This is a genomic window from Planctomonas sp. JC2975, assembly GCF_012985205.1.
In the GTDB taxonomy this organism is placed as follows: domain Bacteria; phylum Actinomycetota; class Actinomycetes; order Actinomycetales; family Microbacteriaceae; genus Humibacter.
In genome coordinates, this window is sequence record NZ_JABEKS010000005.1 from 1 (window position 1) to 45,386 (window position 45,386).

At 64.3% G+C, this 45,386-nt stretch carries 49 protein-coding genes and 1 pseudogene; 22 read left to right on the top strand and 28 right to left on the bottom strand.

The genetic code is table 11. The features are described from left to right. The first annotated feature begins 149 nt into the window (after positions 1 to 149). Both HII28_RS19425 and HII28_RS19430 read left to right on the top strand, forming a co-directional pair. A complete protein-coding gene (locus tag HII28_RS19425) occupies positions 150 to 752 on the top strand; it encodes an ImmA/IrrE family metallo-endopeptidase (protein ID WP_346769423.1) in 603 nt (200 codons plus the stop codon). Positions 753 to 886: 134 nt separating this feature from the next. Then, a complete protein-coding gene (locus tag HII28_RS19430) occupies positions 887 to 2,293 on the top strand; it encodes an IS1380 family transposase (RefSeq protein ID WP_170027551.1) in 1,407 nt (468 codons plus the stop codon). Positions 2,294 to 2,435: 142 nt separating this feature from the next. On the opposite strand, the gene HII28_RS19435 is transcribed toward HII28_RS19430, so the two are convergent. The 4 genes from HII28_RS19435 to HII28_RS20560 all read right to left on the bottom strand — a co-directional run bounded on the left by HII28_RS19435 (position 2,436) and on the right by HII28_RS20560 (position 4,964). Then, entirely contained in the window at positions 2,436 to 3,143 is a 708-nt protein-coding gene (locus HII28_RS19435) for an alpha/beta hydrolase (protein WP_170027553.1), read from the bottom strand. A 101-nt stretch (positions 3,144 to 3,244) separates the two neighbouring features. Beyond that, positions 3,245 to 3,997: a ScbR family autoregulator-binding transcription factor gene (locus tag HII28_RS19440; RefSeq protein ID WP_346769424.1), complete on the bottom strand. Its 753-nt coding sequence runs from the start codon at positions 3,995 to 3,997 to the stop codon at positions 3,245 to 3,247. Positions 3,998 to 4,021: 24 nt separating this feature from the next. Beyond that, complete coding sequence (locus HII28_RS19445) at positions 4,022 to 4,129, bottom strand: ATP-binding cassette domain-containing protein (RefSeq protein WP_170027557.1); 108 nt, start codon at positions 4,127 to 4,129, stop codon at positions 4,022 to 4,024. A 118-nt stretch (positions 4,130 to 4,247) separates the two neighbouring features. After that, complete coding sequence (locus HII28_RS20560) at positions 4,248 to 4,964, bottom strand: G1 family glutamic endopeptidase (RefSeq protein WP_170027559.1); 717 nt, start codon at positions 4,962 to 4,964, stop codon at positions 4,248 to 4,250. A gap of 1,428 nt (positions 4,965 to 6,392) precedes the next feature. On the opposite strand from HII28_RS20560, the gene HII28_RS19455 reads away from it, so the two are divergent. Both HII28_RS19455 and HII28_RS19460 read left to right on the top strand, forming a co-directional pair. Further along, the gene (locus HII28_RS19455) at positions 6,393 to 6,878 is read left to right on the top strand and encodes a hypothetical protein (RefSeq protein WP_170027562.1); all 486 of its coding nucleotides are present in this window, start codon (positions 6,393 to 6,395) and stop codon (positions 6,876 to 6,878) included. Between the two features lie 93 nt (positions 6,879 to 6,971). Next, positions 6,972 to 7,418 carry an HTH domain-containing protein gene (locus HII28_RS19460; RefSeq protein ID WP_170027564.1) on the top strand — a complete coding sequence of 149 codons (447 nt, stop codon included), beginning with the start codon at positions 6,972 to 6,974 and terminating at the stop codon, positions 7,416 to 7,418. Between the two features lie 44 nt (positions 7,419 to 7,462). On the opposite strand, the gene HII28_RS19465 is transcribed toward HII28_RS19460, so the two are convergent. Together HII28_RS19465 and HII28_RS19470 are read right to left on the bottom strand one after the other, a co-directional pair. Continuing rightward, entirely contained in the window at positions 7,463 to 7,645 is a 183-nt protein-coding gene (locus HII28_RS19465) for a hypothetical protein (RefSeq protein WP_170027566.1), read from the bottom strand. 23 nt (positions 7,646 to 7,668) lie between these two features. After that, positions 7,669 to 8,415 carry a hypothetical protein gene (locus HII28_RS19470; RefSeq protein ID WP_205865114.1) on the bottom strand — a complete coding sequence of 249 codons (747 nt, stop codon included), beginning with the start codon at positions 8,413 to 8,415 and terminating at the stop codon, positions 7,669 to 7,671. Positions 8,416 to 8,512: 97 nt separating this feature from the next. Between HII28_RS19470 and HII28_RS19475 the strand changes: the two genes are divergently transcribed. The 4 genes from HII28_RS19475 to HII28_RS19490 all read left to right on the top strand — a co-directional run bounded on the left by HII28_RS19475 (position 8,513) and on the right by HII28_RS19490 (position 12,934). Continuing rightward, positions 8,513 to 8,908, top strand: coding sequence for a hypothetical protein (locus HII28_RS19475; RefSeq protein WP_170027568.1), 396 nt, complete (start codon positions 8,513 to 8,515; stop codon positions 8,906 to 8,908). A gap of 159 nt (positions 8,909 to 9,067) precedes the next feature. Further along, entirely contained in the window at positions 9,068 to 10,723 is a 1,656-nt protein-coding gene (locus HII28_RS19480; RefSeq protein ID WP_346769425.1) for an N-6 DNA methylase, read from the top strand. After that, positions 10,716 to 11,738, top strand: coding sequence for a hypothetical protein (locus HII28_RS19485; protein ID WP_346769426.1), 1,023 nt, complete (start codon positions 10,716 to 10,718; stop codon positions 11,736 to 11,738). The genes HII28_RS19480 and HII28_RS19485 overlap by 8 nt, the downstream gene beginning before the upstream one ends. A gap of 71 nt (positions 11,739 to 11,809) precedes the next feature. Further along, positions 11,810 to 12,934, top strand: a complete 1,125-nt coding sequence (locus HII28_RS19490; RefSeq protein ID WP_170027572.1) for a hypothetical protein — start codon at positions 11,810 to 11,812, stop codon at positions 12,932 to 12,934. A gap of 34 nt (positions 12,935 to 12,968) precedes the next feature. Here HII28_RS19490 and HII28_RS19495 read toward each other — a convergent pair whose 3' ends face one another. The 7 genes from HII28_RS19495 to HII28_RS19525 are packed head-to-tail and all read right to left on the bottom strand — an operon-like array spanning position 12,969 to position 20,776. Further along, complete coding sequence (locus HII28_RS19495) at positions 12,969 to 14,039, bottom strand: hypothetical protein (RefSeq protein ID WP_170027574.1); 1,071 nt, start codon at positions 14,037 to 14,039, stop codon at positions 12,969 to 12,971. A 3-nt stretch (positions 14,040 to 14,042) separates the two neighbouring features. Then, a complete protein-coding gene (locus HII28_RS19500; RefSeq protein ID WP_346769427.1) occupies positions 14,043 to 15,518 on the bottom strand; it encodes an ATP/GTP-binding protein in 1,476 nt (491 codons plus the stop codon). Continuing rightward, positions 15,515 to 17,170, bottom strand: coding sequence for a hypothetical protein (locus tag HII28_RS19505; RefSeq protein WP_170027576.1), 1,656 nt, complete (start codon positions 17,168 to 17,170; stop codon positions 15,515 to 15,517). The genes HII28_RS19500 and HII28_RS19505 overlap by 4 nt, the downstream gene beginning before the upstream one ends. Next, positions 17,170 to 18,522, bottom strand: coding sequence for a hypothetical protein (locus tag HII28_RS19510; RefSeq protein ID WP_170027578.1), 1,353 nt, complete (start codon positions 18,520 to 18,522; stop codon positions 17,170 to 17,172). Before HII28_RS19510 ends, HII28_RS19505 begins: the two co-directional genes overlap by 1 nt. Position 18,523: 1 nt before the next feature. Then, positions 18,524 to 19,222 (bottom strand): hypothetical protein, encoded by a 699-nt coding sequence (locus HII28_RS19515; protein WP_170027580.1) that lies wholly within the window; start codon positions 19,220 to 19,222, stop codon positions 18,524 to 18,526. A 7-nt stretch (positions 19,223 to 19,229) separates the two neighbouring features. Continuing rightward, positions 19,230 to 19,553, bottom strand: a complete 324-nt coding sequence (locus HII28_RS19520; RefSeq protein WP_205865115.1) for a hypothetical protein — start codon at positions 19,551 to 19,553, stop codon at positions 19,230 to 19,232. Between the two features lie 23 nt (positions 19,554 to 19,576). Continuing rightward, positions 19,577 to 20,776, bottom strand: coding sequence for a hypothetical protein (locus tag HII28_RS19525; RefSeq protein ID WP_170027582.1), 1,200 nt, complete (start codon positions 20,774 to 20,776; stop codon positions 19,577 to 19,579). A 381-nt stretch (positions 20,777 to 21,157) separates the two neighbouring features. Here HII28_RS19525 and HII28_RS19530 point away from each other — a divergent pair, with 381 nt between their 5' ends. Continuing rightward, positions 21,158 to 21,421 carry a helix-turn-helix domain-containing protein gene (locus HII28_RS19530; RefSeq protein ID WP_170027584.1) on the top strand — a complete coding sequence of 88 codons (264 nt, stop codon included), beginning with the start codon at positions 21,158 to 21,160 and terminating at the stop codon, positions 21,419 to 21,421. 415 nt (positions 21,422 to 21,836) lie between these two features. Here HII28_RS19530 and HII28_RS19535 read toward each other — a convergent pair whose 3' ends face one another. From HII28_RS19535 to HII28_RS19575, 9 genes are all read right to left on the bottom strand, one after another. Beyond that, positions 21,837 to 22,112, bottom strand: a complete 276-nt coding sequence (locus HII28_RS19535) for a hypothetical protein (RefSeq protein WP_170027586.1) — start codon at positions 22,110 to 22,112, stop codon at positions 21,837 to 21,839. Positions 22,113 to 22,137: 25 nt separating this feature from the next. Further along, positions 22,138 to 22,419 carry a hypothetical protein gene (locus tag HII28_RS19540; RefSeq protein WP_170027547.1) on the bottom strand — a complete coding sequence of 94 codons (282 nt, stop codon included), beginning with the start codon at positions 22,417 to 22,419 and terminating at the stop codon, positions 22,138 to 22,140. A 284-nt stretch (positions 22,420 to 22,703) separates the two neighbouring features. Beyond that, on the bottom strand, positions 22,704 to 23,507 hold the full coding sequence (locus HII28_RS19545) for a DUF2637 domain-containing protein (RefSeq protein WP_170027588.1): 804 nt from the start codon (positions 23,505 to 23,507) through the stop codon (positions 22,704 to 22,706). Positions 23,508 to 23,899: 392 nt separating this feature from the next. Next, positions 23,900 to 24,286: a hypothetical protein gene (locus HII28_RS19550; protein WP_170027590.1), complete on the bottom strand. Its 387-nt coding sequence runs from the start codon at positions 24,284 to 24,286 to the stop codon at positions 23,900 to 23,902. A gap of 47 nt (positions 24,287 to 24,333) precedes the next feature. After that, the gene (locus tag HII28_RS19555) at positions 24,334 to 25,215 is read right to left on the bottom strand and encodes a ParA family protein (RefSeq protein WP_170027592.1); all 882 of its coding nucleotides are present in this window, start codon (positions 25,213 to 25,215) and stop codon (positions 24,334 to 24,336) included. A gap of 351 nt (positions 25,216 to 25,566) precedes the next feature. Next, positions 25,567 to 26,907: a ParB N-terminal domain-containing protein gene (locus HII28_RS19560; RefSeq protein ID WP_170027594.1), complete on the bottom strand. Its 1,341-nt coding sequence runs from the start codon at positions 26,905 to 26,907 to the stop codon at positions 25,567 to 25,569. 91 nt (positions 26,908 to 26,998) lie between these two features. Next, on the bottom strand, positions 26,999 to 27,367 hold the full coding sequence (locus tag HII28_RS19565) for a DUF3846 domain-containing protein (protein ID WP_170027596.1): 369 nt from the start codon (positions 27,365 to 27,367) through the stop codon (positions 26,999 to 27,001). Positions 27,368 to 27,789: 422 nt separating this feature from the next. Further along, positions 27,790 to 28,770 carry a DUF3560 domain-containing protein gene (locus HII28_RS19570; RefSeq protein WP_240978430.1) on the bottom strand — a complete coding sequence of 327 codons (981 nt, stop codon included), beginning with the start codon at positions 28,768 to 28,770 and terminating at the stop codon, positions 27,790 to 27,792. A 347-nt stretch (positions 28,771 to 29,117) separates the two neighbouring features. Beyond that, complete coding sequence (locus HII28_RS19575; RefSeq protein ID WP_170027598.1) at positions 29,118 to 29,699, bottom strand: recombinase family protein; 582 nt, start codon at positions 29,697 to 29,699, stop codon at positions 29,118 to 29,120. A 197-nt stretch (positions 29,700 to 29,896) separates the two neighbouring features. Here HII28_RS19575 and HII28_RS19580 point away from each other — a divergent pair, with 197 nt between their 5' ends. Continuing rightward, positions 29,897 to 30,508 carry a hypothetical protein gene (locus tag HII28_RS19580; protein ID WP_170027600.1) on the top strand — a complete coding sequence of 204 codons (612 nt, stop codon included), beginning with the start codon at positions 29,897 to 29,899 and terminating at the stop codon, positions 30,506 to 30,508. 107 nt (positions 30,509 to 30,615) lie between these two features. On the opposite strand, the gene HII28_RS19585 is transcribed toward HII28_RS19580, so the two are convergent. Beyond that, positions 30,616 to 30,951, bottom strand: coding sequence for a hypothetical protein (locus tag HII28_RS19585; RefSeq protein ID WP_170027602.1), 336 nt, complete (start codon positions 30,949 to 30,951; stop codon positions 30,616 to 30,618). Positions 30,952 to 31,223: 272 nt separating this feature from the next. On the opposite strand from HII28_RS19585, the gene HII28_RS19590 reads away from it, so the two are divergent. The 4 genes from HII28_RS19590 (at position 31,224) to HII28_RS19605 (ending at position 35,245) form a co-directional block, all read left to right on the top strand. Continuing rightward, entirely contained in the window at positions 31,224 to 31,613 is a 390-nt protein-coding gene (locus HII28_RS19590) for a hypothetical protein (protein WP_170027549.1), read from the top strand. 210 nt (positions 31,614 to 31,823) lie between these two features. Next, positions 31,824 to 33,686, top strand: coding sequence for a right-handed parallel beta-helix repeat-containing protein (locus HII28_RS19595; RefSeq protein WP_170027604.1), 1,863 nt, complete (start codon positions 31,824 to 31,826; stop codon positions 33,684 to 33,686). Between the two features lie 655 nt (positions 33,687 to 34,341). Next, positions 34,342 to 34,677, top strand: coding sequence for a hypothetical protein (locus tag HII28_RS19600; protein WP_170027605.1), 336 nt, complete (start codon positions 34,342 to 34,344; stop codon positions 34,675 to 34,677). Next, entirely contained in the window at positions 34,664 to 35,245 is a 582-nt protein-coding gene (locus HII28_RS19605) for a carboxymuconolactone decarboxylase family protein (RefSeq protein ID WP_170027607.1), read from the top strand. Before HII28_RS19600 ends, HII28_RS19605 begins: the two co-directional genes overlap by 14 nt. Before the next feature lie 335 nt (positions 35,246 to 35,580). Here HII28_RS19605 and HII28_RS19610 read toward each other — a convergent pair whose 3' ends face one another. The 3 genes from HII28_RS19610 to HII28_RS19620 all read right to left on the bottom strand — a co-directional run bounded on the left by HII28_RS19610 (position 35,581) and on the right by HII28_RS19620 (position 39,124). Beyond that, the gene (locus HII28_RS19610) at positions 35,581 to 37,419 is read right to left on the bottom strand and encodes a hypothetical protein (RefSeq protein ID WP_170027609.1); all 1,839 of its coding nucleotides are present in this window, start codon (positions 37,417 to 37,419) and stop codon (positions 35,581 to 35,583) included. After that, entirely contained in the window at positions 37,416 to 38,129 is a 714-nt protein-coding gene (locus HII28_RS19615) for a hypothetical protein (protein WP_170027611.1), read from the bottom strand. The genes HII28_RS19610 and HII28_RS19615 overlap by 4 nt, the downstream gene beginning before the upstream one ends. A 578-nt stretch (positions 38,130 to 38,707) precedes the next feature. Continuing rightward, a complete protein-coding gene (locus HII28_RS19620; RefSeq protein WP_170027613.1) occupies positions 38,708 to 39,124 on the bottom strand; it encodes a hypothetical protein in 417 nt (138 codons plus the stop codon). Between the two features lie 339 nt (positions 39,125 to 39,463). Between HII28_RS19620 and HII28_RS19625 the strand changes: the two genes are divergently transcribed. After that, positions 39,464 to 39,688, top strand: a complete 225-nt coding sequence (locus HII28_RS19625) for a hypothetical protein (protein ID WP_170027615.1) — start codon at positions 39,464 to 39,466, stop codon at positions 39,686 to 39,688. A gap of 416 nt (positions 39,689 to 40,104) precedes the next feature. On the opposite strand, the gene HII28_RS19630 is transcribed toward HII28_RS19625, so the two are convergent. Both HII28_RS19630 and HII28_RS19635 read right to left on the bottom strand, forming a co-directional pair. Continuing rightward, positions 40,105 to 40,326, bottom strand: a complete 222-nt coding sequence (locus tag HII28_RS19630) for a hypothetical protein (protein WP_170027617.1) — start codon at positions 40,324 to 40,326, stop codon at positions 40,105 to 40,107. Between the two features lie 65 nt (positions 40,327 to 40,391). Then, positions 40,392 to 40,697 carry a hypothetical protein gene (locus HII28_RS19635; RefSeq protein WP_170027619.1) on the bottom strand — a complete coding sequence of 102 codons (306 nt, stop codon included), beginning with the start codon at positions 40,695 to 40,697 and terminating at the stop codon, positions 40,392 to 40,394. A gap of 261 nt (positions 40,698 to 40,958) precedes the next feature. On the opposite strand from HII28_RS19635, the gene HII28_RS19640 reads away from it, so the two are divergent. From HII28_RS19640 to HII28_RS19670, 7 genes and pseudogenes are all read left to right on the top strand, one after another. Next, positions 40,959 to 41,051 carry a ribonucleotide-diphosphate reductase subunit beta gene (locus HII28_RS19640; RefSeq protein WP_170027621.1) on the top strand — a complete coding sequence of 31 codons (93 nt, stop codon included), beginning with the start codon at positions 40,959 to 40,961 and terminating at the stop codon, positions 41,049 to 41,051. Positions 41,052 to 41,096: 45 nt separating this feature from the next. Then, positions 41,097 to 41,813, top strand: coding sequence for an SOS response-associated peptidase (locus HII28_RS19645; RefSeq protein ID WP_346769428.1), 717 nt, complete (start codon positions 41,097 to 41,099; stop codon positions 41,811 to 41,813). A 205-nt stretch (positions 41,814 to 42,018) separates the two neighbouring features. Then, on the top strand, positions 42,019 to 42,285 hold the full coding sequence (locus tag HII28_RS19650; RefSeq protein ID WP_170027625.1) for a hypothetical protein: 267 nt from the start codon (positions 42,019 to 42,021) through the stop codon (positions 42,283 to 42,285). Between the two features lie 125 nt (positions 42,286 to 42,410). Further along, entirely contained in the window at positions 42,411 to 43,097 is a 687-nt protein-coding gene (locus HII28_RS19655; protein ID WP_170027627.1) for an RES family NAD+ phosphorylase, read from the top strand. A 366-nt stretch (positions 43,098 to 43,463) separates the two neighbouring features. Beyond that, on the top strand, positions 43,464 to 43,961 hold the full coding sequence (locus HII28_RS19660) for a hypothetical protein (protein ID WP_205865116.1): 498 nt from the start codon (positions 43,464 to 43,466) through the stop codon (positions 43,959 to 43,961). Beyond that, positions 43,961 to 44,509 (top strand): helix-turn-helix transcriptional regulator, encoded by a 549-nt coding sequence (locus HII28_RS19665; RefSeq protein ID WP_205865117.1) that lies wholly within the window; start codon positions 43,961 to 43,963, stop codon positions 44,507 to 44,509. Before HII28_RS19660 ends, HII28_RS19665 begins: the two co-directional genes overlap by 1 nt. After that, positions 44,494 to 45,373, top strand: a pseudogene (locus HII28_RS19670) (IS5 family transposase). Before HII28_RS19665 ends, HII28_RS19670 begins: the two are co-directional and overlap by 16 nt. The last annotated feature ends 13 nt before the right edge of the window (positions 45,374 to 45,386 follow it).

The following is a 45,386-nucleotide window of genomic DNA, read 5'->3' on the forward strand; positions in this document are numbered from 1 at the left end:
AGCTCAAGCAATGGCGCGGGATCGCGATGCGCTCAGACAAGACCGCCCGCAACTACCACGCCGGCCTCTGCCTCGCCGCGACACTCCACTGGCTCACCAGCACCCTTTAGCAACACGGCCTAGTCGCCACAGCGGAGTTTCACGGCATTGTGGTCGCAGTGCGTCCGTTACGCGAGATTGCAGACGTCGACGCCTTCTCGGTCGTGATTGTCGACCGGCCGATCATCATCACGACACCGCGCCGCAGCGAGAACGTCTTCCGGCACCGCTTCTCCATTGCGCACGAAATCGGGCACCTACTGCTGCACGGTGACGCTGTCGAGTACAGCGCTGCGATCGAAAAGGAGGCCGACGAATTCGCGGCGGCATTCCTGACACCGGCGGCAGCGATGGACGCAGCGCTGCCGCAACGGCTCGACCTAGCGGCGCTTGACAGGCTCGGCCGGACGTGGGGCGTCTCACCACAATCGCTCGTTCGCAGGATGGTCGAGCGCGGCCGCACTACCGAGTCTTCTGCACGACGTGCATACCAGCGCTTGAACCTGACCTATGATCCAGCGGCCGATTCGACTAGCACCTACCCGGGCGAAATGCCGACCTTGCTGAAGAAGGCTGCCGAGCTCGCCGGCGATCATGGCGCGGGTGTGCCGGCTCTCGCTGATGCGCTAAGACTCAGCCCCCCGCAAGTACGCGATCTGCTCGGCGAGCCTGACCGTCGCCCAGTACTTCGTCTCGTTGGCGCTGGCGACTGAAGCTCAGGTTTAGCCTCGATCCACCGATGGGCCTGGGTGCTGATCGGGCGCGGTGACGCAGAAATGCCCCTCTGATCAGGAAGAATGGAACTTGCTAAGGGTTCTGTTCGACTGATCCGAGAGGCATCTCGTAGGTGCAATTCAAGCATGCTCCGGCCGCCGTGTCTGCGGTGTTCGATGATCCGAATCTCGTGTCGACTGCAGGTTTGGTTCCGATGCTGCGTCTCGCTCGTTCCGCGGGCCTGGACGGGCTCGCGCAGTCGCGGTTGAGTGTCCCGGCGGACAAGGGCGCGAACGCCGGCGCGAAGGTGATGGCGTTGGTGGCGGGGATGCTGGCCGGCGCGGACTCGATCGACGACATGAATGTGCTCCGCCACGGCGGGATGGGCAGGCTGTTCGACCGGACGTATGCGCCGTCGACGCTGGGATCGTTCCTGCGCGCGTTCCGGTTCGGGCACGTCCGCCAACTCGACGCGGTCGCCTCCCGAACCCTGGTGAACCTCGCCTCGGCCGCACCACTGCTGCAGGTCCAGCCCGGTGAGCGGGTGATGCTGGATCTGGACGACACGATCATTCAGGTGCACGGATACAAGAAGCAGGGCGCCTCGTTCGGGTACTCCGGCGTCCGCGGCCTGAACGCGCTGATCGCCACAGCCAGCACCTCGACGTCGGCACCGGTGATTCTGGGGCAGCGGCTGCGGCAGGGGAAGACCGGTTCCCCGAAAGGCGCAGCCAGGATCGTCGGCGACGTTCTCGCGACCCTGCACCGCATGCACCCCGGAAGCAGTGTCCGACCGTTGCTGCGGGCCGACTCCGCGTTCTACGGGCACGCCACCGTCGGCACCGCGATCAAGGGCGGCGCGGACGTATCGGTCACGGTCCGGATGAACCCCGCGGTGAAGACAGCGATCGCGTCGATCCCCGACGACGGATGGGAGACGATCGAGTACCCGAACGCGATCCGCGACGAGGCCACCGGCCGGTGGATCTCCAAAGCCGAAGTCGCCGAGGTGCCCTTCATCGCGTTCCGCTCACGGAAGATCGCTGAACGGGTCGAAGGACGGCTGGTGGTGCGACGCATCCCGGACCTCAACCCGAACAAAGTGGAGCAGCCGACGCTGTTCGACACCTACCGGCACCACGCGTTCTTCACCACGACCGACAAGCACAAGATGGGCACCGTCGCGGCGGACAAGACCCACCGGGCGCACGCGATCGTCGAGCAAGTCCACGCCGACCTCAAAGCCGGCCCGCTCGCTCATCTGCCGTCCGGGGTGTTTACCGCGAACAGCGCCTGGCTCGTGCTCACGGTGGTCGCGTTCAACCTCACCCGCACCGCTGGGCTCATCGCCGATCGCGCGGGCCGACTCGCCAGAGCGACGACCGCGACGATCCGCCGCACCCTCATCCAAGTGCCGGCACGCCTGGCACGGTCCGCGCGTCAGATCACGCTGCACCTGCCCGAGGCCTGGCCCTGGCAGACCGCGTTCGACCGGCTCTTGACAACCACGCACGCGCCACCGCCGGCCGCGACCAGCTGACCACCGCCGCGACAACGGCACGACCAAGAACCCAGTGGACAACCGGGACGCGACGCCCGGAACTCACCCCTGCCCACAGCCAATCACACCGCGCCGATCACGCCGGCCCCACCCACCCCAAGGCTCATCGGTGGATCCAGGTTTAGGCACGGGGTTGAATTCGAAGGTTCCGGAGGAAGCTGCGGATTGCGGCGGCGGTCTCGTGAGGTGCTTCGAAGACAGGGGTGTGGCCGCTATCGATGATCTGGAGCACGGCATCGGGGAGCGCTCGCGAGAATGCTTGTGCTTGGTTGATGGTCCGCACCGGGTCATCGCTCCCATGCAGCACCAGGGTCGGCACTGCCAGGTCTGTGAGGTGTTCTGCGAAGTCCAAGTCACGTTGGCTCCGTAGGACTTCAATCACCGCAGTCGGGGAGACCCGGCCAGCGTAGGCAAGCAGCTTGCGTTCGACCTCATGGGGGAGAGGCTCGCGGAAAGATCGCGTGAGTATGGGAGCGAAGAGTTGTGGGCCCCAGGAGATCTCTGCGGCGGCGATGATCGTGCTGACATCGCCGTGGCCCTTCATGTTCGGCCCGCTGTCGCTAATGATCAGCGCAGAGACGATCTCGGGCGCGCTGAGTGCAATCTGCAATGCGATCGCCCCGCCCGTGGAATGACCCAAGACCACTATTGGGGACGTGTGGTCGGTGCGAACCCGCTCGAGGATCCGCTGCGCAATCGTCGGAATGTCCCACGGGCCGGGCGCCAGCATCCAGTCGACAGGCTCGACGCGCGCGTCGCCTGCCAATGCTTCAGCGATTGGTTCAAAAACGTCCGGCGCACACAGAGTTCCTGGGATGGCCACGATCATCGGTTCAGCTTCATGCCGCACCCGATCCAGTATCCAAGGAGGAGGCGCGAGGCCGTGCAGCGCAGACCCAACGGCGATGAATGCGTACGGGGCCGACGCGATCAGTGGGGGGCTAGGACTCGTGCTTCGGCATCACTGAGGGTGTCTTTTGCCGCGTCTCCCACTATCGCAGGGAGGATGACGCGCCACAGATCGAGAACCCAGTTGACCAGCTCAGCACGATGCCCGAGCGTGGCCGCAACCTGCTGCACACCGAAGAACCCCGCGACTGCCACTCGGGCGGTGGCAGCCACATCCACGTCCGGCATGAGCTGTCCTTTGAGCTCGGCATCGCGAAGCCCTGACTCAATGAGTGCTATCCAGTTCACGTACGGCGTAGGCAACGGCACCTCAATCGTCTCGGCATCACGTTGCAGACGAACTGCGGCCCGGACCATGACGTCGTCACGGAATTGCCGAGCGACGTCCAGCGAGAGGGCAACTACGGAGCTCACATCCATGCTGCCGCCAGCACGGTATAGCTCGACCATGCCGGGCAATTGTCCATAGAAGCGTTCCACGATTGCTAAAGCCATTGATGACTTGCTCGGGAAGTGGTAACCGAGAGCACCCTTCGTCTTCCCAAGCCGATCGGCGATGTCCTGGACCGAGGAACCCGTGTACCCGTGCTCATCGAACTCCTGAGCGGCAGCTAGAAGCATCGTCTCCCGAGTCTCCACCGATCTGGTTTGCACCGGCAATCCCCCTTCGCACACACGTGAAGGACTGACGGTATCGGATGAAGCTTGCGCCGAGCGGTGGATTGCGTGGTTTGACGCCCATTGCCATGACGTGGCGGGGTGAGCGGGGCCCACCTGTGAAGCGGTTCTGCGATCCAGCTACGCGGCGCCTTCATCAACGAGAAGCAAATCCGGCTGTGAGGCCAACCCTCGCGCGAGCATCAGTCGCTGCGCTTCCCCACCCGAAAGAAGTCTGGCCACTGCCATGTGCCGTCGAAGCCGTCGGTTTCAGGGGCGTAGACGCATATCGCCACCGAAAGGTTCGGTGAGCTTGACAGAACTACGGCGGACGGACGATCCGAGCCGGTTTAGAACCCTTGCCTGGTTATCCTGCAAGGTGCCAGGTAACCGCAAGATTTGGCCCGCTACTATCTGGACCCGGACTACTCGCCAATACCTGGCCGCTACTATTAACCATATCTACTGGCCATGAGTTGCCCGAGGTGAAGTATACGGCGACTGGATTTTCCCCTACACCATATATGCAGTTGGTGAACACTACCGTGCCGAAGTTTGAAAGAGGAAAATAGAAGCTGCCGGGCTGTTCAAGTGGCCTTTCAGCGACGCATTCCGCCGTCGCTCCAGGACTAGGCACCGTTTCGCTGTAGTTCGAGCATGTGTTATTGCTCATATTGCAATCGGTAAAGAAGGCAATCCCGCCTTCGTACCGAACCTGCACGGCGACATCGTCCCCGGCGACCACAGTTGGCGCTGAGACCGGCTGAATCGTTTCCGACGGCCACGATTCGTACCAGAACTGATGATAGGTCAGGCCGGCACCGTCGTTCATCTCTGTTCCGGTTTGTATGAGGTTACTGTCGTTCCAGCCACCTATGCCTGCCCAGAAAAGAGCCTCGTCATCGATGGTCGAATCCGCCGGTTCATTCCATTCCATAGTTGCCAACGTCGGCTCAGAAGCGGAAGCGACCGCCCCGGCCCAGCTTGGTGAGGGCTGAGTATCGAGGTTCGGACTCAGAATATTGGGTGTCTTTGGCGTCGTGGATCTGGAAGCTAACGGTGCAGCGCAGGTGAAGGAGGTCACCCAGTGGACTCCACGCGCGTTCGCCTTGTCGACCAACGGTGAACTTGGTTCGCCGACGCTGGCTGGATCAAGTGTTTTGGATCCTGGCGCCGGCGAGTACACAGTTAGACCGCTGCAGCCACTGGAGGATGGCAGTGCCGTACTCTGCGCCGAGCTCGGGTCAGCCGTGGCCGCGCTTGCTCCCGACAGAGGAATCGCGCACACAGTGATTGTCACGGCCGCAGCCACCACGGCAACGATTAGGCCAGATCGCTTCGTCCTCATGTGCGCAATCTATACCTTCACCTAGACGAACGTATAGAGTACCTCGCCTACTCGGCACGCAATGATCCATCGGCTGCAATGTTGAGGGTTCCGAAGTAGAGGCTTCCGCATCCGCATGCTGGATGCGGCGCGCAAGAACTGGTATGTGGCCGCACGTGGACTTCGATTGTTCGCTGGGTTCCAGCGCTGCTCGAGAACGTGATATCTGTACGTATGGTCGCAGTCCTCTGGGGCAAGTCCAGATTGATGCCGACAGGTGGAAGCGCCTTGTCGGTAGGAAATGTGACGCACTGCTTGTTGGCACATATGCGGACCGTCTCTCCGGGATGCGCCCGAGTCCACGCGGTGGCATGAACCCGGATCTCCATGGTCGGCCCACTTCCGCCGGCACACTGTTGCACGCAGCCGGTCAAAACGAGAAGCGCGATCAAGGCCGACCCAGTCACGAGCAGACAGTCTTTCGACCATCGGGCCGCTCGCAGTAGTGGTCCACTGGACGCACCGAACAGAATGAAACGCAGCATGGAGTATCGCTTTCCGAACCGTGTTCGTTCGATGCTGGCATCGGTGGTGAGCTGCGCGAGCACGGCGGCCTTCGCGTCCTCGATCGTGGCTGCTTGAACCTCGATCGTCTCGGTGGCATTCGCCCTGGGTCGCCCGTACGCCCGCACCATGCCATGACCATACCTAGAGCAAGGGGCGAGCTGCGTGGAGCCGGTGCCGGGTACTCAAAGCGCTGCGGGGTCGTTCGCTGACCATCCGGCTCGCGGGCGATCGAAGCTCGTTGCGATGATCGGATCAGGGTCGTTGCGCTAGTCGCCGAAACCACGCTCGTGCTGTCGGCTGACAGGGCACGAGCGTGGTGACCGTCCTGTACTGATGATTGCTTCGCGGTTAATGACGTGGGCATCGGCGAATGGTCGACGACGGACATTGAAATGCTCTGAGCGTCCGTTAGCACTGTGCCTGGCACGTCGTGGCTCTCGGCGGGAGCTGGCTGTTCCCTTTGGGTGCCCTGAGGAGATATGGTCCTCCCAGAATCAAGACGATCGTCTTGATTCCCAGACCTATGGTCCGCGCTAAGCATCATCCAGGCCGGAAGAGGGGAACGAGATGTTCAAACTACGGAAGAGAGGGTGGTTGGCTGCCGCGAGCGTGTCGGGCATGCTTCTCACCCTTGTCACTGTGACGCCAGCCCATGCTGACTCGCCGACATCGGCCAGCGATGCCGTGTACCAGCTCGACGTCAATGGTCAGCAGACTACGTTGGCCGAGGGGGAGTCAGCGGTCTATCCCATAGTGGCCGTCGATTCGCCCGCTGCGGAGGGCCTGGTGCCTCTCAGCACCTCAGTCCCCTACCCTGGAGACATTGGACTGCTCACGGTATCCGCTGCAAAGGGCGTCTATCACTACGACATAGCGATGTCGGAACCGTCCACCAATTTTGTCGGGGATTTCTGCATCACCGACCTCACAAGCGGGTTCAGCAACGGCTGCACTCACGAATTGATCTTCTCCGCCGATATCCCGACGAGCAAGCTTCGGGGCCACACGTACTCTGGCACGCTCAGCGGGACCGCTTACTTCCTGGGCTTGCCAAACGGCAACACAGTGCCGAACAACACGATATACACATATAACGATTACTGATCGGTGCCGGACGGAGAGGATGGGGCCAAGCAGTCAAGTGGAGCCGGCCCCATCCATTCCGCGTGAGCACGAGAGAGTGAGAGAGCAGTCGCCATGACATCAGAGACCCTCAATACCGCGGACCAGCTGCGACGCCTCATTGCAGACGGCCGCGTCTCCGAGGCGGCCCTGCAGGCATTCACCGGCATCACCAGCGACGCGCTCATGACATTTCTGCGAGACGCTCCCTTCGGTACGCCAGGGATCTCGCGGAACGCGACTTCGCTCTCCGCTGATGAGGGCATGCGTCTATCCACGCTTGCGGCACAGCTGACACAAGGTCTCACGGAAGATGACGATTTCCGCGTTAAGGCGATAGTCGAGGTGCTGATGGCTCAGTGCCGACTGACCGCTCAAAACATCGCCCTGTTGACCGGAATCGAACTTAGCCAACTAGAGAGCTTCCTGAGCGATCCCGATACCGTTCCAGTGCAGACGAAGTACGAGCTAGCCGTCAGGGCGGCTTACCTCATCAACGCTGCGAACGCCGCGCGTTCATGAATATGTAGATCTCGGCTACCTCACCACGTAGCCGATAACGATGATTACGTCAGGTCGGGAGTTTCCTGAACGTTCCCCGACCGCGCCGAGACCGTCTGAAACGGGTCCGCCCGCTCCCCCGTCTCGGCGTCGATCGACACCTCCGTGGACAGCCACGCCGCATCCTCGAACCCGGCCGCGAGGTCGTCATCGACGCCCGGCCTTATCGGTGTCACCCGTGCACTCATGTGGTCGATGGTACGTGGCATGGCTAGCGGAAGGTGAAGCCTCGATATGAGCTCTGGACGTTGAATCGGTGCCCCGCTTTCCGGCGGGCGAGAAATCCAGTGATCGTTTCGACATCCTTCGGCCGCATCTGGAGCGCGCGACACTTGGCGCGGACCTGTTCGACCGTCACCGAGGCCCATCGCTCGGGTCGGTTCATCATGTCCGCCTTGACCATGTCCTCTTCGTTCCATTTGAGGCCGGAGGAATATCCCGCAGCCATCCGGGCAACGTGCTCGAGGATCTTGTCGACGCCGTTCGGCAGGGGTTCCGTGGACGAGGCCTTCGGGGACGCTGCAGTAGGCACCGCTCTCCCTGGAAAGAGCTGGACCGGCTGCGCGTCCTCGATCCATTCGGCCGCCTCCGGTTCGCCCCACTCGATCACGGCGATGGCATCGGCGCCGACGCCCCACAGATCGTCCAGATGATCCTTGTCTGGCCACGCGTACAGAACTCGGCTGGAGTGCAGAACTCCGCTCGACATCCCGCGCCAAGTCAGATGAAGTGTGCCCGGCGCAGAAACCAAACGCTTCAGACTCTCGCCGGCGAACTCCTTGCGGGGGGTGACGACAACAAGGGCGCCGCCGGGCTGTGACTGGAGCCACGTGATCGCTCGCGTGTTCTGAGCTTCCCGAGAGTCGCCGTCCCCAAGGCGGGAAACGGCGACCGGGAACGGATACCTATCAGACGACATTCCAACCTCCACAGGAAGGCTACGCAGCAGTTCCGACATTCCGATTGGGCACGAATCACGGGGGTGATGTACGGAGTGCCGCAGGACGCGTCCCATTTCCGTGTCGGACGCTCGAGGCAGGCGATAGCGTCCTTTTGTGGCGAGCAGCGGATCGACAACACAGCAGCACACGGCGGTGGGCGAAGGGCTGGCACTCGGCGCCATCATGCTCGGCCTCATCGAAGTTAACGGCAGCAAGGGCACTCTCGAGCTCGACTTCCGTCGTGCTTGGCGGAACTGGGAGTACGCAGCCTTGTTCCCTGCCGTGAAAGCGGTCGGCGATCGCGATGACGTCATCCGGATACTGATTGACTCGCATGGACGCAGCGGACCAAGGGTGGCGCGCTGGGACGGATCATGGCCATTTGTTCCGGTCCTCCGTGTTGAGCAATGGACCGCCGACGAGGTCGCGGACAGCATCGACAAACGCGTGCCAGCGCACGCATGGGCAGACCTGGTTCGGGCATGGCTATCGCTGCCCAGTGAAGAGTAGGGCGCGACGACTCGGACGTCTATCACGAGCCCACTTCGGGACGGCTTACGGTCGGCTTCATGGCGGCGGGCAAAACTGTCGACCGACCGACAGCGTGTCGGACGACGATCGCGGCGGGCCGTGTACGCCCGTGTGGGCGGCTCGCGACACAATTGCCTTGTGACCCTCTCCCCGCTGCACCCCGCGGATACTTCTGACGTCCGCAAAGCACGCGGAGCGTTCTTCACACCGCCAGCGATAGTCAACTTCATAACCGATTGGGCACTGCGAGAGCCGAACGACAGTGTGCTGGAACCGTCCGCTGGCGATGCCGAATTCCTCGTTGCCGCCACCCAGCGACTGCAGACCCTCGGGCATGCCGGGCCTGTCGTGCATGGCGTCGAGATCCACGACCATAGCGCCAAAGTCGGCCGCCGCCGCGTGCGTGAGGCCGGGGGCCGCGCGCAGATCCGCGTCAGCGACTTCTTCCTTGTCGACCCGAAGCCGCGCTACACCGCAGCGATCGGCAACCCGCCCTATATCCGCTACCAGGACTGGACCGGACCTGCCCGCACCCGCAGCCGTGAGGCCGCGCTGCGCGCCGGCGTCGCACTGACTGGCCTCGCCTCCAGCTGGGCAGCATTCGTCGTCCACACCGCCCTCTTCTTGAAGAACGGCGGCCGAATGGGTCTCGTCCTGCCGGCGGAACTGCTGTCCGTTAACTACGCGGCACCCGTGCGCCGCTTCCTCTTCGACAGCTTCGCCCGACTGGAGCTGGTGCTGTTCGATGAGCAGGTCTTCCCTGAAGCCGAGGCCGACGTTGTACTGCTGCTCGCGGACGGCTATAAGCAAGGGTCCGCAGCCCACGCCACCATCCACACCGCACGCAACGCCGAAAGCCTGCGCAGCTTGGGCGACGGGCTGCAGTGGTCCCCAATCGACCCTGCCGGCAAGTGGACCGGGGCCGGACTGGTTGGCGAGAGTGCTCTCTCGGCCGCCGCCTCCTTGGTCGACGCCGGACTGTTCACCACGCTTCAGAGCTGGGGCGAGACGACGCTGGGGATCGTCACCGGCAATAACCGATACTTCGCCCTCTCCCCCGAGCGTGTGGCCGAGCTGAAGCTCCAACGCGGCGAGCTGCTGCGTCTGTCCCCGCCGGGAAGCTCTCACTTACGCGGCCTGGTGCTCTCCGACGACATGCTCACCCGGCTCGGTCGCAAGGGCCGGGAGACCTGGCTGTTTTACCCAAACGAGAAACTGTCGGAACCCGCTCGCGCCTACGTTGAGGCCGGGCATACCGCCGGGGTTGACCAGGCGTACAAGTGCCGTGTGCGGAAAACCTGGTACCGGGTGCCGCTCGTCCCACCGGCTGACCTGCTACTGACGTGCATGAATGCCGACACCCCGCGTCTGACGACGAACCTCGCCGGCGCGCACCATCTGAACTCGATCCACGGCGTCTACCTCAGTGACGAGCTGCGCGATCTTGGCCGCGAGCTGCTGCCGCTGGCGTCGCTGAACTCGGCCACCCTGCTCAGCGCCGAGCTCGTCGGCCGCGCATACGGCGGCGGCATCCTGAAACTGGAACCACGTGAAGCCGACCGGTGGGCCATGCCCGCTCCGCAGCTTGTGCGCGATCGCGCCGAGCAGCTGCGTGGCATCCGTGGCAAGGTGGCCCGCTTGCTGCAGGCTGGCAAGCTTGCCCAGGCAGTAGCAATCGTCGACCAGACCCTGCTGGTCGACGTCGGCCACCTGAGCCCCGCACAGTTGGAGGCGGTGAGCGACGCCCACGCCGCGCTGACCCGTCGCCGCTCGGTCAGGAGCAAGAGTGTCTGAGCCGAGCATGAAACAGCGCGGCTGGGTTCTCTTCGACCGCATCGTGTCCGACGCCGCGCCTGACGGCGTCCACGGCAATCCCTGGCGCGGCCAGGCCGGCGCGTTGCGCTACGAGCCGGACACCAAAACGCTCGAGCGGCTGCTGGGCGTGCCCCTCCTGCTCGATGCGAACACGCAGTCCGGTGTCCCGGCCCTCGCATTGGACGTCTGGCTGAGCTACGAGTTGCGCCGCGCCGGATTCACCGATAGCGAGACCTGGCCGAGGGCAAAGCACCCGCGTATCCTCCCGGCCGCGGCCGCCGACCTGGTGGCGGGCCTCCCCCGCCAGTTGCGCGAGCGCGTCCAGGCCGAAATCGACCGTCGACCATCGATCACCGGCGTTACCGGCGCCAGCGCGAGCATTCTCGGCAAGAACTACTTCAAGCAGGTGGACGTCATCATCACCGCCGACCGCACCGGACCCGAGCTGCTGATTTCCACCAAGCGCATGGATTCGTCCTACGGCAAGAACGCACCGAACCGTATCGAGGAATCATACGGGGACGCGAAAAACCTGCGCCTGCGACACCCGCTTGCAGCGCTCGGCTTCGTCTTCGGGCTGCGCAGCGACGTATTGCAGAAAGAACCAGACACCGCAGACTGGCTCATCGACCTGCTCGGCAAGCTTGGCCAGGAGGAAGACGCGTACCACGCAACCTGCCTCGTAATGATGGAGTACAGCGACAGCGAATCCATTACTGACACCGGCGAACCCGAAGACCGCGCAGCTGTGGCCGGCCTCACCGCCGGCCGCGAGTCCGTCGACGCAGACGAAGACGCGGCCGCAGAACTTCCCACCGAGCAGATCGAGCGCGACCTGACCGCGCTTCCTCGCGTAGCCGTACGCCACGACCTGGTGCCTGAGCAGTTGCAAGCCGGCCGGTTTCTGTCCACCATGGTCAACCGCGTCCTGGACACCACGCCCGTAACGCTCCACAAGGAAGCGCGGGCACGCCGCCGCCAACCCGGCAGCTGAGAGGGGTGGTCAATGCGGCCGATTGCAGCCGTGTGAAGCGACCAACACGCGAATGAGGAGATCCGCCGGGCATGAACGTCGCCGACATTGACTTTTCCTTGCAGTGGCCGCAGGAGCTGTTCTTGTGGGAGGCAAAGCGCATCGCCGCGATGCGCGCCAGCAGTTCGTTTACGAATATGGTGGTCTGCTTGTTCGCAGAAGCCTTCGTAGACGGCGACGTTGCCTCCAGTCTCGAACAACTCCGCCAAGCGCGCGGCACCTCATGGTTCGAAGAGACCGGCGCTCACCTGGCCGACGCCGCTGAGGTGCTCGACGCGATCCTAAAACGTCCTACTCTGCTACACGGATACCAACCAGCAAGATACTGGCTCGAGCGGCGAGGCCGAGTCACACCCGACAGTCACCAGAAGCCGCTCGAAAAGGCGTTCGCCGAGTTGATCGAAGAGATGCGAGAGGTCGACTACTTCCCCAAGGTCTGGGCCAAAGGCTGCGTCGATGACGGTATCTCCTGGGGGCGATCCATCAGCGACGCCAGCGCCGACATCGGCAAAGCGATTCACGCCGATGTGCCATGGCCGCTAGGCAAAGATCCTGTCGGAGTCCCAACCGATGTGCTCTACGCGATCATCGAGTACTTCCACGATCAAGCTCAGCGACCCCGCACTCGAAGCTTCCATTCCTACGGGGACTGCGGCTGGCACTACGACGCCCACAATAAGGAGTCCGGCGGCGTCGTCTACCGATGGCGAGTGAACGAACTGCTCGAGAGGTACAACGTCGACCTGCGGCTGGGGAGCAAGGGCTCAGAAAAGGGCCGTCTGATCCGACACGCCGGCTACAAGCTCGACGGACTGGCTGACGAACTGAGCGAAGCGCCATCTGACAGCGATGGGCAGCTCGTCGCGGACGCGATTCAGCTTTACCGAGCTCGCGCCTCAACCACGACCCAGCGTCGTGCTGCCGTCACGCAACTCGCCAACTACTTGGAAAAACATCGGCAAGCCTTCAAGGCCAGCGAGTTCGCTAAGGGAGACGAGTCCGACCTCTTCAACATCTTCAACAACTTCGCCATACGCCACGGAAATGGCGTCCAGAAGGGCGAGTATGGCGATGAATACCTCGACTGGATCTTCTGGACGACACTCTCGGCCATACAACTGCTCAAGAGCATCACCAGCCGCAAACCCAAACCGTGACTTCTGCTTCAGGGCAGATACGACGGCCAGTTTGCTACTCACTGCCGCGGAGTCCCGACGCAGCCGCGAGAACGTCGACGTGCTGGTGGTTGCAGGTGTCGTCGAACTGGGTGAAGTTCACCAGATTGATCGGGTCACCAGCGGCGGCACGGCATTCGGATTGACCAGCGCCGGATCCGGCGGGCATCACGGCGTCGAGCAGCGACAGCAGCCGGATCGACTCACCATCTGATCCGGTGAGCTCGTGGCCGTCGAGCATGTAAAAGTCGACGGCGTGCCCGCCCCCTGACGCGTAGTGTGCCGACTCGGTGCCGGCTCCTTCGATTTGACCTGTGCACTTGCGGTTGATGTCGGAGATGCCGACCGTCTGGAAATTCCGCACGGCCAGCACCATGACTTGCAGGATGCGAGTGTCGATGCCGCAGTCCGGCACGCTCTTGCCCTGCGCGATCCACCGGATCTCTTTGATGTGGTCCGGCACGCTGCCAACGAGTCGGCCGGCGTCGGCGGCCTTGACGAGTTCCTGTGCGAGCGGCACCTGGTCGCCGCTGACGGCGCATCCGGGGTCGCCGCCGCCGTTGCTCGACAGTGCTTGGATGACCTGGGCGGCCACCGCGTAGTACTTCGCGTAGTAGTTCGGATCAGCGTTCCCCTGCACCGCGTGCGCGGCCGCGGTGGGCGTCATGGTCTCCCAACCGGGGACCTTCGCGAGGGCTTGGAAGAACAGCAGCGCCGACTTCGTGGCGTCCATCCGGTCTGCCAGGCTGCCCCAGTTGTTCCGCTGCTGGAACAGCCCTCGGGAGTCGGGGCCGGCCTGGTCGCCGTGGTCGAGGATCCGTAGCCCGGATTCGCCCATGGCCGTCATGACGCCGATCGTCTGCGCTTGTGCGTCGAGGCCGAGCCCGGTAGCGGCGTTCATGATGGCGGCCGCGTTGGCGAGCTGGTCGCCGGAGTAGCCGGCGACGGGTTGACTGGTCGCCGCGGTGGCGGCATCGACGGTGGCGTTGCCGCACGCAGTGCTGGCCTGCGCGGCGGACATGAAGAAGGCGCCGCCGAACAGCACGCCGAGCGTGACCGTGATAGCGGTGACCGACTTCCAGCCCACCTGTTATGCGCCCTTCGCCAGAGTGCCGGCCGCGGCTTCCATTCCCTCGTCGGTGTTGGTGAGCGCAGTCTCCCAGTCGGAGCGGATGTGCCGAACCAGCGTTTCCACGTGGCTGCCGTACTTGAAGTAGTGGTGCCCGTCGCTGAGCTGGGTGATGTCGTGTGCCCGTTCGGGTGCGAAGTTGAAGGTGCGTTGGCACCATGCGGCGTCCGCTTCCCTGGACTGGCGGTAGACGTAGACGGTCTGCGCTTCTTGCACCATGGCCATGCCGGGCGATCCCTCGGGAATGTCGGTGCCCTTGTGGAACACGAACACGTTCGAGAGGCCGAGACCACGGGAGAGTTTCTGGTTTGCGCGGGCCAGCGAGGCGGATGGGCCGGCTGCGATGTGCCAGCCTTCCTCGTACACACAGGTGGTGTGCCAGCCTCGGTCGTAGCGCAGTCGGCCGAGCAGCCACATGTGCCCGATGGCCATGACGATCGGCACGGCCGGGCCGTCGTCGGGCAGCTGCGAGATATCCCAACTGGTGAGCTTGTGCGCCAGGTCGACCGACTTGGAGGTCTCGCCGTCGAGAAGGCCGGCGTAGTCGTCCAGGAGCGTGTTCAGAGTGAACTGAACGGAGAGGCCGGCCTGGTGCAGTTTGTCGCGTGCTTGCACCGAGTGGGCGGCATAGTCGCTGTCGTTCGCGGTCGATGCGAGCGCGGGCAGCACGTCGGCCAGGGTCGCGTCGCGGCCGTCGTCGAACCGGGCAAGTGTGGAGCGCAGCGCCGAGCGCAGCGCTTCCTCTTCCCACTCGTCCAGTGGGGTGTCGTTCCGGGCGAGCCTGGTGACGACTTTGAGGAGTCGCAGCTGGCCGGCCGCGCCGGTGCCGTGGCTGATCATCTTGTCCAGCAGGTTCAGCCTGGTGCCGGTGCCGTCGTCGGTGAACTTGATCGGCTCGGCACCGAAGGCTCGCGCCAGCTCCGAGTACTCGCCTTCGCCGGCCCGGTCCTTCTTGTCGAACACGGTGGCGCGCCGTTTGGCCATGATGAGAGGACGAGCCACGAGTGCGGTCTTGGTGAAGCTCGATTTTCCCGACCCAACATCGCCCATGACGATGACGTTGGGGCTGGAAATCAGGCGTGGCTGGGAGTTGTACGCGGTGACTGAGTCGTGCGCGATCGAGGTTTTGGACAGCTCGTCCCGGCCAGTCACGATGCCGCTGGTGCCGGTGGGTGCACCGATCACGGCTGAGTTGAGAATCTCGGCCTGCCGTGTCGACGTCGGCGCACCGCGCAGAGACGGGGCATAGAAGCCGCGGCCTGCCTTCCCTTCTCGGGGACGCATTCTCGAGCCCGGTACATTCCACGGCACCAGCTCGTCCTTGCCCTGGGTGCGGCCGCGGTCGTCGACGGCTACCTCTTCCGGTGGCGCGAACTTCCGCAGCACGGGCAACGCCCACATGCCGGTGCGACCGCCCTCTGCCTTGTGCTCGCTCACAGCGCCTCCTTGTTCGATTTGCCGGCCAGCTTCCGGTACACGCGGTTCGTGACGCTGGGCCTCTCTGTCGCGATGCCGCGACCGATCGGCCACGTAGTGCCGGATGCCGCCGACTGGTAGCTGTCCTGCCAATCCAGCTGCTCGATGCCGAGCCCGTTCTCGCACACCTCTTCCAGCAGCCGCGACGCCCTCTGTAAGGCGTCCCTGCTGGTCTCAGTGATCGTCACGTACCCGATCCACGTATCGCCGTGGTGGCGCGAACCGTAATCCAGATCGGCTTTGCGCAGCTGCGCAGCTGTCTTGTTCGCCTGCGTCTCATCGTTCGCGAGCCGGCCAGCCTCGATGTCGCCCATCTGCGCCGCGGTGTCACGCACGAGGTCGCGCCGTGCCGCAGCTCGCGCTTCTCCTGCGGGGATCAGCTGATGATGGAAAGTGACCGTGCGTAGGAACCGCAGATCGGCGCCGATCAGGAGGTCCAGCAGCCACAGCTGCGAACGGTCCCCGACCGCCAGGTGCTCCGCCTTGATCGCCGCGGTACGGTGCCACCACTCCACAGGTGCCCCTGTTGCCGGATTGTGCGTCGTCACGACGTGAGCGGAGAACTCGTCGTGCGAGGCGACACCGATGCGCGTTGGGTCGTCGACCGGCTGGTCAAGCGGGAAGAACGGATCTTGCTGGTGGCGGATGTGCGCCGCCGTCTGTCTCGCGGTGAGCACGGCAACGTCACCCAACCGTGCAGCGCGCAGACCACGCTCGGCTGAGTCGATTTCTCGGCTCATCAGTGCCCGCCACCCATCGCGACCATGACCGTAGCTACTGGCGGCATCGAGGAACGCGGCGTCGATCGGCCAGCACGCCGTGACCGTGTGTCGCTGCACCATGGAGTCTTTCCCAGTGATCCGCAGTACCTCGCTGTACGAGAGCACGGCCGGGTGGTCCTTAGGAATCTCCGGATCGAGGCTGACCTGCGCCCACGCTTCGTTGAACGCCGTATCAGGCGGCAGGACACGGGTAGTGATCTGAACGCGGCGCAGCAGACTAGACGGTGCTGCTTTCGATGCCAGGAACTCCCCCAGCGCGATCGCTGCTCGGCGGGCTACCGCGTTCGGTTCAGCTCCGCGCAGCTGCCCGGTCACGGTGAAACTCACCGACAGGTAGGCCGGCTCTCCGAACGGTGAATGCCAGGAGATGCCCGGTTCGCGGCGCCCCATCTGCAACCAGCCCATGCCGTCCGCCCCGTCCGGCATGGTGCGCATCGCCGCGAGCTCACGGCTCGCCGCCCACCGATCATGCTTGCTGATCGCCTTGTCCTGCACGCTCTGCGAGAGCTGATCCCACCTAGCTACGTCGAACGGCTCGTATCGGTCGAGACCGGCCTTGCCGCGGTGCACCCATCGGGACCGCTTCGTGCGGCGTTCGAGGATCGACCCGCGGTGTGTGCGCGCCGTGACAATGAACACCACGATCGCGGCGACCACAGCAGTGACGACGGCCGGTGCGCCGAAGAACGGTGTGCCGACCATAAGGACGAGCCCACACAGCACCAAGAGAATGTTTCGGGGTCCGTTCTTCCCTCCGCCGAAGAACGAACGGTGCCCCGCCTCGCCGCCGAGCTTCCGCTCGACCAGTGATGCCTGTTCGGTCTCGCTCATCACGCCCCCTCTTCGTACGTGCCTGCCGCGTCAGCGGCCATTGCGCCGGCCTCTTGTGCCTTGTCGACCGCTACCTGCCCTGCCTTGAGCGCTCCCGCCGCAATCAGGGTGGGAACGCCGATCGCAGCACCTGCGCCGGTAGCGGACTCGGCGGCTCCTGCCGCCGCAAGTCCGCCAGCACTAGCACCAGCTGCACCCGCGCCGGCCTCGGCTCCGGCGCCTGCCTCAGCGCCAGCTCCCGCCTTGGCTCCCGCTCCCGCTAGGTCGCCCAAGCCCTTCGTGCCGATGCCGGCCGATTCCTCGGCCGGTGATCCGGCATTGGCCGAGTCGCTGGACTTGCCGCCCTGCTGCGACTGCGGCGCATAGCGGCTCGGCAGCTCGTTGGTGTTCTGCGAACCCCACTGGCCAGGCTGCATGCTCGGACCGGTGCTTCCCCCGGTCAGCGCCGGGATGACCGGTGCGAACTTCATCAGAAGGAAGGGGCTGAACGTTGCGATGAGCATGGCGAACACGCCAGAAATGAGCAGCGCGAGCCGTTGCACGTCGAGGTTGTTACCGAATGTCTCCACGCCCGCACCGATCCAGTGGAAGGTGACGCCGAGCATGAAGAACAGCAGCGGATGCGCCAGCAGCACGCCGATGAAGAGACCCACGAGCCGCCAGCCGGTCTTGCGTCGCTGCGGGTCAACGATCCACACGTAACCGAGCGGGAACAGCACGCCCGAGAAGTACAGGACGACCAACAGCATGAGCATGACGACGATGGTCATCAGCAGCGCGACCCACGCGCAGAACATCAGGAACGCGGCCACGGGTGCCCCGCCTGCGATCCCTGTGGCGTCGCCCTGGTCGAGCATCTTGGTGAACGAGTTCACGAGGTTGTCGTTGGTATCGAAAAACGCCCACCTAGTGAGCGACGTGCTCAGCGCGTGCACGAGGTTCACGAGGACCGCTCCGAGCATCGGGCCGAACATCGCCCCGATGATGAACAGCGGGCCGTAGAACACCAGCGACTCGCCCAGCTCCCGGCCCGACTGCGTGCCCCGCGCAACGCGCACGAACTGCGGGAGCAACACCAACACGAGCACAAAGATGGCCAACGCGAACGACACCTTGTAGACGTTGATGAACCAAGACAAAGTGAGGTCCGGCATCGTCGCCTGCGTGATGACCGGCAGCACGTCACGCGACAGTGAAACCGCCGAGTCGCGAAACGCCTTGTACATGTTGCCGAACGGGTCAGAGAAGAAGTTGGCGGCCGCCCCGGCGGCATTGATGGCGTTCCCTACGCCACCAATCACGTCGCCCCATGGGTCCCCGTTGCCTCCGCCGTTGTTCTCAAAAGTGAACATGTCAGCATCCCCCGCTGTATGCGGTTCCGATCGAGAAGAGGCTTTGCGTCGTCCGAGTTCCCTTAGCCCCAAGTACCTTCCAAGCTCCGTCCTCCCAGCGGAGCGTGACCGTTGTCGACTCCCGCAATGTCGCGCTCAGCGCGCCATCGGTGACGAGCCCCGCGCCCACAGAGATAACCGGCTGATCCGCGGTCGACGTCGATTCGACGTAGAACACTCCGGGAACGGTGGAGACGCTAAACGGCTGTCCGTCCGGCACAAGGCCACCTGATCTGTTCGTGTCGCTCGTGACGAACTGAGCAAATTGCTCGGGGTCGTCCTTCGACGACACGATGCTCTGGGTGACCTGCTGTACATCGCCCGTCGAAGGGTTCGGGAACTGGTAGAGCCAGCGCATGAACGCCGCAGCCATACTGGCCGCGCCGTTCGTGGTGTGAGGCGCAGCCTTCTGTGCAGCGATGAGCATTGCTGCGTCACGCCCGTTCCCGCCGATGCACCCATTTGCCGCGACACCGGGTGCATCCGTTGCCGTAGGGCTCTGGCTCGAGGTGGGTCGTGCGGTGGGCTGCGCATTCGAGGTGCTACTGAATCCTCCGGTGAGGGCGAGGATCAGCACGAGGGCGACGAGGAGCGCGGCGAGACCGACGACGATCCATGGCCAGCGGGGTCGTGTGCGTACAGGGCGCGGGGCGTCGCTCATGCGGCGGTCATCCAGCGATTGCGAGGATCGCGCCGACGATCACTGCGAGGGCTGCGAGGCATCCAAGAGTGATGCCGGCCCAGACGGCCCTAGTACGTGCTGACTTGTAGGCCAGCGCGTTTCCGCCACCCTCGGACGAGCCGGCCATGCCGGCCAGCGCGATCGCTAGGAAGATGATCGTGATAACGATGCAGATTGCCCAGATGCCTCCCAGCACCTTCTTCCAGAGCGCGTCGAACTCGACCCCGAATACGGAGAAGTCGGGCAGCACGCCGTTGAGCGGGTTGTCGATCGTCGCGTGAGCGATCAGCTGGTGCGCGATTTCGTGCATGGTTGTTCTCCTAGTCCGGCTGCTTAGCCAACGGTGGTCTTGAGTGCGTCGACGACGCCTGCTGCCGCCGCTGTGTATGCGGCCCGTGTGGCCGGCGCGAGACGGTCGAGGGTGATCTGCCCGCGCTCGGCAATGTGGGCGTCGTAGGGGACTTCGTAGACAGCGCGCACGCCCATTCCCTCGATGATCCGCTGGGCTCGCTCGAGCACCTGCGGGTGTTCGGGTCGTCCGTCCGTGAGCCGGATCAGGATGGCGTTGGCTGCCAGGGTTGAGGCGTGCCCGCCCTGAGCGCGCAGCTCGTCAAGGGTTGCCACGGCGTCGAGCACCGAGTCGCCGGCGTTCAGCATCGGGATCACGAGTGCATCTGCGGTCTCGACGGCTCCCTGGAACGCGCTGGATGACGGCTGGTTACCGGAGTCCATGACGCGGATCGAGTAGTACTCGTCGATGACGCGGGCCGCTGCGGTGATGTCCTCTCGGTTCAACTGCTGGCGCCGGCCCACTGTGCCGATGACCGCTGCGAACGAGGTCTGCGGTGCGGTGTACCCGTTCAGCTGACCGGCGCTGCCGATCGCTGGGGCGTCGCGCACCAGTTCTCCGATACCGCGCACGGGATTGCCCTCCGAGCGGAACGTGAGCGTGCCGGGGTCGTCGGAGACCTCGAGGATGCACACCGACCCGCCGCGGACCGCGGCGAGCACTCCCCCGAGTACCAGCGATGAGGGGGTCTTTCCGGTGCCGCCCTTCTTGTTCGCCACGAGGATGGACACGGCCCGTGTCCACGTTGCCTGGCGGATCTTCTGCTCGTCGCCGTGCAGTGCTTCGGCCGCCGCCAGCTCTGTCTTCTCGGCTGCCCCGGGCTCGACGTTCAGCCCCATCTTCGAGAGCATTCCCCGTAGCCCGCGTGTGGCCCGCGGCTGTTCTCGGACAGTGCTGGCTGCACTGAGGTCTGCGACGGGATCGAGAAAGACCGTGTTCGGCAGCTGAGTCGGCTGAGCTACATTCACTGCGCTGGCGGCCGGCACAGGCGGCAATTCAGCCACATGCTGAACAGCTGGTTGCGGTTCCCATTCCTCCTCGCCGAGGTCGGCCTCTTCGGCCGCCGCTCGCGCCTGCTCACGGACGGCTTGCAGTACTGGTCCGGAGACGGTGTATTCGGATTCGACGTAGCTTGCGGCGCGCTGCGCCCCCGGGAACACGTCGTTAATTTCGTCCTGTGCCATGCGGTGGTCCTCCCTTGGCTGTGCAGCAATCAGCTGCGCTCCGCAGCTGGTGCAGTAGTGCGGTCCCGCCGTATTGATGCCGCAGCTCGGGCAGACCGCGAGTGGTCGACTTGCAGGGTCGACGGCTGTCGATCCCTGCGAAATCTCCGCCGTTTCCATCTGCTCGCTCCCCAGCGCTCGCGTGACCACTCCGAGGGTAGTGGTCACTTCGGACGCGTCCGATACCGGACACTCTACCTTGTAGTTCAATTACTAGGTAGGCATTCTTAGACCATTAGCGATCTGGACGGACTGATCAGGACAGCTGCCCACTTGACCGGGCAGAATGGGAAGATGCCTTCGCGCCGGGACACGCCAGAGATGCCACCGCGTGCCGCAGCTGTGCATGACGCGATCTCGGGTACGTCGCGACTTATTACCCTGCGTTTCCTCCTGGAAAACCCGGGGTCGACACGAACGCAGCTCGTCGAGGGTTCGGGCCTGACTCCCAGCACGGCGCGCATTGTGCTGCGTGAGCTGGAAGAACTCGGCTACGTCGAAGCGGATGTCACCGGCGACCGCAACGGCCGCCCGGTCCACTACGCGGCGCGACGCGACGTCCTCACCGATGACCTGACAGCTTTCGTCGCCTGGATGCTGCGATAGCGCGCCCTGTCCCGCGTCTGACAGGTAGGCACGTCGACTGTGTGGCCGGGTGATTTCGGGTTGCCGTCGATTTGCTGCGCAAATCGTCGCCCTCGTGCTCCACGGGGCTCAGCGCTCGAAAGGATCCGCTGGCGTTACGAGATGCTTGCGGCGATGGTTGCACCGACAGTGACGGGAACAGCGATTAGCGCGCAGATCATGCCAATTGTTCTCAGACGGTCCGCTGCGCGGGGTGGAGCGAGGCCGAGCCGTCGTGCGCGCCGACTAGTCCAGACGAGAGCCATGCCGGCGATTAGGGCGAGGAAGCCGATCGTGGCAAGTATGTGCATGTCATGCTCCCTCGGCGCGGATCGCCGGGATCCTGCTCATGCTCCGATCCTCTCAGCTGCTTGCGACATGCCTGTCTTGCAGGTCTCTATTGGCCGCGTTGGTCGTGCTGGGCGCGTGCACGCATAATGTCGGCGCTTCGGATGGCATGTGCTGATGCAGTCCGGCCGGCCTGTACACCGAACGCTTGGCGGTAGGCGGCTTCCGCGTCGGCTCGCGCTTGCTGTGCCTCGCGGTCGAGCCGGGAGATCTCCGCCCGAAGCCGTTCCAGCTCCGCAGCCTGGTCAGTCATCGCCTCGAGGTAGCCGGAGGCGAACACATCAAGCTCGTGCGCGGTCATCTGTACGTAGTCGGTGCTCATCATGGTCACCTCCGCTCCCCCGGCTGTCTCACTGGCAGCTTTCGCACTGCAGAAGGTCCATCGGGTCCACCGGCACGGCGTACTGCGCGTCCGAGTCCCGATAGTGACGCTCCCCCGGCTGGTCGTTTCGTGCGTGTGCAGCCATCCACATGTCGGCGGCCGCCGGCTCCCCCATCGCATACAGCAGCCCGTACAGCGCATCGATCTCTTCGCAGCTCATCGCCGTCCCGATGTAGTCCGCCATCTCCTGGCGTGCCCACTGGCCGGTGAAGGTCAAAACCGCGTTGCTGTCGGTGATCAGAGTGCTCATAATGTTCCCCTTTGTTGTGTCCTGGTGAATGTCAGAAGTTCGGCGCTTGCGTCGAGCTGCGTGGATTCACTGGACCCCTGCCGAATGCTCTGGTGCGGACGGGGCTGGCGGGGGTTCCCGAGGGTTCAGTCCGTGGCGTTCCCGGCGCGGCGCACAGCGACGCGGCAGAGGTTGCACGGACCGTGGGAATCGCTGGCGATTCGTACGGCCGCGGGGTTCATCGGTTGCCACGGCCACACCAGGGCACACCCCCGCCCTGCAGGGCGGACCACTCAGGCGGCCAGTCATTGGCCGACCAAACTGCTCTGGAGCGGACCGGGCGGGCGAGCAGTGCTGTCTGGTGTGCTCTCGCTCGTGGTCCGCACCAAGTGCAGTCGGTCTTGGGTGCGTGCCACTGTGCTCTTGCTCGCACCGGTACGGGTGGCGATGGCCCGCTGGCTCATCCCGGCCGCGGTCAGTTCTTCGATCATGCGGTCACGGTCCTCGGTGGTGTCGACCTCCGAGGTTGCTGCAAGCTGCTCGGCGATGATTTCGGGTCGCGGCTGGTCCACGGTGATCCGCTGGTCCAAAGGGGGCGCGACGTCGACGTCCGTCTGGTCTTCGACCTGGACCTGGCACGGTCCGCGCTTGGCGATCGCGATGCTGGCGCTTGCGTGCGTGGCTGCGAACACTCCGATGGGCGGTAGTGCGGCGACGGCGGTGCCGGCCCAGGTGGTCCAGTGGCTCGGATCACCGGCGGCCCAGGCGGCCGATGCGTTGGCGAGGAACGAGACAGTGGTCAGGAACGCAAGCATGAAGTCCGCGAAGCGGGCCGTCTCTCCGCGACCGCGGCGAACGTAGCCGATGACGCTGTAGACGACGATTCCGCCGTCGATGGATGCCGGGACGCACCACCGCCACGCCGGGGCCGCGTGTGACCAACTGGCAACGATGAGCATGGCGTCGAAGCTCAGGATGAAGCTGATCACCGCCAGCCCCACAGTGCCAACGAGCGCGATCCCGACTAGAGCCCAGGATTCGGTTTGCAACCTGCGGATGCGCCGGATCGGGCCGGTCTGAGCGAGGGTCGGGGCGGTCCAGCTGGTCATCGAACTCTCCTCATTAATAACAACGCTTGCGTTCTATTTTAGCGAATTGCGACGGATCCGTGGTGATAATCTCGGGATTGTGGACCACGAAGAGATAGAGCGGACCAGCGGTGATCCAGGTCCTGGTCCAGGTGGTCTTTATGACGTGCGCCGGCTCGCGGCGAGGCTGGGTGTGGCCCGGTCTTCGGTCCGGTCCGCGAGGAACAGGTCTGCCGACTGGCTCCCTGAGCCGGCCGGGATCGTCAACGGCGGCCCGGTGTGGACCGCGGCGTCGCTCGACGGTATTGAGGATCGACGGCGGCCGACGGGGCGGCCGCGGCGCGACTCGGTGTGAGGCAAGGCGGCCAGCTCACGCTGATCCGCTCCCCTGTTTCTGGCCCCGCTAGTGGGCCTCAGCTGAAGGGGCGGCCGCGCTTTAGTTCGCCTTGGAAGGCTTCGAACGGCTGGCCATCGTTGTACTCCTGTGCGAGCTGGGCCAGGTAGAGGTCGATCGCGGTTCGCATGAACTCGCTGATGGTCTTCGGCCCACCGGCTGGTCCGGTCCGGGTCACGGCCATCTGTGCCTGCGCATATTGGCTGGGCCGCACGGACATTGTCTTGTTCGTTAACCCTTCGGCCGTGGTGTGGCCGGCGGGCTGTTCCGTGGACCGCTGGACCGGGCGGGCCGCTACGGTCTTAGCCGCGGCGGGCCGGTTTGGCTCTTGGGCCTTTTCCGCGGGCTGCTGGACTAGAGCGGCTGGGGTTTCGGTCTGCTGGGAGACGATCGATTCCACTTCCATCTGGAGTCTGGGCCGCTCCTGGCCCGGGCGTTGCCTGGCTGGGCCGCTCATGCTGCGACTTCCTCGAGTTGCTTGACGCGGGCGACGATGGCTTCCGCGAGGCGGTCGTAGATCTCGGTCGTCTCGCGTCCGACCCGGTCATTCCAGGCCGTGAGTGACGCGGCGGCCGAGTCAGCCTCTGCAAAGCGGGTTCGCTCGGGAATGTACGGCGGCACGAAGAACTCGTCGCCCTTGCTCAGGGTTGCCATGCCACCGAACTTCAGGACCAGGTCACGGAAGTGGTTCCGTAGTCCCTCGTACTGGAACTGTTGTTCTGCTTTGCGGCCGTCGTAGCGCGTGGGCAGAACGGCCAGCAGCTGGAGTGTTGGGTTGAAGATGTCTTCTGCGTGCTCGTCGATGAACCGCTGGACTTCCATTGCTCCATCGATGGCGTCGAATTCGAGTGCGCAAGGAACGAGCACGTAGTCAGCTGCGGCCATCGACATCTGCACGAGGTGGCCGAGGTCGGGGCGGTTGTCATAGAGCTGCCAGTCGTAGTCGTCGGACCAGCCGTCGAGCGCCTTCTTCAGCCGGCGGATGGCGCCAACTTGGCCGGTCTCGGTCTCGCGATTCATGAGGTCGAGCCGTGAGGGGAGCACGTCGATGTACTCGGCTTCCTTGCTCCGCTCCCCCGCACTGTCGGTCCAGCCGCATGGCACGACCACATCTTCTCCGACACCGATGGTGTCGGCTTTGATGGCCTCTGAGACCGTGGGCTGGCCGGACTCCTGGTCCCATGCCGCTGCGAGACGGCGGCTCGCATTGGCTTGCGGGTCGAGGTCGACGACGAGAGTCCGTTCGTGTCGGCGTGCAAACGCCGCCGCAAGGGCGACCGTGACTTCGGACTTGCCGACGCCACCTTTTCGAGTGACAACCGCGATACGTGGCACGTTTGGTCCTTCCTAAGCAATTCAATAGTTACAACGGTTCGAACCGTTGTTGTGGATTGCGGACGCGAGTCTAAGGAAACCGTTCCAACCGTTGCAATAGTTCTATTAGTTAGAACGGTTGGAACTGTTCTATGCGTCCTCAACGCGGGGGAGTGTGAGGGGGAGACAGCCCCCTCACGCCGGCCTTCGCGGGGTCGAAGGCCGGCGGCGTGCTGGGGCACCCGGTGTGGATGCCCCAGCAGCCTGCGGGCTACTCGGTCGTTTCGGTCAGCGGTTCCGGGTATCCGGCTGCGATGCGCTCGACGTCCGAAAGGTGGTGGCCCCAGGATTCGAGGGACAGAAGGTAGCTGGCTACGACGCTGTTATGGCTGCGCCAGGATGCGACGTCGTCGGCGTGGTGCTCGCGGGCGGCCAGTGCGATAGCAAGGGAGACGTGTCCGGCCTTGGTAGGCGTTGCGTCCACGATTCCCGCTGCGCGGGTCCGCGCGTCCCATCCGGATTCCAGTCCGAGAAAGGGGCAAGCATTTCACTGGCGTTGTAGTCGGTGATGGTGGTGGGGTACTTCGTGAGCGACGTGGCCACAAATGCGGCGACGTCCTTCGGCAGCGTCTTACGGGCGAGGAACGTGGTCACCCACTCGCGGCGGACGGTGGTGGCGGTCCGCCAGGCCTTGTTGTTCTGGATGACGCGAGCGCGTTCTGTGCGCTTGGCTTCCTGCTCGGCCACCTCGCGGGCTTCGCGTTCCTCGTCGCTCTCGTCGGCGGGAGCCTGAACAACGGGGGAGTGGGGCCGGAACCGCTGGTGGTGCAGTTCGGGCTGGGTGCACATTTCGTACGCCCGATTGTCGTTTTCTGCTGTTCCCCACACCTCGAGGTAGATCGTGCGGCCGGGGCACGCCATGTGCGTCTCTGTCGTAAGTGCGGGACGTTTCTCTGCGTCGTCGCCCGCGTCAGTGAGCGAGTCCAAGTAGGAGTAGCTGCCGCGCGGGTTCTCGGTGGTGACCGTGTATCCGTCCGCCTCGAACTGCTTCACTAGCTCCTTCTCGGCGGCGTCGAGGGCCTTTTCGTCGCGGATTTCCTGGACGGTGAATGCCAGTTCGTCGTCGTCGCATCCGGCGATGCGTTCGGCTGCGTCCTCGTCGCCTTCGAATTCGGTGATTGCCACGAGCCGGTCAAGCGTCATCTGCTCGCCGTATTCCTGCATCACCTTCGTCGCGGTGGGGGAGTTGGCTGCCGTGATTGAGTCCTTCACGTGTCGGGCGGTCGCACCGGTTGACCGGGCGATGGTCTCGACGGCGATGCCGTCGAGAGCCAACCGCTGGTAGGCGGGGACACGGTCGGTGAGGGTGAGATCTTCGCGGGCGAAGGTGCGTAGCTGGTCCATGATCCGTTCGGCTGCGGTGCCGGTCTGTCCGGCGAGGCCGAACACTGCCGGGATCGCGGCCAGTTCGGCCTCACGGGCGGCCAGCAGTCGCCGCTGTCCGTCGTACACGTACACGGTGCCGTCCTCGCCGCGGCGGGCCAGAACGGGCTCGCGCACGCCTTCGGCGCGGATCGAGTCCACGAACTCGACCGGCAGCACCGGGGCGGTGCGCACGTTCACGTCAAGTTCTGCGGCCTGCGAGTCGATCATCTCGACAGTGACCGGCACCGCCTCGACTGCGATGGTCTTGGGGTCTTTCTTCATGCTCATTACGAGCGGTTCCTTTCGGCTCAGTAGAGTGAGGGTCAACCGGTCGGGAACCGAGGCATTAAGGGTGCTTCGGTTCCCGACCTTCTTGTTGTCAGAGGGCAACGGCCAGCGCGCCTGAGGTGGCGTCACGCCACCAGCCAACGACGACGGCCTGTTGCTCGGCGGTCAGCGAGACGGTCTCGCCGGTGGCCTCGTTCACGCCGAGGAACAGGCCAGCACCCAGAAGCGGGGACGTGAACCGGGTGCGGTTCGTCATCCGCGTGAGCACCGGGTTGAATCCGGCGTTGTAGAGACCTTCGTCGTCCACCCAGCAGTCGATTCCATCGGCCAGGCGCACCACGTCGACGAGGTCGCAGTCGAGCGCCTTGTACATTCCAGCAAGCCGGGTCTGGCTGGTCGTGCTGTCGATCTGCACTGTGGAGAGGGTGCCCTCCTGGTCGATCACGATTCCGTTGAGCATTCGCGTTTCCCTTCTTTGATTGGCTGTTGAGAGTGGCCTGGTCGGCGCTAGCCGAGCTGGCTGCTTTCAACAGGCCCCTGCCGCCTTGCGTGCCGTGGAAGGACCTGTCAAGGGTTCTCGCGGGTCTGCTCCGGCGTTCCCGGCGTGGCGCGCAGCGACACGCCAGTGGTTGCCGGAGTCGAAGGAATCGCTTGCGATTCCGAGCCCGCGGGGTTCATTGACAGGTCCTGGAGCGGTACGCAACATCGCGCCGTCAGGCGCAGTCACAGGCGGCCGGCTTGCCGGTCGACCGTTCAGCACTGGACCTGGTGAAAACACCCGGATGCCAGCCGGACTTCGCCCCGTTGTGAGCTCGGGGGAGTGTGAGGGGGGAGTGCCCCTCGCGCCGGCCTTCGCGGGGTCGAAGGCCGGCGGGGCGCGGGTCAGCTGGCGGCGCGGTGGTCGGTGATCGCGGCGTAGGTCGCGCGGTCGGTCCAGCTATACCCGGTTTCGAGGCTGACCGTCTTGGGGTTCACGCGGGCCACTCGGCGCCACTGTCCACACACCTTGACGGCGTCGCCCTTCTTGATTTGCTGGGGCGTGTAGTTGGTCACGTCGCCGCTGTTGATCTGCTGCTCACGGATGCCTTGCCAATAGGTGAGCTTGTCGCGCAGCTCCTCGAGCACGGGGGAGAGGCGTCGGGTACGGGCGGCCTTCTCGTCGTCGGTGGTGGGTCGGTAGCCGGATTCAGGGTCGTAGGTGGCGGCGGTGATGCGGCGCTCGGTGCGGCGTATGTCCGCCTCGATTTTCTGGATGCGGTTGAACACTTGAGAGCCGCTGTATCGGCCGGCCGTGGTCCGTGTTGCGGCGTTCGCACGCTCAGCCGCGTGGGTGGCATCGTCAGCTGCGGTGATGCTGCGGCGCATGCTGTTGTCGGCGCGGGCGATCGCGTTGCGGTGGCGCTGCTCGGAGTGGTGGCCGATCTTGATGGGTTCGCCGCCCTCGGGCAGTCGTGCGACGTCGCGCTCGTGTCGCTGCCAGGCGGCTTCCGCGGCGCCGGCCTTGCGGTCGGCCTTCGCGGCGAGTGCGTCGACGCGGGCTTCCTGGCGGGCGATCTTCCCCGCCTCAACCTCGGCGGTGCTGCGCACGGTGTTGTCGAGCTCGGTGGTGACATCGAAGCCTGCTGCCTCTAGCGCGGTGATGGTGGGCTGGATGCGGTACTTGTCGGGGCGATGATCGCGGCTGTTGGGCAGATACCACGAGCCGATGCTGCGACCCAATCGCCAACGGTTCGCCTTCAGGATCTCGGCGGTTCCGTCGCCTTTCGTGGTCCCCTCGATGAGGGTTCCGGCTTCGTGAGTGTGAGTGATGGTGAGCATGGCGGCCCTTTCCTCGCTGATCGTTTTTCCTGCCGTCCCCGGCATGAAGAGACCAGCCCCGCCCGGAAGCGGAGCCGCATAAGCGGTCGAGGGGGAGTCGGCGGGTTCCACGCACGGTGGAGCGCAGCGGAAACGGGCGAGGGTTCTGGCGACCGGACGAATCGCTCGCGATTCGGCCGCCCTCGGGCGCGTTGCGGCGCAGCTGGAGGGCGGGTATGAGCGAGCGCAGCGAGCGGGTCGGATGCCGGAGACGGAAGGAAAACACCGACAAAACAGGGCCGCGAAGCGGCACCAAACAGCGAAACAGTCCCGGCCTCGGCCGGGGTCACCTGCCTCAAGCGTGTGAATCGCAGTGATCAGTGGCGGTATCTTCGTAACGCTATTGGCGTGGCTCAGCCTTCGGGCTGCACTCGTCGTAGCTCTCGATAGATGGTCGTGCGGGAGACATCGAACAGGTCGGCCAGCTCGGACTGCGTGTGCGTGCCTGCAGCCGCGAGTTCGAGCAGGTGCTTCCGCTTCGTCTTGCTCAGGGTGGGTTGTTTGCCGCGCAGCTTGCCGGCCGCTTTAGCGATCTGCATCCCCTCGCGAGTACGCATCCGGATGAGATCAGCCTCGAACTCGGCCACCATTCCGAGCACGTTGAACAGCAGACGCCCCACCGGGTCGTTCGGGTCGTAGACGGAGCCTCCGATGCTGAGCGCGACGCCCTTGCTGGTCAGCTCATCCGCGATGTCTCTGGCATCCGGCAGTGAGCGGGCGAGCCGGTCGAGCTTGGTTACTACGAGTGTGTCGCCGTCCCGAACGGCAGCAAGGGCTTGAGCGAGCCCGGGCCGTTCCCTGTTACGGCCGGTAAGGCCGTGGTCGACGTAGATCAGGTTCGGGGGAACACCGAGAGCGGCGAGCCCGTCTCGCTGCGCCGTGAGGTCCTGCCCCGCTGTCGAGACGCGCGCATAGCCGACTTTCGTCTTACTCATAGAACTACTGTTGCAGATACGGCCCCGTCACCGCGCATTAAGTCGTGCGGGGTATACGCACATGCAAACGCCAGCAACCATCAGGACCGGCCTCACGGCTCGACAGGTGCGGTAGCCGACCGGCTTACGGGCACGGAACTCGGCCGGCGTACCGCGCGGATTGCGGGGCTCCGCACAGCCGCGAGTGATGATGGTGTGTGCCAAACCAGAAGAAGATCGTGGCGCGTCTTCGCGACGCCATTGGCGACGACGCCCTTGTTCGGCTGGGCCGCGTTTCTCGACCCGAACAGTCAGTCCAGGGATTCGTTGTCGCCGTAGGCGCAAAGTGGGCGCTGTTACAACGCACCATGGATGGCGGGTTTTTCGACGGCCATCTCGCGATCCGACTCGACGAGGTCAACAGCATTCGCGTTGACTCCAGCTTCGAGTCGACATTCGCCAGAACCCAACCGGAGTGGCCGCCAGCGTCCAAACACCCGGGCGAACACGTCGATCTCGACACCACATTTGGCATGCTCACGTCGTTGCTCCGCGCCGGCGAGTTGTTTGGAATCGAGCGCAACAAGAAATACGACGCCACTTGGATCGGTGTCCCGAACGAGCTGACGCGACGATGGCTGTACATCTGGGAAGTGCGCCCGGACGCGAGCTGGCATGAACACCCACAGGGATATCGACTCGGCAGCTTGACGATGGTGACGATGAATGACCACTACCAGCGAGGTCTCGCAGCGGTTGCCGGACCGGCACCTGCTGGCGCATCGCCGTCAACGTGGGCCGCGGCAGATCGGGCATCGAAGGCGAGGTGACTCCGCCGCGCTCGCGGATGTGCACTCCCACAACATGCACCCGCATACCTCGAGGCGCCACGCAACGCGATCGACCATCGTGACGTTGGTTGCTGGACGCCGCTGCTCTACAAGCGAGTCACGGCGAGATAGGTCCCGTCCCCGCCGGGCTCGTCCCAGCTGTGGGGGGACAAGGCTTCTCCCGATGTCTGCTCGCTGCTCTCCTGCGGCCACGTTAGCCGAACCCTTTGGAGTGCTTCCTCGCTTTCCAACAGGGAGAGTGCTGCCATCGCGTAGGAGCGAAGTTGGGAATCTGCGGCGTCGAGCTCCGCTCCGCGAAACACCCAGATGAACTCGTACAGGCCGACAGTGCCCGAATCGAGAAGATCTCTTATCTCGCCTACGAGCCACAGCACTGGGTCGTACTTCGACCGTGCCCCGTTCCCGTATCCAACCGTTGACACGAACCACACGTTAGACAGTCCGCACGCGGAACGCGACAACTGCGCGCAGCTGGATCCCTCCGTGCGCAGTCGGGTGTGACATTTAGCGCTGCAATAACCGCGCCATTTTGCGATCAACTCCACCGTCACGACGCTCCCAATGCGGATCCGTGGGAAGAGGGCGATGGTGCACTCCACTCCTAGCGGACGGCGGCTATCGCGCGACTCGACCAGCTCGACGGTTCGCTTCGGCGGACGGTGAGGGCATGTTGATCTTGGTAATCGTGCTCCTGGTGATCTGGGCGATCCTCGCCGTGGTCGGATTCGCCAGTAAAGGCTTGCTCTGGTTGGCCATCATCGGAATCATCCTGTTCGTGGCCACACTGGTCATCGGGATCATCCGCCGCGCCGCTCGCACGAAGCAACCGTTCTCGAACTGTCCGGCACACAAGCCGACCCCAGCTTGGGCGCGTACGGTCGCGATCCTACGAGAGAAGGTCACTATGACCGCCGGTGAAGGTATCAAGAAGGGTGCCGAAGGCACCAAGAAGGTCACCGATCGAGTCGTCGACTCGGTCGAGAAGAAGATAAACGACGTGACCGACACGGTCAGCCACGCGATGGGCTCAGCAACGGACGGGATCCACCACGCTGCAAGCCAAGACAGGACCCCGAAGAAGTAGAAACAGAACGACGAGGCCCCGCCCTGTGGCGGGGCCCCTTTTTTCGTGCGTCGCCGGCTCGTGTGGGCGCGCAAGCGGACCGGCTTGCGGGCGCGCCGAGTTGTGGCGGATTGATGCGTGTGGAGGGCGCGCACATGCTTGTCTACCCGGGCGTGGCGTGCTTAGGTTCTTCAGGGGGCTCTAATGCAGGCTGCGTTGAGGAATTCCGCTGTGCCGGCCGACCGCAATGTGGATCGGCGATCTGTTCGATGGTTTGCTGGCGTGGGAGCGATTGTCTTGGGGTCGGCTGCTTGGGTGTTTGTGGGTGTTTCGCCCGCTGATGCCGCTGTTCTCGATATCCGCGCCGTTTGCACGGACTCGACTACGGTCGGTTCGACGATCACACTGACCGCTGACTGCACGACAACCGACAATCTGACCATCCCGGACGGGTTCACCTTGGATGGAGCGGGCCACACGATTACGGTCACTGATACGCCTTCTGCCCCGTTACTGGGTGCTGCGATAAGCAATGCCGGGTCGTCGATGAGTATTCAGAATCTGACTTTGAACGGCGAGTACACGGCTGCTGCACCGAATCCGGCCGACTCGAATGCGCCGTTCTTCGGGATCAGGTTCTTGTCCGCGTCGGGATCGCTGAGCAATGTGACGGTGACGGGCATCACCAGGGGTCAGACTTTCAATTTCGGTCAGGCAATCCAGGTGGACGCAACTGCCGGAGGCCCGCAGACCGTCACGGCGACAAACGTGTCAGTGTCTGACTTCCAGAAGAACGGGCTGACAGCCAACGGTGAAGCAACATTGAACGTGACCGGCTCCACCCTTGGCCCGCCAGATACCTCGATCAATACTGCTGGAGTGGCTGGAATCGCCCAGAATTCCGTGCAGTACTTCGGCTCCGGCGGCACATTCTCCGGAAACACGGTCATCGGTTACACCGCCAACCAGCCGTCCACGGGCAGCGCCTCCACCGGGATGCTGATCTTCACCGCCAACAACCTGACCGTGACAAACAACACGTTCGGCGGGGCAGGAACCGACTACGGCATCCTGCTGAGTTCCGGCGGCACAGGCATCACGATCTCCTTCAACCATCTGGCCCGCACCGCCACCCCATCGGGTCTGGAGGACTCGTTCGGATTCGGTGCAGGATCGTTCGGCACGACCGCGACATTGATTTGCAACACGTTCGACGGGTGGAACCAGAACCTGCAAAACCTGACACAGCCGCCGTGCATCATCACGCCAAGCCTCCACGACGGCACGGTCGGGGTCGCGTATTCCGACGTGATCGAGGCGACAACGGAGAACCCCACACCCGATCTCACCTGGACGGTCCTCACTGGAGATTTTCCGCCGGGCTTGACGCTGAACCCGGACGGCACGATCACCGGCACTCCCACCACGGCCGGGACATACACATTTACCGCGCAAGTGGAAGACCCGGTCGATGGCACAGCGACACGCGAATACACGATCACGATCGCTGCAGCCGCCCCGGGTCTTTCGATGACGAAAACCGCCTCCGCCGCCAGCGCCACAGGAGAACCCGTCGACCAACTCTCAACTGCCGGCGACGTCGTGACCTATACCTTCCACATCGTCAACAGCGGAAATGTTCCATTGAGCAATCTGGCGATCAACGATGGGGGCACCTACACCGGAGCAACGACACCTGGATTCTCCGGTACCGGAACCCTCGGCCCCATCACCTGTTCACCCACTGCGCTCGGAGCGACCATCGCGGCCGGCGCCAGCACCGACTGCACCGCCACTTACACGGTGACCCAGGCGGACATTAACAACGGCGGAAGTTTGAACAACACCGCCACAGCATCCGGCCAGCAGCTGGACTCCACCACCTTCACGTCGCAACCTGCGACCGCCAGCATTCCAGTCAACGCGGCAACCGCGCCGCCGACACCCACCGGCCCCACACCCGGCGTGACAGGCGTCCTCGCCAATACCGGCTCAACCTCGCCCCTAACTGCCCTACCGGGCAGCATCGCGCTACTGGCCGGAGCGGCCATGATCACCGTCAGTGCGCTGCTCCGCAAACGGCGCCGCGCCTAGCAGCCCTCGTCGCCAAAGGATCGACACCAACAAACAAGGATCGGCTGTGCCGGAGCGTGCGCGCCGATCGGTTCGGAACGATTGAAAGCACACACGCCGAGCCGAACCGGTCGCCGCTGACCTCCACAAGCTGCAGGAAGCACGTCGATCAGACTGCAACGGTCAGTATTTGGAAAACCTGGGTCGTCTGCGAGGTTTACGTTGTGGCTGGCATTGAATATGTGTGCCTGTTCATCGGAGGGCCTTGGGGCGGCCAGAGACGATCTTTGCCGGCCGCGGAGACCAGTGGACTCCCCGGTGCGGTCGAGGTCGGGGACGGGCACTACTACTTGGATGTGGGCACTCAGCATCACAGACAATCACAGCCGACCTACCGCTGGGTCGATCGGTGGGGTCGACATGGATGAGGTCGATCCTCCGGGATATGACACGTCGGCTATCCCCGGCGACCATGCCAAGCCTCTCCTCCATCCCGAGGGATGAGAAACATCTCGATCCACATGCACGAAGATGGATCCCTCTCCGCACCGAAGCCTGAGCTGAAGGCCGCACCGTCAGAGCCATGCGTCAGCCAGGGATCGACGATCGGGCACGTCCAGAGGCGGTGAACCGGAAGGCTCGTTCTGCTGCTGCGATGTCGGCGTAGAGTCGCGTCATGTCCGCTGAATCGACGGGCTCCCATGCACAGTTCGCGACTGCCCTTCGAGCACGCGTGCAGGAGACCGGGACATTGGACCATTCCCTCCGAAAAGGAATTCTTGATCGTGGGGCTGGTGGGCCGGCCGTGGCCGAACCGTACGATTCCTTGGCCAGAGAGATTGCCGAAGACTCGTACCGTGTCACCGATGAGCAGGTGAGCACGGTGTTGGGCGAACTCGGGTCGGAAGGCAACGCCTTCGAAGTGATCCTCACCGCAGCGATCGGCGCCGGACTCCGGCGGTGGGATGCCGCAGCCGCGACCATTGGAGAGGCTGACGATGCGGCTTCCTGAGGTCGAACGCGGCGACACACTGCGGCACCGGGCGCTTATCACCGGCATCTCGCGGATGACAGGGCTGCGGCTACCCGACGCGGCCCGGGTGGCGTTCTACCGCAACGACTTCGCCGGCCCTGCGCTTGGGGCATGGACGCAACGAACGATGCGAGGCGCAAGCGGGTGGTCTGTGTCCGAGCGGGAACTTATGGCCGCATCCGTGGCAACCTGGAACAGTTGCCCGTTCTGCATCGGAGCCCACACCGCCGTCGCGATCCGCGGCATGGAAAAGGACATCGTTGATGCCGTCCTCACCGACTACCGAACCGCTCAGATTCCCGAGAAACTGAAGGCGGCCCTCCAATTCATCGAGAAGGTCACCAAGACACCCGACGAACTCGGCACCGCCGACGCCCGCCGCGCCATGCAGGCCGGTGTCACTCGCGCGGAACTCGAGGACGCTGCTGCAGTCGCAGCCCTGTTCGCGATCATCACCCGCTATGCCAACGCGCTCGATTTCGACATACCCAACGCAACTGACTTCAAAAAAGCAGCAGGCATGCTCTTGCGACGCGGATACGCGTAGGACGTCCGCAAGACGATCGGCTTGCGAGCGTCGAGGAATCTACCGTCTGCGCCGAGCGATCAGGAACGCTACGACCAGGACAACGATGAGTGTTGTGATGACCGCGACTAAGGCTCCGGTACTGATCGCCATTCGTCCTCCTTGCGAATTCTCGCGAGACGACAGTATCGGCGATTATCGGTCGAACCTCCGGCGCGCTAGTGGATCCGCTTCCGCGCCCGTACGGCATCAGCGCGGCGCTGATGCGTCACTACCGGATCCTCTACGTGCGTGCCCGCGTCATAGAGGGTCATGAGTCGCGCCAAAGAGCGCCAACAGTCACACTCGGGCGGCCGTCAGCTGGTCGCGTCAGTGGAGCCAGCCTTCTTCGCCATGTCAACGCGTCGGTTGGGCAGCGCACGGAAGCTTGCCATCGAGCCGCCCTGGATGATCCAGAACTGTGCGTCGCTGGCCTCGCGTACGTCCTGCGGTGGGATCACGTAGGTGTGTTGTGCGCGGGCCGATTTCAGTTCCTCACCGGTCGCCGCGCCAGAGGATTCCATCTGCATGTAGGTGCCGGCGTACTTCACCACGTCTTCGGGATCCTTCTGGCGGCCGAAGATGAGGGCGGCACCGGATGCCAGTGCGCGGCGACGTCGGGTGTCGTCGTTCGACAGACCCGCGGGGGACTGTGCAGCCAAGCCGAGGCCGACTCCTGCTGATCGAGCTGTTTCGTATAGTGATCCGGCTGTATCGCCGGGGTCGCTGGTTCCAGTGACAAGCTGCGGGAACTCGTCGACGACGACAAGCACGGGGCTCTTGTCTCGTCGCATGAGTCGGTTGGTGAGGAAGTTCCGCAGATCCAGGAGCAACAGGTCACCAAGTCGTGCCTGGGTGTCGTCGGCGGGGGAGAGCGGCACGATCGTGATGTCAGCGCGTGGGTTGTCGTAAGACCATCCGTCGGCGTCGAGCCATCGTTCGAGCGGCCGCAGCGCGACGAGCAGGCTCTGCAATGTGCGCTCGCCTGCCGAGATCTTCGCTCGAGAATCGACGATCGCATTGACCATGTCGAGGTCGTACTGGTCTCGCACGTATGGGACCGGGTTCGTCAGCCGCTCGCGCAGGTCTTCCACGCTGCGCAGCGGTGAGGCGTCCTGCACGGCTTGCAGGATGCCTCGTATCTCGTCCAGGTAGTGCTGGTTCGCGCCGTCCGCGGGTGGCATGAGTCGCATCAGCTTCGCAGTCACCTGTTCGCTGGTGCCGCTGAACATGTTCCACCCGGCGTTGATCGCCGCCGTGCGTCCGAACGTGCCGGCCAGCTCCGCCAGCGCATCGGCGTCCTCGGGGTCGCCTTTCGCATCGATGAAGAAAACCGGCCAGCCGTAGGTGAGTGCACACTGCATCGCTGAGTTCAGGAACACGGTCTTGCCCGTCCCGGACTCCGCGATGAGCAGGAACCGTACGGCTGAGCTGCGCACAGGCAGTTGCGCATAGGTGCCTGACGGGTCGATCCAGTCGCGCACGCGACGAGCGTCGTAGAACCGATCAGCCATAGTGCGCACCGTGGCGCGGTTGACCAGTCCAAACGCTTGCGCACCATCGGGGGTGAGCAGAGGTGCTGTCATCGCGCTCCTGCTTGATCCGGTGATCTGCCCCGTCCGCGGGTCGACGCTCACTCCTATCCGGCGTGCAGCGGTGCGATCAGCTGCACGCTTGCGTGCCGTTTCAATGCGCGTCTGCTGCACCACGTCTGCGATGCGCCGATTCCGAACGAGCGTGGCGACCTGGCGACGCCGGATCGACCACGTGACCGGCAGCAGAAGGATGCCGGCCAGGAAGTTGACGACCAGCCACGGCCAGAGGTGGAGTACTTGGCTCTTCCAGTCGGCCGTGGCGAAGAACATGGACGACTGGCCGGTACTGACCCATTGTGCGATCCACACAGCCTCTGCCACGACGAGGCCGGCCAGGATGGCAACGCCGATCGTGTTCACGATCCACTGCCACCGCCAGGTGATCCAGAACCACGTCTTGGTGGCCAGCACCGTTCCGGTGATCCGTGCGCCGAGCACGGGAATCACCAGTGGTGCACACACGCACGCCATGGCGATGACGAACGCTGCCATCACAAGCTTTTCGACGACCTCGCCCATCGGGTCGACGCTCTGCGACTGCGCTTGCTCCTGCTGACTCATGCCTGCCCCCATTCACCGGCCAGCTCAGGAAGAGGAGTGGGGGCAGGACTCGCGGATCCTCGCCATGCTGCGCCCTCATCACCAACCCACTTACCGCGAACATCGAAGGCCGCCGCGATCACGATGCGGTGTCGCTCATCGCGGAACACCCGCACGTCGGCCTCCCGCCCGACGATGCGCGAGGTCGGCGCATCGCAGAAGTACACGACGCGCTCGACGCCCTCACGAGCCAGCCGCCACACGTGATTCTCGAAGATCACCCGGTACCGGTCGTTCGTCTTAGGCGTCAGCTCGACCTCGACGAGCTCACGCTTCCCGTCGCCGCTGACGGCGACTCCATCGGCCTGGTGATCGTTCCTCATGGCCGGCTTCCGGTCACGCTCCCACGTGTACCCGCGAGCAAGGTAGCGAGCCGACACCGCCGCCACCGCGACCTCATGTCGCGTCGTCTGACGGAACAGGTTCGGGGCGCTCTTCCCGATCGCCTGATGCGTCGCCCAGACGATCGAGCCATCGCGAAACGTCGGCCGCGCACGGTCGACCAAACCGACCTCAGCAAGTCGCGCAGTCCACTGCTGAGCACGCCTAAGAGACACCGGCTCGGCCTCATCGCTCAGCCCTGCCAACGCCCAACGCAGCGCATCCATATCCGCAAGACGAACCACGCTCAGCCAGTCCAGCATCGCTTCGTCACGCTCAGTCAGCTGCACAGAGGCCTCCAATAACCTTGTCAACAAAACTACCAGGTACACCCTCCGCACGGCAGAGCAATCTGCGCTGCATATGACGCTCTAGCCGCCTTCTCTCCACGACCGACGGCCGCTCTCGTGTTCCTGTCATCCCTCCAACCCACGCGTACGCTTTTGACTTTGACCTTGTTCCTCTCTCCTCCCTCTTTTTGCCCTGCCCTGCCCCCACCCCTTTACTTCCCAACCTCCCTAACTCAGCTCTGCTGGGTGTGGGAGGTTGGGAAGCGAGCGTAGCGAGGGGGTGGGGGCAGGGCAGGGTAAAAAGCACCGTAGAACTTCGTTTGCCTATTCGCGCTCGGTGAATAGTCCAACGTAGTAGCTTGCTTTCCATTAGAACGGGGCCGGTACGGCCTCGATCGGTGTTTTGTGCCGTTTGGCGGCCGCGGCTGGCTGCTGCTTCGCTCGGCGGCGCACCGCCGTTTGCAGTGCAGCTGGTCGCACGCCCCCACTGCCGTTGCGCTTCCGTACGCCACGGTTGCGCAGACAGCTCTTGATCGTGGGAGGGGTCATACAGCCTTGTAGTTGAACAATTAGGTGTGTCATCGGTTCTCCGAGCTCCGTCGCCGCATCCGGTCACTTGCGCGCTGAGCTTCCGCGCGCATCGTCTCGATGATCGCGGCCACTTCTGCCGGGTCGTCGCGAGCGATCCGTGCGCGTAGCTCGATGGCTTCTGCGCGCCACTTCTCGGCCTCGACGCGCAGCTGGTCGCGGCGCCGCGCAGCGGATTCCGTTGGGGTCTCGCCGGTCGGATCAATCGCGCTGCGGATCGTCCAGACGAGGTATCCGATCGGGTCGTGCTGCTCGGTAGAGGCTGCCACTGTGACGCCGTTCTCGGCGTTGTGGCGATTCATCGTGTCGAGGAGTGCGGCAACGGTCCAGCGGCTCGGATCGATGCCGGCTCGGGTCAGAGCATCGCAGAGCACGCCGATGTGTCGATTGCGTACGAGCCACGGCATCCGAGCGGCGAGCTGGCCGGCGAGGCGTTGCAGCTCGAACGAGCGAGGTGAGCGATCCTGTGGAACTCGCTTTCTTCTTCTCGTCCCCGGCCTCGGCCGCGTAGCGGCCGTCGAGCGCGCTCTTGCGCGCGTTGGTGAGAACTTAACAACTGCTACTTCTTCTCTTACTTTCTGTAGGGCGTGTAGGGGGGCGGAACTCACAACTGCACGAGCTGCACGCACGAGCTGACGTGCCCATGACGGGACGACGAGATACCGCGTCGACGCCACGGCACGCTGGTCCTGCGCTCCTAACGCTCGTGCTTGGGCCAGCTCGTCGAGGGTGAGCTTGTCGCGCCCGTGGCAGACCTCGATGTGGAAGCCCAGGTTGCTAAGGAACTGGACGCACTTCTTCACCGTGGCCGGCGAGCAGTGCAGTGCATCTGCGATCGTCTGGAAGGAGACGGCCACATTGCGCCCGGTCTCGAAGTCGGCGGCGGCCGCCAGTCGTCCGGCAACCGCGAGGATCTGTGCGCGGCCGCGGCGACGCGCACGCATCAGCCGCTCGATGCTGGCCTGTCCTAGTGCCAGCTCGACAGCGCGCAGCCAGTCGGCCGGCCGGCATACCGGCACAGCGGAGTATCGCCCCTCGGCGGGGCGGAGGATGAGCCCCCCTCGTCGAGACGCCGTATGCGCCCCGCTGCGGGGCGCATACGGCGTTTGGGCACGGTTGCCTGGCCGCGTCGAGTTCGGCCGCCAGGCGGCCGCCTGTGGCGCGGATTCTCGAGTCGCGTCGGATTGCGACACGCGGAGGGCTCTAAATCGACCTCTGACGCCTCCCGCATCAGTACGGGTTACTATGGACGTGTCCTTTCAGGGCGCGAAAAGACCTCCGGTCTTTCCGGCTTCGGATGGATCATTCAGAACCGCTTCGGTCGCCAAACTTCTGGCGGTTCTGGCATTTGCTTCCGGCCCGCCGCATCAGCGGCGGGCCTTGGACGTTAAGCGGTGTCGATAGGCAGCCCCTCCGTGTCTGGGAACCAGACCGGTCGACCGTTTGCATCCAACTCAACGGTCTCGACCATGACGTCGAAGAGTGCGGCGGAGGACACACCGCAGTTCTTCGCGATCTGCTCCCAGCGCTGTTTGTTCTTCCGCTCCACCGCGTAGCCCAGAGATACGGGGTCCTTGCGAGTACCGCGCGGCAGTCGTCGGGGAGCCATGGAGGCAGTCAACCGTACCCTTATGGCTACGTCGAGCATTTGTGGGCGTGTCGGGTCAGCGCGAGTCAGATTCGGTCGACGGCGGATGCCCACACCCAGACTTCGTGACGGGCACCGTTCTGCATCGTGAAGCGGATCTTCACGGCCCGTGGCGTCCAGGCGACGGCCTCGGCCCGTGGGCGGATGACGGCCTCGTGGAACCGGACGAACGCCCGAACCTTGATCGGCTCGTCCGCGTGCGTGACACGGTTGTGCTCGAGATCAAGCTCGGCCTCGGTGAGGCTGACCGGTTGCGGTCGTGTCACCGCTACCTCCATGGCGTAGGCAATGCGGCGGTCGACGTTGTCGACGTATCGTGTCTGTCCACCCATGGGTCTCGCCCGCCTAGCTCGATCATTTGTTCTATTCGAGAATAGGCAAGACAGTGTGACAGTCGCTAATCTGTTCTACATGTGCAGGAACTTCGTGGCACCCCCAGCCGCGGATTCTGGCCCATCGGCCGGCCCGGTCAAGGGCGCATGCGCGTCGCTGCGCGATGCAGCACAGCTGCACCCTTGACCGGCCCTCTCGATCCGCAATTCGCGCTGCTTATCGGGGATGCCCCGACAGGTGAGCTGCAGGGAGGTAGAGCAATGAATTGGAACCCTGATCTGGCCGAGCTGCTGGGGGAGTACGTCGTGCCGGTCGATCCGATGGACGAGCTCGGCTGCGATTCCTGCCAGTAGCCGGCGCCGTCGCCGCGCCACGGTGTGCGGGTTACGCTGTGCCGCGTGTGCGGGCGTTTCGCGATGGGGAAAGAGACCAACGAGTCGATCACCGAGTTCATCCAGTCCACGGGCCGGAAACCGGCCGAGTGGTCCTGGGACTGGGAAGACCGCTACAACATCAAGCCCACTGAGGACATCGCAGTAATCATCGACTCCGCCCGCGATCGTGAGCTGCGTGTGGCGGCCGCCCGGTGGTCGCTGGTGCCGCCGTGGTCGGAGACGTTGAAGATGAAGTACCCGACGTTCAACGCCCGCAGCGAGGACATCCTGTCGAAGTCGACCTGGCGCAAACCCGTCCAATCGCACCGCTGCATCGTGCCGGCGACGGCGTACTACGAATGGACCGGGGAGAAGGGCTCCAAGATCCCGCACTCGTTCTCCCGTCCCGAGGGCGGCGTGCTCGGCTTCGCCGGCCTCTACTCCTGGTGGCTCGACAAAACCGTGCCCGAGAACGACGACACCCGCTGGCACCTGACCGCGACGATCCTCACCTCGGACGCGATCCCGAACCTCGCCGGCATCCACGACCGAGCACCAGTGATCCTCCCTGAGACGCACTGGCAGCACTGGATCGACCCGTCCATCGTCGGAGACCAGACCCTAGTCAACGACGCCGTAGCGGCCGGGGTGGCGCAAGCCTCGACATTGCGAATCGATACCGTGGCCCCGTTTGGGATCAACGCTGAGGGACCTCAATTACTCACCCGCATAGAACGTTGATTGTGCCTCGACGTACTCTCGGGACATTTTGCGGACATTTCAATCCCATACGGCGTACAGTCGAAGTGTTGGAGGTGATCAGATGTCGAGCACTCTCGAGGCACCTGCGCCGCGGCGTAAGCGGCAGCTGGCTCATACGCGTGCCGTGGAGTCGGACCTCGCCCCTGCCGTGAAGACTCTCGTCGACATCCTCGGCAAAGGACTAGTGGCCGTCATCGTCGATCGCGATGTGAAGACGATCACCCGCTGGACTGCCGACCAAGGACCGAGCGGGGACGAAGAGCAGCGGCGCGTCATCGATACGCTGCAGATCGTCGAGCTCCTACTGGCGGAGGATTCGCCATCGGTAGTGCGCTCTTGGTTCATGGGCATGAACCCACAGCTGGACGACCAAAACCCTGCAGAGGTCCTGGCCGAGGGACGCGCTCGTGAGGTGATGGCAGCGGCGCGGGCGTACGCGAACGAAGCCTGACCCGGTTTCTGGGTGTTAGCTGAGTTCCGACTGTATACTTTGTTCATGGCGCTGACCTCGACCGCACGCACACCGTCCGCCGGCGCACGGCGACCTGCGCCATCGGACTGCTGACGGTATCTGGTATGACGCCGTATCCAGAGGCCCCGGTCCTGGTCGATCCGCCTGCCGAGTTGTTCCGCGTCGAGCGGCGGGATCCGCCGCTGCGCTACTCCCGGATTAGGGCCGAGGATGCAGCGAACGATCGTGGCGGGAACAGGTTCGACGTGCCTGGGGGAGGGGTCCTCTACGCTGCGACGACCGCGCAGGGTGCACTTGCCGAGACCACCGCCAGTTTTCGTCCCAGCGCATCGATCCTGGCCCGTATGGCCGCGGCTGGCGCGGATCCGGCCGAACTCACCGGCCCGTCGCTGGATGCATCCTGGCGTGCCAGCCGTGTCATCCGTACCCTCCACGTGCGCGAGTCTCTTCCCTTCGTCGACATCGAGGCCCCCGTCACACACACGTACCTGACTAGGCATGCCTCGAATGTCCTGCTGGGTCAGGGTGTTCAGAACCTGGACGTCGCGACGGTGCTCGGACCCTCGAGGCTCCTAACTCGCGGTCTTGCTACATGGCTCTATCAGGCGCGTGATAGTTCGGGGTACCCGATGTACGGCGGAATCCGTTACCTCTCCCGCCTCAACACCGCCTTCGAGTGCTGGGCAATCTTCGAGGGAGCGACCAGCGAGGTCACCGATGAACGGCGGATCACGATCGATGACCCGGATCTCCGCGCCATCGCATCCGAATTCAGCATCTCGCTCGTGTAATTACCTCCGCGAGATCAGTCGCCCGAGCTATGCCTGCTCCACACCGATCCCGAGCGAGATGTAGCCCTCGGGGATCGTTGCCCGATACTGCGCATGGGCGGCATCGTGGGTGTCACCTGCAGCCTCGTGCGGCATCGTGGCAGTCGAGCGGGTCTTGGCGACGAGGCTTCAGGGGGTCTATCCGTGGTTCCGAATTCGCCCGTCGATGCGCTGGGCTCACACGCTTCCGGTGTTCGTGATCTGCTCGTTGAGATCGTGCGGGCTCGACATGATCGCTTTGCCGAAGCGCACCAGGTTGCAGAGACGAGATACGCCACAGGGTTCGGTTCTCAGTGGCACGACCTTCTGGACGACACGCATGAGGCGATGAAGGACCGCGGCTTCTTCTCGCACAAGCTCGCGCCTGGCGGATACAAGATCCCGGTGGTGAACGACTGCCTCGTGTATGTGTGGCGCGTTCCTGACCCTCAGAACGCCGTGAAGAACTTCGCATCGAGCCCGACTCGAATGAACGGCTTCTCCGTGGAGCCACCCCACCCGACACTGTTTGACCCCCTTTTCGGTACTGAACACCCGGCTGTTGAGGCGCCCGACGAGCTCGATGAGCTTGAGTTCACGGTGCGATCGGTCGGCGACAAGATGCCACTCGTGCTCGTAATGGTCTCGTCGACGCCGCGGCAGCTGCAGTCCGTCGCCTGGGCGATCGCCACGCTCGACGACGAGGGCAAGGTGCAGTTGCGCGGTCAGGAGAGCATCTGGGAACGGGAACTCGTCGAGGACGACGCCCTGGATGTTGGCGAGTCGTTCGCCAGCGGTGCGCCGACAGAGCCGATTGTCGAGCTGCGGCAGCAGGAGCAGTTCTGATGCGTGAGAGCAGTCCTGGACTGTTCGACTTGCCGACGGCCGGACGGTTCGAGCCGGCTCGGCTGACCCAGGCGCGAGTCCGGCTCGGCGTGAGCAAGTCGGAACTGGCGGCGAAGGTTGGAGTGTCCGCTGCGGCGATCGGCCAGTACGAGGCCGATGTCAACTCTCCGCGCGCTGAGGTGCTCGAGCGTCTCGCCGAGGCGTTGCAAGTGCGCCCAGGGTTCTTCAGCGTTGGTCGCCCGCTGGCCCGCATCGACACTGTCAACGCCCACTTCCGCAGTCTCCGCTCGGCCCGCGTAACGGATCGCCAGAAAGCGCTGGCCACGGCGACACTTGTGTGGGAGCTGACATTCGCGCTCGAACGGTACATCAAGCTGCCGGATCCGGATCTTCCCGTCGCGCCACCTGAAGCAACGCCCGCCGAGGCTGCTGTCATGCTCCGTGCTCGCTGGGACCTGCCCGACGGACCGGTGAAGCATCTAGGGTGTGTTGCTAAACGCCTTCTGGTGTCTGGTGGGCGAGTCTTGAACGCGTGTCGCGTGATGTGATCTCGGATGAAGCGTGGGCTGTGATTGGACCGTTGTTCCCGACTGCGAAGTCGACGGGACGGCCGCCGGTGGATCGGCGCATGGTGGTCGAGGCGACGGCGTGGCGGTTCCGGACCGGCGCACCGTGGCGGGACGTGCCGGAGCGGTTCGGGAACTGGAACACGATCTACAAGAACTTCAACCGGTGGTCCGAGCAGGGCGTGTGGGCGCGGGTGCTGGAGAAGACGCAGTCGCTCGCGCAGCAGTCCGGGGACCTGGACTGGGTTGCGTCGATCGATTCCACGATCGTGCGCGTGCACCAGCACGGTGCGACGCTTCCCCGCGCCACAGGGGGCTCTGTCGAACTACAAGAAGTTCGGTGACGAGCCGCCCGATCATGCGATCGGCCGCTCCCGGGGCGGGCTGACCACGAAGAATCACCTGGTCTGCGACGGGAAGGGCAGGGCTCTCGCGTTCATCCTCACCCCGGGGCAGGCCGCCGACACCAGCATGCTGGCCGCGACGCTGAGCGAGATCCGCGTGCCGGGCGCTCGGGGCAGGCCGAGATCGAGGCCGGACCGGGTGCTCGCGGACAAGGGCTACCCGTCGAGGGCGAATCGGGCGTGGCTGCGCGAGCGTGGGATCGCCGCGACGATTCCCGAGCGTGACGATCAGATCGCTCACCGACGCAAGCGCCGCGGGCGCCCGATCGACTTCGGTGACCAGCAGCGGACCCGCTACCGCGGCCGCAACGTCGTGGAGCGGTGCTTCAACAAGCTCAAGCAATGGCGCGGGATCGCGATGCGCTCAGACAAGACCGCCCGCAACTACCACGCCGGCCTCTGCCTCGCCGCGACACTCCACTGGCTCACCAGCACCCTTTAGCAACACGGCCTAG

Excerpts from the sequence above, each read along its gene's own strand:
- HII28_RS19660 (WP_205865116.1), top strand. The coding sequence starts at position 43,464 with ATGAAGGACCGCGGCTTCTTCTCGCACAAGCTCGCGCCTGGCGGATAC.
- HII28_RS19515 (WP_170027580.1), bottom strand. The coding sequence starts at position 19,222 with ATGAGCGACGCCCCGCGCCCTGTACGCACACGACCCCGCTGGCCATGG.
- HII28_RS19460 (WP_170027564.1), top strand. The coding sequence starts at position 6,972 with ATGACATCAGAGACCCTCAATACCGCGGACCAGCTGCGACGCCTCATT.
- HII28_RS19620 (WP_170027613.1), bottom strand. The coding sequence starts at position 39,124 with ATGCCGTGGCTCGTACGCAATCGACACATCGGCGTGCTCTGCGATGCT.
- HII28_RS19635 (WP_170027619.1), bottom strand. The coding sequence starts at position 40,697 with ATGGGTGGACAGACACGATACGTCGACAACGTCGACCGCCGCATTGCC.
- HII28_RS19525 (WP_170027582.1), bottom strand. The coding sequence starts at position 20,776 with ATGGCACAGGACGAAATTAACGACGTGTTCCCGGGGGCGCAGCGCGCC.
- HII28_RS19455 (WP_170027562.1), top strand. The coding sequence starts at position 6,393 with ATGCTTCTCACCCTTGTCACTGTGACGCCAGCCCATGCTGACTCGCCG.
- HII28_RS19545 (WP_170027588.1), bottom strand. The coding sequence starts at position 23,507 with ATGACCAGCTGGACCGCCCCGACCCTCGCTCAGACCGGCCCGATCCGG.
- HII28_RS19575 (WP_170027598.1), bottom strand. The coding sequence starts at position 29,699 with ATGAGTAAGACGAAAGTCGGCTATGCGCGCGTCTCGACAGCGGGGCAG.
- HII28_RS19465 (WP_170027566.1), bottom strand. The coding sequence starts at position 7,645 with ATGAGTGCACGGGTGACACCGATAAGGCCGGGCGTCGATGACGACCTC.
- HII28_RS19570 (WP_240978430.1), bottom strand. The coding sequence starts at position 28,770 with ATGCCGGGGACGGCAGGAAAAACGATCAGCGAGGAAAGGGCCGCCATG.
- HII28_RS19640 (WP_170027621.1), top strand. The coding sequence starts at position 40,959 with ATGAATTGGAACCCTGATCTGGCCGAGCTGCTGGGGGAGTACGTCGTG.
- HII28_RS19655 (WP_170027627.1), top strand. The coding sequence starts at position 42,411 with ATGACGCCGTATCCAGAGGCCCCGGTCCTGGTCGATCCGCCTGCCGAG.
- HII28_RS19565 (WP_170027596.1), bottom strand. The coding sequence starts at position 27,367 with ATGCTCAACGGAATCGTGATCGACCAGGAGGGCACCCTCTCCACAGTG.
- HII28_RS19520 (WP_205865115.1), bottom strand. The coding sequence starts at position 19,553 with ATGCACGAAATCGCGCACCAGCTGATCGCTCACGCGACGATCGACAAC.
- HII28_RS19510 (WP_170027578.1), bottom strand. The coding sequence starts at position 18,522 with ATGTTCACTTTTGAGAACAACGGCGGAGGCAACGGGGACCCATGGGGC.
- HII28_RS19435 (WP_170027553.1), bottom strand. The coding sequence starts at position 3,143 with ATGATCGTGGCCATCCCAGGAACTCTGTGTGCGCCGGACGTTTTTGAA.
- HII28_RS19445 (WP_170027557.1), bottom strand. The coding sequence starts at position 4,129 with ATGGCAGTGGCCAGACTTCTTTCGGGTGGGGAAGCGCAGCGACTGATG.
- HII28_RS19490 (WP_170027572.1), top strand. The coding sequence starts at position 11,810 with ATGAACGTCGCCGACATTGACTTTTCCTTGCAGTGGCCGCAGGAGCTG.
- HII28_RS19630 (WP_170027617.1), bottom strand. The coding sequence starts at position 40,326 with ATGGCTCCCCGACGACTGCCGCGCGGTACTCGCAAGGACCCCGTATCT.
- HII28_RS19600 (WP_170027605.1), top strand. The coding sequence starts at position 34,342 with ATGTCCGCTGAATCGACGGGCTCCCATGCACAGTTCGCGACTGCCCTT.
- HII28_RS19505 (WP_170027576.1), bottom strand. The coding sequence starts at position 17,170 with ATGAGCGAGACCGAACAGGCATCACTGGTCGAGCGGAAGCTCGGCGGC.
- HII28_RS19540 (WP_170027547.1), bottom strand. The coding sequence starts at position 22,419 with ATGAGCACTCTGATCACCGACAGCAACGCGGTTTTGACCTTCACCGGC.
- HII28_RS19550 (WP_170027590.1), bottom strand. The coding sequence starts at position 24,286 with ATGGAAGTGGAATCGATCGTCTCCCAGCAGACCGAAACCCCAGCCGCT.
- HII28_RS19535 (WP_170027586.1), bottom strand. The coding sequence starts at position 22,112 with ATGATGAGCACCGACTACGTACAGATGACCGCGCACGAGCTTGATGTG.
- HII28_RS19665 (WP_205865117.1), top strand. The coding sequence starts at position 43,961 with ATGCGTGAGAGCAGTCCTGGACTGTTCGACTTGCCGACGGCCGGACGG.
- HII28_RS19470 (WP_205865114.1), bottom strand. The coding sequence starts at position 8,415 with ATGTCGGAACTGCTGCGTAGCCTTCCTGTGGAGGTTGGAATGTCGTCT.
- HII28_RS19605 (WP_170027607.1), top strand. The coding sequence starts at position 34,664 with ATGCGGCTTCCTGAGGTCGAACGCGGCGACACACTGCGGCACCGGGCG.
- HII28_RS19560 (WP_170027594.1), bottom strand. The coding sequence starts at position 26,907 with ATGAGCATGAAGAAAGACCCCAAGACCATCGCAGTCGAGGCGGTGCCG.
- HII28_RS19610 (WP_170027609.1), bottom strand. The coding sequence starts at position 37,419 with ATGAGTCAGCAGGAGCAAGCGCAGTCGCAGAGCGTCGACCCGATGGGC.